The sequence below is a fragment of the Micromonospora sp. NPDC023633 genome, assembly GCF_040640035.1.
GTDB lineage: Bacteria > Actinomycetota > Actinomycetes > Mycobacteriales > Micromonosporaceae > Micromonospora.
This window is the reverse complement of the sequence record NZ_JBFABB010000052.1, coordinates 1-48,280: the sequence shown is the minus strand read 5'-3', so window position 1 is coordinate 48,280 and position 48,280 is coordinate 1. Positions and strand designations below refer to the sequence as shown.

The following is a 48,280-nucleotide window of genomic DNA, read 5'->3' as shown; positions in this document are numbered from 1 at the left end:
GGTGAAGGCGAGCCCGGCCACGGTCAGAGCGGTCCTGCGGAAGATGTCGGTACGCATGATGGTCGGCACCTTTCGATCGGGGGTACGCGACACACGCCAAGGGGGGCGGGTGCGCCGCGGAAAGGGGGTAGATCGGAGGGGATCGCTCCGGCGGCGGGGGCCTGCTCGGGCGTCCAGGGGGATCTCAACGACCCGGCCCGGCCATGCATTCCGCCGGCTGTTCGGGCCACCGTGGCGCGGGGGAGCGCCGTGGGTATGCCATGTTCAACGACCCGGGCCCGCCCGCGATTCCGCCGCCCGGGTGGCGCCGACCACGGGACGCGCGGGACGCCCGCGACATCCGGACATCGACCGGACGCCGCCAAACGGACAAACGGCCAGTGACGTCGCAGTCCGCCGCCGCCGAGTCGCCGGGTGAGCCTGGTGCGGGGAGCGCCCTGTCGAGCTGATGTCGCAAACGACTCACGCTGCCCCCGCCGGCACTGGACCGCCACGCGTCCTCGCCGTGTTCCGCCTGCGTCCGCGGGCCTTCCGCCTGCGTCCGCGGGTTCCAGACGATTGTGCCGAACGGGACATGGTGAATCGTCTACGACATCAGCTCGACAGGGCGCCGAGGTGCACGCCCCCAAGGGGCCGATGCCGCAGACGACTCAGCTCGACAGCGGGAGACGACCCCGGTTCAGGTGGTGGGCCGCAGGCGGCGTTCGATGGTGACGATGGTGCCGTCGGCGGTGGATACCAACCGCACGTCGCCGTACGCGTTCATCAGCGTGGCGCCCCGCCCCCGGTCCATGGCCGGGCGGCGGTCCCGCCAGGTGCCGAAGTCGCGCACCGAGATCCGTACCGTGTCATCGGCCACCCGCAGCCGTACCCGCACCTCGGGACGGGTCGGGCGTTGGGCGTGCTCGACGGCGTTGTTGACCGCCTCGGAGGCGGCCAGCAGGAGATCGGCCACGGTGTCCGCGTCGACGTCCAGGTCCTCCAGCGAGGCCCGCACGTCCCGGCGCATCGCGGCGGCGGAGGTGGGCTTCGAGGGGTACGTCCAGCCCGTGTCCAACGCGGCCAGGTGCTCTGGAGCCGGCCGCCGGCCCCCGTTGTGCGCGTGCGCCCCGTTCCCGCCGACGGACGAACCCTCGCCCGGGGCCGCCGGCGGCCCGTCCACCGGACCGCCACCCACGGCCGATGAACCGGCCGAGGCGCCCGCCGCACGGCCGCCCTCGGGGCCGGCCGGCGTCGCCGGCTGCGCACCGCCGTTCCCGGTCGCCGAGTCGGGGACGGTCTCGCCGAGGCCGCCCGCGTCGGGCGTCGTGCCGCCGAGGCCGCCCGCGTCGGCCGCTGCGTCGCCCCGGCGGTGCCCCCGGGTGCGGGCGCCGTGCAGGGTGGCCCGGATCCGGGCGATCAGCTCGGCTGCGGCGAAGGGCTTGACGACGTAGTCGTCCGCGCCCAGGTCCAGCCCCTCCACGCTGGCGTCTTCGCCGGCACGCGCGGAGAGCACCACCACCGGCAGCGTCCGGGTGTCGGCCTGCCCGCGCAGCCGACGGACCAGCTCGAAGCCGTCGACGTCGGGCACCATCACGTCGGTGAGCACCAGGTCGGGCTGTTCCCGGCGGATCGCCTCCAGGGCCTGCCGGCCGTTGCCGACCGTCTCCACCCGCCAGCCCTGCTCGCCCAGCAGCCGGGCCAGGTACGTGCGCATGTCGGCGTTGTCGTCGGCGACCAGGATCCGCGCGTGCCGCAGCGCGTCCACCGCACCGTACGCCGGTGTCGGCGGCCCGGCCGGCGCGGACGCCCCCGCCTGCGCCGGGTCGGCCAGCCAGCCGATCGCCTCCTGGACGGCGGCCCGGGTCGCGTCCCCGACCCCGTCCACGGGCGCGGCCGGCCCGCCCGTCCGCCCCGCGGCGGACCAGGGCAGCGCCACGGTGAACGTCGTCCCCGTCCCGACCCGGCTCTCCACCCGCACGTCGCCGCCTTCGAGGCGGGCCAGCTCGCGGACCAGGGCGAGCCCGATGCCGGTGCCCTCGTGGCTACGCGACCGGGCGCCCTGCACCCGGTGGAAGCGTTCGAAGAGCCGGGGCACGTCCTCCTCGGCGATGCCGATGCCCGTGTCGGCGACGGTCAGCCGCACCTCCTCGTCGTCGGCGCTCAGCGCGACCCGGATCCGACCGACGAAGGTGTACTTCAGTGCGTTCGACAGCAGGTTCGTGACGATGCGTTCCCAGTTGACCGGGTCGACGGAGACCGCGCGGGGCAACGGCGGACAATCGACCTCCAGGCGCAGCCCGGCGCGTTCGACGGCCGCCCGGAAGACGCTGGCCAGCTCGGTGGTGAGCCCGGCCAGGTCGACCTCGCGAGCCTGGCTGTGTGCCTGCCCGGCCTCCAGGCTGGAGAAGGTGAGCAGGCTGTTGACCAGGGTGAGCAGCCGGGTGGCGTTGCGCCAGGCGGTGTCGACCCGCTCCCGCTGCGCCGCCGGCAGGGGATGCTCGTTGTCGTTGAGGGCGTCGGCCAGCGGGCCGAGCATCAGCGTCAGCGGGGTCCGGAACTCGTGGCTGACGTTGGTGAAGAAGCCGGTCTTGACCCGGTCCAGTTCGGCGAGCGCCTCTGCCCGCCGGCGTTCCTCCTCGTACGCCTGCGCGTTGCGCACGGCGACGGCCACCTGCTGGGCCAGCAGCGCGTGGAACGCGCGGTACGCCTCGTCCAGCCCCCGGCTCGGGCTGACCCCGACCAGCAGCACCCCGAGGGGCTGGTCCGCCTCGGCGGAGGGCAGCGGCAGGGCGAGGGCGGTACGGAGCGGGTCGCCCCACGGCCCGGCGGGCAGGGCGAGTCGCCGGTCGACGCCGGCCACCTCGGTCGTCGTGCCGGCGGCGGCGCCCGCCAGCCCCCACTCGTGCTCCTCGCCCGCCGGCAGCGTGGCGGGCAGGGCGGCGGCCACGGGCTCCCCGCCGACGCAGGCGGCGCGGCGCAGCAGCGCGCCCTCGCGCAGGTAGATCGCGGCGAACGGGACGTCCAGCGGGTGCCCGCCGATGGCCTCGGCGAGCCGGAGGCAGGTGCTCTGGACGTCGACGGTCCGCCCGTCGCCGCCGACGGAGAGGTCGCGCAGCAGGCGCAGCCGGCGCTCCCCGACGACCTGTTCGGTGACCTCGCTGCACACGGTGAGCACCCCGACCGTGCGTCCCTCGTCGTCGCGGGCGGGGGCGTGCGACACGCTGAAGTACGCCTCCTCGCGGTAGCCGGCCCGGTCGAGCAGCAGTTGCAGGGCCGGCACCCAGCTGGCGACCCCGGTCGCCATCGCCTCGTCGATCAGGGGGGCCAGCACGTCCCAGCCCTCGGCCAGGGTGACCCGCACGTCGCCGCCGAGCGCGTCGGGGTGCTTGTCGCCGATCAGGGCGGAGTACGCGTCGTTGTAGAGCTGGGTGAAGCGGTCACCCCACAGCAGCAGCATCGGATAGCGGGAGGAGAGGACCATCCGGACGGCGGCGCGCAGGCTCTGCGGCCAGCCGTCGACCGGGCCGAGTGGGGTGGCGGCCCAGTCCAGGCGCGCCATCAGCCGCCCGGTCTCACCACCGTCGGCGAACAGGTCCCCCGTGGGTCGCGTCACCCTTGGTCGCACCTCATCGCAGCCCTCACTTCCGGGCCCCGACGACCCTTGCTGGTGTTACCCGCACATCCTGGCACCCGGATTCAGCTGCACGTCCGGCACCCCAGCGGGTCTCTGTACCCAGGCTCCCGCGTCCCCACACCTCGACATGCCAGGTCGGCCTCGCCGGGCGCGGACGGTCAGTCCTGGCCGGCGGCCCGGCGGCGCAGCAGCTCGACGGCCTCGTCGACCAGGCCGCGTTCGGTGAGCAGCGTCAGCAGCAGCGGAAGGTGCCGCCAGTCTCCGCCGTCGACCGCCTGCCGCAGCAGGTCGACCGCCTCGTCGTGCCGGCCCCGGGCGGCCAGCAGGGCGGCCAGTTCGTCGCGGGCGCGCGGATCACCCTGCCCGGCGGCGACCCGCCAGTACCGTTCGGCCTCGTCGGTGCGCCCCTCCTCGGCGAGCAGCGCGGCGAGCCGGGCGGCGGCGTGCCAGTCGCCGTGCTCGGCGCGGATCCGCAACTCCCCCGTCCGGCCCCGGTCCGCCAGCAGGTCGACCAGGACGCTGCCCGCCCCGTTCGCGCCGGCCCGGTCGAGGTCGCGCAGGTAGCCGGTCGGGTCGGGCACCGCCACCAGCCCGGCGGACTCCGGGCCGAAGAAGCGGCTGCCGCCGAACTCCCGCCGGAGCTGGTCGTCGAGGTCGTCGGCGAGCGCGATCATGGCCCGCAGGGCCAGCAGCAAATGGGTGGGCGCGAAGTCCTGCCCGAAGACGGGGATGGACGCCCAGACGGTGTCGCCGGTGCAGTAGACGCGCCCGACCACGAGCCCGTTGGTGAGGTCGGAGAGCCGCCGGTACAGGGACTCGGTCGGGTCGACGCCGGTGAGCAGCGGCGAGAACACGTCGACCAGCGGCGGGTCGTCCTGCGCGCGTACGAAGATCATGGCTGACCCGGCGCGGATGCCGACGTCGCCGTCGGCGTCGACCCGCAACTGGTCGGTGGTGACGCCGAGCAGGCCGGCGAGCACCGACCTGACCCGGTGGGTCAGCTTCCCGTCACCGTCGTCCCCGGCGTCGGGGTGGGGGAGCGGACCGGCGGCGCGGGCGGCCACCGGCCGCGCGGCCAGCGCGGCGGCGAGCCGCGTCCGGGCCGGTACGGGAACGGCGGTGGCGGTGGTGGCCGGGCGGGCGGCCAGCGCGGAGACGAACCTGGCCCGCAGGTTCTCACGCCGCGTCATCGTGCTCGCCGCTCGTGACGCTCGTGCCGTCCCGACCGGTGTCGGTCGGCTGGCCCGTCACCCGGACCTGGTCGAACATCTTGGCGATCACCAGCGGCGCCGCGACCCCGAAGGTGAAGCTGGCGAACGCCGTGGTGGCCAGGCCGCCCGCCCCGGCCGCGGCGGCGAGGCCGGTGCCGGCCACGGTCCTGAGCAGCACCGCGAACACGACGATCGGGGCGTCCCGCCGGTCCCGCCACGGCCACTGCCACCGGCCACCGGACTCGCTGGTCGGGCGCATCATCCCGGAGAGGTTCAGCGCCTCGGCCACCGCGCTGCCGACCAGTCCCCACATCGCGGCCATCCATAGAGACACATCCCTACCGTACTGACCGCCCGCTGCGGCGGTCGCACCAGCCCTCGGCTTCGCCCGGCGGCCACTCCGACGCCACCCCCGACACTAGGGTGTGGGGGCAACGCGACGCCCTCCGACGCTCCGCGGTCCCGTCGTCTCGCCGTCGGCGACGGCTCGTATCCTTTCCGCGAACCTTCGGTGGGCTTTCGAGGATGAAAGGACACGGTGTGAGCAACCGGGCCGAGACGTTGGAGTTCCAGGCCGAGGCGCGTCAGCTGCTCCAGCTGATGGTCCACTCGATCTATTCGAACAAGGACGTCTTCCTGCGTGAACTGATCTCGAACGCCTCGGACGCGCTGGACAAGCTGCGCCTGGCGTCGATGGTCGACAAGGAGCTGGAGGTCGACACCTCCGACCTGCACATCGAGATCGAGGTCGACAAGGCGGCGCGCACGCTGACCGTCCGGGACAACGGCATCGGCATGTCCCGCGACGAGGTGGTCCAGGTGATCGGCACGATCGCCAAGTCGGGGACCGCCGAGCTGCTGCGCCAGCTGCGGGAGTCCTCCGACGCCGGGGCGCGTCAGGAGCTGATCGGGCAGTTCGGCGTGGGCTTCTACGCGGCGTTCATGGTCGCCGACCGGGTGGAGCTGCTGACCCGCCGGGCGGGGGAGAGCGGCGGCACCCGCTGGGAGTCGGCCGGCGAGGGCACGTACTCCGTCGAGTCGGTCGAGCAGGCGCCGCAGGGCACCTCGGTGACCCTGCACCTCAAGCCGGCCGACGACGAGGACAACCTGCACGACTACACCGCCGAGTGGACGATCCGGGAGATCGTCAAGCGGTACTCGGACTTCATCGCCTGGCCGATCCGGATGACCGTCGAGCGTCCCGGCGAGGGCGACCAGACCAGCACCGAGACCCAGACGCTCAACTCGATGAAGGCGCTCTGGGCCCGGTCGCGCGACGAGGTCGACGAGGCCGAGTACAAGGAGTTCTACAAGCACGTCAGCCACGACTGGGCCGACCCGCTGGACATCGTGCACATGAGGGGCGAGGGCACCTTCGAGTACGAGGCCCTGCTGTTCATCCCGTCGCACGCGCCGCTGGACCTGTTCGCTCCGCAGGGTCGCCGCGGCGTGCAGCTCTACGTCAAGCGCGTCTTCATCATGGACGACTGCGAAGCGCTCATGCCGAACTACCTGCGCTTCGTCAAGGGCGTCGTGGACGCCCACGACCTGTCGCTGAACATCTCGCGGGAGATCCTGCAGCAGGACCGGCAGATCCAGGTCGTCCGCCGCCGGCTGGTCAAGAAGATCCTGGCCACCGTCAAGGACATGAAGGCCAACCACGCCGAGCGCTACCGGACCTTCTGGACCGAGTTCGGGGCCGCGGTCAAGGAGGGCCTGATCGACGACACGGAGAACCGGGACACCCTCCTGGAGATCCTGTCGGTCGCCTCCACCCACGACCCGGCCGAGCCGACCGACCTGGCCGGCTACGTCGGCCGGATGAAGGACGGGCAGAGCGACATCTACTACGCCACCGGCGACTCGCGCACGATGATCGAGAACTCGCCGCACATGGAGGCGTTCCGCGCCAAGGGCTACGAGGTGCTGCTGCTCACCGACCCGGTCGACGAGGTGTGGATCGAGCGCGTCGGCCAGTACGACGGCAGGACGCTGCGCTCGATCGCCAAGGGCCAGGTGGACCTGGACACCGAGGAGGAGAAGAAGGAGGCCGAGGCGGAGCGCGAGCAGCAGCGCAAGGACTTCGCCGACCTGCTCACCTGGATGGGTACCACCCTCGCCGACTCCGTCAAGGAGGTCCGCCTCTCCTCCCGGCTGACCACCTCGCCCGCCTGCGTCGTCGGCGACGCCCACGACATCACCCCGACGCTGGAGAAGATGTACCGGGCGATGGGGCACGAGGTGCCGGCGGTGAAGCGGATCCTGGAGCTCAACCCCGGGCACCCGTTGGTCACCGGCCTGCGCAAGGCGCACGAGCAGGGCGGCGCCGAGGAGTCGCTGAAGGAGACCGCCGAGCTGCTCTACGGCCTGGCGCTGCTCGCCGAGGGCGGGGAGCTGGCCGACCCGTCCCGGTTCACCCGCATCCTCGCCGACCGTCTCGCCCGTACCCTCTGACACCACCCTGGGCCGGCCGGTGGAGTGCCACCGGCCGGCCCGCAGCCGTCCTCCGGAGACCGCCGCGTCCCGCCGGGGAACCTCCTTCCGGCGACGGGTCGGCCGCTTCCGCAGCGCCGCACGGGCCCGTTCGGGGTGCGGCGTGCGAATGCCGATCGGCGTTTTCTGGCCGAGGTCCCGGTCGATTACGTACTGCCTTCCGCGCTGCCGCCCCGGGACACGCGGGACCGGTGGGATCAGCGAGTGCCCGATGTCGGCCGCCGCGTCGTCTACCCTGTTCATCGCCGCTACCAGCGGGCAGGAAACATTCCGCAACTTGCAGGACGACGTGCTGCGCGCGCGACCCGATGGCGTGGAAATTGCACCTCTACGCATTGAAGAACGCTGATATTGACTTGTCCCCGGAATGGGCGCACCGTGAAGGCGTGCGGCGACAACCGGATTCCCCGGGAGTCGTTCGGCAATTCCGTTCGTGGCCACGGCACCCGGGAGGCGGTCATGCGGTTGGATCCGTTCGTGGGGGCGTATCTCGTCGATCCGGCACAGGTGTGGCGGCGGCTGCTCGACGAACCGGACAGGGCGCACCACGACCCGGACCTCGGGCTATGGTTGATCACCCGGCACGCCGACGTCCGCCGCGCGCTGAGTGACGCGCAGACCTTCGGCAACGCCCTCACCCTCGCGCCGATCTACGACGTCTACCCCGAGGCGATGGAGATCATCGCGCGCATCGACGCGCCGCCCACCACCGCCGCCGCGGACCCCCCGGTGCACCCCCGGACCCGCCGGGCCCTGCGGGCGACGTTCGCCAACACCCCCGAACGCGTCGAGCACCGGTACGGCGCGATCGTCCAGCGCCGGGTCGACGAACTGGTGTCCCGGCTCGTCGCCCGCCCCGGTGGGCGGGCGGACCTCGTCGGTGAGTTCACCACCGAACTGCCCCTGCTGGTGCTGCTCGACATCCTCGGCGTGCCGGAGGAGGACGTCGGGCGGGTCAGGGCCTGGGGGGACGGCCAGATCGCCTTGATCTGGGGGCGGCCGGAGCCGGCCGAACAGGTCCGGCTCGCGCGGGATCTGTGGGAGTTCTGGCGCTACTGCGAGCAGCTGGTCCGCGCGCGACTCGCCGGTGGCCCGTCCGGCGACGACTACGTCAGCCAGTTGCTGGCGTACCGCGACGGTGACGACGGGGTGCTCACGGTGGCCGAGGTGTCGAGCATCGTGTTCAACCTCCTGGTCGCCGGGCACGAGACCACGGCCGGGTTGCTCGCCCACGCACTGGACCAGGCGCTGTCGGGCCCGGGCAGGTGGCGCGAGCTCGGCGAGGACCCCCGGCGGATCCCCGCGTTCCTGACCGAGACGCTGCGTTTCGCGCCCGCCATCGACGGTTGGCTGCGGGTGACCCGCCGAGCCGTGACCCTCGACGGCGTCACCATTCCGGCGGGTGCGCGCTGCCTGCTGCTGATCGGCGCCGCGAATCGGGATCCGGCGGTGTTCGCCCGTCCGGAACAATTCGATCCGCACCGGACCGACGCGGACGGGCACCTGTCGTTCGGGCACGGACCGCATTTCTGTATCGGCGCGGCGCTGGCGCGGCTGGAGGCGCGGATGGCGCTGACCCGACTCTGCCAGGCAGTTCCCGGCCTGCGCCTGGCTGCCGGTCACCGCCGTTCGTACAAGGCCAACGTCGCCTTCCGGGCCCACCGCAGCCTGCCGGTGGTCGTCGACGCGACGGTGCCGTCCGGGGGACCGACGACCCGCGACCGGTGACTACCGTCCGAAGTCACGTCTTCACACCCGTGGGGTCATGGGTTAAGAATTGTCCCCTGCGAATACCCATTCGTCGCCCAATGTCGATTGATGCCGATGCCGATGCCGGCCGGTCGGCGTCGTGAAGGTGAACACATGGATCGCACGCCCCCGTCGAGCGCCAACGGCTCCGGTGCCATCCACCGGTTCCGCTCCGAACTGCGCGCCTGGCGTACCCGGCAGGGACTGACCCAGCGGGCGCTGGCGGAGCGGGTGCGGTTCAGCCGCGAGACGGTCGCGGCGGTCGAGTCCGGTCGCCGGTTCGGCAGCCACGAGTTCGCCGTCCGCTGCGACGAGGTGCTCGGCACCGGCGGCTGCCTGGCGGCGTTGTGGCCACAGGTCGCGGCGGAGCAGTTGGCGGCGGACGGTCGCCGCGGCCCCCGATCCGCGGCGGTGGCAGGGCTCGACCCGGTCCCCGCGCCGCCGGTCGCCCGGCGCGACGCGCGCGATCCGGAGGCGGTGGTGGCCGCGATCGACGAGCTGCGGGAGTTGATCGGCCAGGTGCTCGGCGGGCAACCGGAGGCGGACCTCCCGCCGCATCCCTCGGGCGGGCGGTCCGGGCACCCCTGACCTGCGCGGGGCCGGGACCGCGGGGCCGGCCCGGCGCTGCCGACCCTGGGTACAGATGCCGGTACGGGCCGTTTGTACCACCGCGAGGGCTGGTCTGCGGGCGCGGGTTCCGGCGGAATGAGACGTGCAAATGGCAATGTGCGCATTGGCCGTCTTGGATTAGTCGCGGGAGTCAATCTTGGCGTCGAGCACGAGGTCCCACGCGGCCCGACCCTACCCGACCGGCCGCCGCGGCTGGCGGATCGCCACCCGCATGCGCCTCATCGTGGCGGCCCCGTTGGTCGCCGTGATGGGATTCGCCGGCCTCGCGCTGACCGAGAGCGTCCGCCAGACGACCCGCGCGAGCGACCTCGGGCTCCTGGCGCACCTCGGCGCCGACGCGGGCGACCTGGCCCACCGGCTGCACCGCGAGCGCGTCGTCGCCGCCGACCTGCTCAGCCGGGGCGCGGCCGCGCAGCAGGAAGCCTTCGCGGACGCCACCAGCAGCACCGACGACGCCGTTGCCCGCTACCGCCGGCAGCGGGCGCTGGCGCCCTCCGGACCCGCCGCCAGTCGGACCGCGCTGCAGCGGATCGACCTGGCGCTGGAGGGCCTGCCGCCGCTGCGCGCACAGGTGCGCACGGCGGCGCACGCCTCGGTGTCGGCGATGACCTTCAGCTACCGGATCGTGATCGCCGACCTGCTCAGCCTCCGCGAGAGCGTCACCCTCGGGGCGGTCAACGCCCGGATCACGGACGGCATGCGCGCCTCGGCGGCGCTGTCGAAGGCGGCCGAGGCGGCCGGCCAGCAGCAGGTCGCCGTCCTGCGCGCGGTCGCGGCCGACCAGCTGACCCCCGCCATGCAGCAGGACATCACCGCCGCCCGGTCCGGCTTCACCGAGTCCAGCCTGTCCTTCCTGGCTCTCGCCCGGCCCGCCTGGCGGGGCTGGTGGGAGCAGGCGGGCAGCGGCGGGGACGCCCTGCTGCTCCAACGGTTGCAGGACGAGGTGTCGAGGACCCGGGCGGGCAGCCGGCTGCGGCTGGACCTCGGCGCCTGGGTCGCCGCGACCCAGCAGTGGTCCGTGCGCCTGGCCGAGCTGCGCCAACGGGTCGACGCGGCGGTGCTCGACGACATCCGGTCCGCCCACGCCGACCAGCGGCGGCGCACGGCCGTGGAGGCGGCCGCCGTGGTGGTGGCGCTGCTGCTCACGGCCCTGGTCACCTGGGCGGTGGCCCGGCAGATCACGCGGCGGCTACGTCGGCTGCGCGACGCGGCGAACGCCGTCGCGTTCGAGCGGCTGCCGCAGGTGGTGGCCCGGCTCCAGCATCCGGACAGCTCGTCGGTGGACCCGGACGAGCTGGCCCGCCGGCAGTCCGCGGAGGCCCTGGAGCCGTCCAGCGGCGACGAGATCGGCGAGGTGGGGGAGGCGTTCGCCGCCGTGCACCGGGCGGCCGTGCGTACGGCGGCCGAGCAGGCGGTCATGCGGGCCAACACGGCCGACATCTTCATCCACCTCAGCCGCCGGGAGCAGCGGCTGGTCGACGCGGTGCTGGCGCAGGTCGACAAGGTCGAGCGGGACGAGACCGACCCCGAGCGGCTGGACCAGCTGTACACGCTGGACAACCTGGCCACCCGGATGGGGCGCATTAACGCCAGCCTGCTGGTGCTCGGCGGGGTGGGGGTGGGACGGGTGCGCCAGCACGACGTGCCACTGCAACAGGTGCTCCAGGCCGCGCAGAGCCAGATCGAGCACTACGCCCGGATCCGTCTCGGCATGGTCGACGGTGACGTCGCCGTCGCGGCCGACGCCGTCGACGAGGTCGTGCACCTGCTGGCCGAGCTGATGGACAACGCCACCGGCTACTCCCCGCCGGGGACCGAGGCGTGGGTGACCGGCCGCAGCCTCGGCGACCGGGTGATCGTCCAGGTCAGCGACGAAGGCGTGGGGCTCTCCCCGCAGCGGCGCGAACAGCTCAACGACCTGCTGGCCCGTCCGCCCGCCATCGACGTCGCGGCCGTGCGGGCGATGGGGCTGGTCGTCGTGGGACAGCTCGCCGCCCGGCTGGGCGCGGCCGTCCAGCTCCGCCCGGGCCCCCGCCGCGGCACCATCGCCGAGGCGGCGCTGCCCGGGGAGATCATCCGGCCGATGCCCCCGGAGGAGTTCCTGCTCACGCCCACCAGGCCGTCCCGGCGCGCGGCGCGGACCACCGGCGTGCCGGCGGCGTACCGGGCGGCCCCGGAGCCGTGGGCCGAAAGCCCGGCGCAGCCGTGGGCGGGGAGCCCGGCGGCCGACCGGGCGCTGCCGGTGGCGCCGGTGTTCCGGCCCGCGCCGGCACCGTCCGGGCGAGGTGACGAGCCCACCGAGGAACTCGTCATCTTCGAGGAGGTCAACCACTGGTTCCAGGCCGGCCACGACGACCGTGCGGACGCGAGGCCGTGGGGCAGCCCCGCCGACGACGCCTGGCAGACCGCCGCCCGGGCCGACGCGCCCGAGGTCGTCGCCACCACCACGTCCGGCCTGCCCCGGCGTCAGCCGCAGCGGCACCTGGTGCCGGGCGGCGTCACCGTGCCGCAGCAGCGCTCCGCGCACCGCGACCCGACCCAGGTGGCCACCGCCATGGCCGCGTACGCGCGGGGCGTGGCGGGACGCCGGCCCAACCTGATCAACAACTGACCCGACAGGGAGAGCACGTGACCGACCAACAGGATCTCGGCTGGCTGCTGGACGCCTTCGCCGAGCGCGCCACCGAGGTCAGCCATGCGATCGCGATCTCCAGCGACGGACTGATGGTGGCCGCCACCAGGGGCCTCCCCCCGGACCGGGCGGACCAGCTGGCGGCGACCGGCAGCGGGCTGGTGAGTCTGCTGCGTGGCGCGGCGGCCTTCTTCGACGCCGGTGCGGTGATCTCCAACGTCACCCAGCTCGAGGGCGGCTTCATGTTCTCGATGGCCTTCAACGACGGCGCGTCCCTGCTCGTGCTCGCCGACCCGCAGTGCGACGTCGGCAAGGTCTCCTACGAGATGACCGAGCTGGCGAACCGCATCGGCGACGCGCTGACCCCGGCGGCGCGGGCGGCACTGAGCCGCAGCCGCTGACACCCCGGCATCCCACGCCGGAACTCCCATCCCTCCTGGAGAAGACATGTCTCTGACCATCCCCCGGCGCAGCCGTGCCCGCACCGCGGCCCTGCTCGCCCTCGTCCTGCTCGCCGCGACCGCCTGTGCCGACGGCGGGCGCGGCGCCGGCGCCGCCGGATCGATCAAGATCGGCCTGCTGGCGTCGCTGTCCGGCACGTACCAGGCGGTCGGCAAGGAGATCCGCGCCGGCTTCGAGCTCTACCTGGCCACCCACGACGGCAAGCTCGGCGGCCGGCAGGTGGACCTCGTCGTCGCCGACGAGGGCAACGGCGCCGCGACCGCGGTGCCCGCCGCGACGAAACTGCTCAAGCAGGATCGCGTGGCCGCGCTCACCGGGATTGTCGGCGGCGGCTCGGTGGCCGCGGTCTATCCGCTGCTCAACGAGACCAAGGTGCCGTTCGTCGGCTCGAACGGCCGCCCCGAACTCAAGGACGTGTCCAGGATCTGGCACACCTCGTACCTCTCCGACGAGCCGGGGGAGGCGATCGCCCGCCACGTGCGCGACAACGTCGACGGCAGCGTCTACGCCATCGGCCCGGACTACCAGGGCGGCTGGGACGAGCTGCGCGGCTTCACCGACGCGTTCGCCAAGGCCGGCGGCACGCTGGCCAACCCCGGCGGCAGGACCACCTTCACCCCGTTCCCGACGACCACCAACTTCACCCCGTACTTCGCCCGGATCAAGGCCTCCGGCGCGGACGCCGTCTACACGTTCTACGCCGGCAGCGCGGCCGTCGACTTCGTCAAGCAGTACGCGCAGTCGGAGATCAGGGACCTGCCGCTCTACGCCGCCGGGTTCCTGACCGAGGGCGGGGTGCTCGACGCCCAGGGCGAGGCCGCCCGGGACGTCTACTCGGTGCTGAACTACTCGCCCGACCTGGACAACGCGGAGAACCGCGCCTTCGTGGCCGCCTGGAAGGCGAAGAACGACGGCTCCCCGACCACGTACGCCATGGCCTCCTACGACGCCGCAGCTGTGCTGGACCGGGCCATCGCGGCGGCCGGCGACGACCCGACCCCGGAGAGCATCAACGCCGCCATCGGCCAGCTCGGCCAGATCGCCAGCCCGCGCGGCACCTGGCAGTTCTCGCCGACCACGCACGCGCCGGTGCAGAAGTGGTACCTGCGCCAGGTGCGCCAGGACGGCCGCGCGCTGTCCAACACCGTCGTGGGTGACCTCGCCACCGTCGGCGGGTGAGCGCCGTGGCGGTCGACACCCGGATCGACCCGTACCTGGTCCCGGCCCTGGACGGGGTGGCCTACGGGCTGCTGGTCTTCGTCGCCGCGGCGGGTCTGGTGCTCTGCTTCGGCGTCGCCGGCATCCTGAACCTGGCGCACGGCACCCTGTACGCCATCGGCGGGTACACCGCCGCCGCGCTGCTCGACGGCGGCTGGGCGAGCCTGGTGCTGGCGCTGGCCGTCGGGACCGTCGCCGCCACCGCGGCCGGCGCGCTGGTCGCCGGGCTGCTGACCCGGGTCGCCGCGCGCAGCCATCTCACCCAGGCGCTGCTGACCTTCGGGGTGGCGCTGGCCGGGGGCAGCCTGCTCGCGGGGGCGTTCGGGCCGGACGACCCGCCCGTGCGCGTGCCGGCGGCGCTGGACGGGTCGGTGGTGGTGGCCGGGCACCGCTACGCGGCGTACCGGCTGGTCTTCATCGTCGTGGCCGCCGTGCTCGCCGGTCTGCTCCACGTCGCGGTGCGTCGCACCCGGGCCGGGATGCTGGTCCGCGCGGCCGTCGACGACGCCGAGATGGTGGCCGTCCTCGGCGTGAACCCGGCGTGGATCCGCGTCGGCGTGCTCGCCACCGCCGGGGCGCTGGCCGGCGCCGCGGGCGTGCTCGGCGCGCCGATCATCGGCCCCGGGCCGGACACCGCCGACGCGGTGCTGCTGCTCTCCCTGGTGGTCGTCGTCCTCGGCGGCCTCGGGTCGATGACCGGCACCCTGCTCGCGGCCCTGGCGGTGGGGCAGATCCAGACCCTCGGGGTGGCGCTCGCCCCGTCGGCCGCCCCGTTCCTGCTCTTCGCCGCCATGGCCGCGGTCCTCGCGGTGCGGGCGCGGGGGCTGGCCACGGCCCGGAGGACGTCGTGAGGGACGAGGCGGTGCGCGCGCTGCGGCGCGGGGTCGCCGTCGTCGTCCTGGTCGGCCTGGTGCTGGCGCCGTGGGCGGTCGACGACTACACCGTGGCGCTGCTGGCCCGTACCCTCGCGCTGGGCCTGGTGGGGGTGAGCGTCGCCCTGCTCACCGGCGTCGCGGGGCTGCCCACCCTCGGGCAGACCGCGCCCTACGCGGCGGGCGCGTACGCGAGCGCGGTCGTCGGCAGCCGACTCTCCGACGTGGCGGTGGTGCACCTGGTCGTCGCCGCGGCGGCCGGGGCGGCGCTGGCCGCGGCGACGGTTCCGCTCGTGGTCGCCGCGCGGGGCGTGGTCGTCCTGATGATCACTCTGGCGATCGGCGAGCTCGTGGTGACCGTCGTCGGGCGGTGGCGTTCGGTGACCGGCGGCACCGACGGCCTCGCCGGGGTTCCGCCCGTGCGGCCCCTGTGGGGGCTGCCGGTGCTGGCCACCGACCGGGCGCGCTACCTGTACGCCCTGGTGGTCGTCGCCGTGCTGGTCGGCGCGGTGTCGCTGATCCTGCGCACGCGGGTCGGCCTGCTGCTGCGGGCCGGCCGGGACGACGAGGCGCGGCTGCGGGCCAGCGGCCACCGGGTGCCGGCGCACGTGGCGGCCGTGCACGTGGCCGCGGGGGCGGTCGCGGGCGCCGCGGGCTCCCTGCTGGCGGTCGCCCAGCAGTTCATCTCGCCGGCCGACTTCGGGTTCGACACCTCCGCGCTCCTGCTGCTCGGCGTGGTGGTCGGCGGCGCCGCGTCGGTCGGCGGCGCGCTGGTCGGCGCCGCGCTCGTCGTCGCCGCCCGGGACTGGCTCTTCGGCGTGCTCCCCGGGCACGCGCCCCTGGTGCTGGGGGTGGCGTTCGTCGTCACCGTCTACCTGCTGCCGGGCGACGGGCACCGGCCGTGGGGCGGGCGGGGGCGGCTGCTGCCCGGGCTGCCGGCGCACCCGCCCGGTCCGCAGCGGCCGGCGCCGACGGGGGCACGCACGTGACGCCGCTGCTCGCCGCCCGGGGCGTCACGGTCCGGTACGGGTCGCTGGCCGCGCTGGACGGCGTCGACCTGCGGATCGACCACGGCCAGCGGCACGCCCTGATCGGGCCCAACGGCGCCGGCAAGACCACGTTGCTCGACGTGCTCGGCGGGGCGACCCGGGCGGGCGGCGGCCGCGTGCTCCTCGCCGGCCGGGACGTCACCCGGCTCGGCCCGGCCGCCCGCGCCCGGCGGGGCATCGGCCGGATCCACCAGCGCCCCGCCGTGTGGTCGACCCTGACCGCGACCGAGAACGTGGTGGTCGCCGCGCTGCCCCACGCGGTGCGGCCGGGCCGGTGGCGGCCGGGCGCGCGGCGGGGCGCCGCCGAGCGTACGGCGGGCGCGTGGCTGGAGCGGCTGGGCCTGCGCGACGTCGGCGGGACTCCCGCCGGTCAGCTCGCCCACGGGCAGCGCCGGCAACTCGAGATCGCCATGGCCCTGGCCGGCCGTCCGCGGCTGCTGCTGCTCGACGAACCGGCCGCCGGGCTGTCCGTCGTCGAGGTCGGCCGGTTGGTGGAGTTCCTGCGGGCCCTGCCGCGCGCCGTCGCGGTGCTGCTGGTCGAGCACCGGCTGGACCTGGTGTACGCGCTCTGCGACCAGGTGACCGTGCTGCGGGACGGCCGGACGGTGGCCACCGGGACGCCGGCGGAGATCCGCGCCTCCGGTCCGGTCCGGCGGGCCTACGCGGAGGGGGTGGCCTGATGCTGCGTACGGAGCGGCTCTGCGCCGGCTACGCCGGCGGGACCGTGCTGCACGAGGTCACCCTCGACGTGGCGGCCGGCACCGTGCAGGCGGTGGTGGGTCGCAACGGCGCCGGCAAGAGCACCCTCGTGCACACCGTCGCCGGGCTGGTGCGGCCCTCCGGGGGGCGGATCGAGGTCGGCGGCGTGCAGGTCGCCGGCCGGCAGCCGCACCGCATCGCCCGGTGCGGGGTCGGCCTCGTCCCGCAGGGCCGGCGGGTCTTCTCCCGGTTGACCGTGGCCGAGCACCTCGCCCTGGCGGCGGTGCCGTGGCGCGCCGCGACGCCCGGGGGCGAGGGGTGGACCGTCGCGCGGATCCTGGAGCTGCTGCCCCGGCTGGCGGCCCGGCTGCGCCACCGCGGCGACCAGCTCTCCGGCGGCGAGCAGCAGATGCTGGCCATCGCCCGGGCCCTGCTCGGCCAGCCCCGGGTGCTGCTGCTGGACGAGCCGTGCGAAGGGCTCGCCCCCGGCCTGGCGGCCCGGGTGCGCGACCTCGTCGGCACCCTGGCCGGCACCGGGCTGGCCGTGCTCCTCGTCGAGCAGCAGCTCCAGCACGCCGTCGAGATCGCGGACCGGATCGCGGTGCTCGAGTACGGCCGGGTGGTCTACGACCGCCCGGCGGACGAGGCCCGGGCCGAGCCGGGCCGGCTGGCGGCGATGCTCAGCGTCGCCGCGGTCGCGGAGCTGCCGGCGCCCCGACCGGTGCCCGGGCTCCGGGCCGATCCCGCACACCTGAACCGACCATCCTCGACAGGAACGAGCGACGATGCCGACAGACATCCGTGACACCGAGTACACGTTCGACAACGCGGCCCCGGAGGCGGTGCCCCAGCTGCGGGCGCTGGAGTCGTTCCTGGATCCGATCACGGCGGCCCGGCTCGGCGCCCCGGTGCTCGCCCCGGGCGCCGTGTGCTGGGAGATCGGCGCCGGCGGCGGCTCGGTCGCCCGCAGCATGGCCGAGGCGGTCGGCCCGGCGGGGCGCGTGCTGGCGACCGACATCGACACCGCGCACCTCGCCCCCGCGGCGAACCTCGACGTCCGCCGGCACGACGTGCGCAGCGAGCCGCCGCCCGGCGACGCCTTCGACGTGATCCACGCCCGGCTGGTGCTGCTGCACCTGCCGGAGCGGCGGCGCGTGCTGACCGCGCTCGCCGCCGCGCTGGCCCCGGGCGGGTGGCTGGTCGTCGAGGAGTTCGACTGCACCGCGCCGCTGCGCGTACTGGCCGCGCCGAGCGACGACGCGGCGAAGCTCTTCGCCCACGTGACGGACGCGATGCTCGGCGTCCTGCAGAGCCACGGCGCGGATCTGGCCTGGGCGCAGGACGTGCACGGGCACCTCGCGTCGGCGGGACTGGTCGAGGTCGACACGGTCACCCACTCGCAGAGCTGGCCCGGTGGCTCGCTCGGCGCGTCGCTGTACGAGACGAACTCCCGGCAGCTGGAGCCGGAGCTGATCGAGGCGGGGGTGTCGCCCGGCCAGCTGAAGGCGTTCCGCAGGCTCGTACGGGACCCCGGCTTCGCCGTGCTGTCGTACCAGTTCGTGTCGACCCGGGGCCGGCGGCCGACGCGAGGGTGAGGCCCGGCCGTGCCCGCCGGCCACCCGGAGCGGCCGGCGGGGCGTGGAAACCTCGCCGGCCGGGTATTCCCGGCGGCCATGAGCACGAGCAGCACGGTGGGCGACGAACCGGCGGCCGCGGCCCGGGTGGGCACGGTCGCGGTCGTCGCCCACCGGAAGAAGACCCTCGGCGGCGGCCTGGACGCGCTGCGCGCCGAGCTGGCCGGCGCCGGGGTCGGGCAGCTGATCTGGTACGAGGTGCCGAAGAGCCGCAAGGCGCCGAAGAAGGTCCGCAAGGCGCTGCGCAAGGGCGCCGAGCTGGTCTTCGTCTGGGGCGGCGACGGCATGGTGCAGCGCTGCGCCGACGCCCTCGCGGGCTCCGACACCGCCATGGCCATCCTGCCCGCCGGCACCGCCAACCTCTTCGCCGCCAACCTGGGCATCCCGGAGGATCTGCCCGAGGCCGTCCGGATCGGCCTGCACGGCCGGCGCCGCGCCCTGGACCTGGGTCGGGTCAACGGCGAGCACTTCGCCGTGATGGCCGGCGCCGGCTTCGACGGCGACCTCATCCGTGAGGCCGACCGCACGCTCAAGGGCAAGCTCGGTCGCCTCGCCTACATGTGGACGGGGCTGCGGCACGTCCGCGGCGAGCTGGTCCGGACCCGGATCACGGTCGACGGCGCGGACTGGTTCGACGGCGACGCGAGCTGCGTGCTGTTCGGCAACGTCGGCACGATCACCGGCGGCATCCCGGCGTTCGACGACGCCCGGCCCGACGACGGCTGCCTGGAGGTCGGCGTGTCCACCGCCGACGGCGCGGTGGACTGGGCGCGCACCCTGGGCCGGATGGCCGCCGGCCGCCCGGAGGAGTCGCCGTTCGTGCGGATCACCCGGGGTCGAAAGATCAAGGTCCGTCTCGCGGCGCCGCGCACGTACGAGCTGGACGGCGGCGCCCGCGGGGAGACCACCAGGCTCAAGGTGCGGGTGGTGCCCGGCGCGCTCACGGTCTGCTGCCCCGGATCAGTCTCCTGAACGTGGGGCGGGCCGGCGTCGACGGTTCGTCGGCACCGGCCCGCCCCCCGACGGGACCGGTCCTACCGGCCGAGGCCCGGGCGCGGCAGGAAGTACGGGTCGTGCACCAGCTGGCGCAGCGCGGCCTCCGTACGCGGATTGCCCGGCAGGACCCAGTCGGTCTCCCCGCTGCCCCTGGAGTCGAAGTACACCATCGCCCGTACCAGCGGGAACGTCGTCCGTAGGTCCGTGCGGGCCTGGCGCAGCCAGTCGGCCTGCACCCCCGGTGCGGTGTCGTTGACGCCGACCTCCGCGAGGATCATCGGTTTGTCGTGCCGGATCCCGAAGTCGTAGAACCAGGGGAACAGCTCGGTCAACGGCGCGTGGTCGTTGCTCGGGCGGGCGTACCCGTCGGCGCCGACCCAGTCGACCATCGAGTCACCGGGCCAGAAGGACGAGACCCGCCCCGTCCTGAAGGCCAGCCAGGTCGGGCAGAAGACGAACGCCACGTTGTCGGCGCGTTCCTCCCGGAAGATCGTCCGGACCCGGCGCCACGCCTCCTTGAACGTCGCCGGGGTGTAGCCGCGCTGCGGCAGGTCCATCTCCCAGGTGAAGCGCAGCAGTACGGGCTGCCGCAGGGCCCGCAGCCAGCCCGCCTGCCGCCGGACCAGTTCGTCGTTGGCGCCCTGCGCCGTCGCGGCCAGCACGCTCTGCGGGCCGGCTCCCCAGGAGAGCAGCGGGGTACGCCCCCGGGCGATGTCGTCGGTGAGCCGGTCGGCGCGGAACGGCTGCCCCCAGTGCTGGAAGGAGTGGTCGATGCCGAGCCGCTCGTGGGTCACCGACTCCAGCGCCTCCGGCTCGGAGATCCCCGGGTCGCGGTCCGGATCGTGCTTGACGAAGGCGCCGAACAGGGCCCCGGCGGCGGGGACGACCGACGCCGCCGCCACCACCTCGGCCTGGTCGACGACGGCCGGTTCGGTGCCCGCCGCGTCAGCGGCGCCCGGGTCGGCCCGGCCGGCGGTGGCCGGGAGCGCCGGAAGCAGCGTCGATCCCGCCGCCACGGCCAGCAGGCCCCGGCCGATCGCCCGTCGGCCCACCGGACGGGATCGCCACGGTTCAGCGGCTGCCATGGATCTCCACCTCGAAGACCCGGGCCAGCCCGTCGGTCGGGCTGGGCTCGGTGAACACGACACGGACCTGCCGGATCCCGGCCGGCGCGCCGACCAGGTCGACCCGGGCCGGGCTGGCGGTGTTCGCCGCGGCGGAACCGATGGCGGTCCAGACCCCGTCGACGAGGGCCTCCACCCGGAAGGCCCGCACCCGCAGGCTCTCCGAGCCGGCCACCCCGCTGTAGAGGTCGAGCCGCTGGAGGTCCGCCGGTCGGCCGAGATCCAGGGTGAGCGTCGGCGCCGGGTCGGCCGAGCCGGAGATCCAGCGGGCTCCGGTGCGGTCGCCGTCCACCGCGTGGGCGGCGACGTTGCCGGAGAGCACCGAGCTCGCCTGCACGGCGGCGCCCCGGGCGAGGTTCTCCCCGGCCACGCCCACCCGCAGGGTCTGCGGAATCTCCTGCCGGTGACCGCCCCGGGTGAACGAGACGGTCAACCGGAGGGTGCCGTCGGTCACCGCGTCGGCGGGGACCGCCACGGCGACCGCGACCGGCGCGGTCGCGCCCGCGGGCAGTTCCGTGGCGTCCGGCCGCGCCCGCACCTGCCAGCCGGCCGGCGCGTCGGCGTCGACCGCCAGGGCGGTGACCGGGCCGGGCCCGTCGTTGCGTACCCGCAGCACGGTGCCGCCGGTCCGGCCGGGCAGCACCCGGATCTCCGGCGCGTCCAGCGCGACGTGCGCGCCGGCCGGGCCGGGCGTCGCGCCGGTCACCCCGACCCCGAGGTACGCCACCTCGATCTCGGGTACGGTCCGGCCGGTCGTCACGTCGGCGATGGTCGCGCCCCACCGGGTGTTGGCCACGTTGTCGGGCCGGTAGCCCCGGGTGCCGCGGATCACGATCCCGGTGCTGTCGCGCAGGCCCACCGCGTACGGGTACGGGCCCTGCACGGTGGCCACCCGGAAGAAGACCGTGTTGCCGAACAGGACGTCGTGCACGTCGTCGAGTTCGACGGCCTGGGAGCGCCAGCCGTAGATGTGGTCCTCGGTCTGCAGCGCGTGCAGTTCCCAGTCGCGGACCCGGCGCAGCACGACCTCGCGGTGCTCGTGGTGCTCGACGGAGACCTCGTACATCCGGCCGCGCACCGAGGTGTCCTCGACGAGGAACCCGTTGTCGGCCCAGCCGGCGACGCTCCAGATGTTGGCGAAGGTCCCGCCACCGCCCTGCACCCAGAAGCTGTACTTGTGCCGGCCCCGGTACTGGTAGCCGGGATCGCCGGCGCCGGGGTCGCCGGGCGCGGTCTGCTCCGGGTGCCACTTGACGAACTGGGTGGCGATGTCGGCGAGGTAGCTCTGCGCGCCGGAGCGCCAGTGCACGTGCACCGAGCCCGCGGTCTGCTGCGCGGAGTCCAGGCCGAGGCCGGTCACCTGGTTCGTCCCGCCGAGCGGGGTCTGGACCATCGCCTTCGGCTGGTCCGGGTCGGTGAATCCGGCGGCGTTGTCCGGCAGCTTCAGCCAGGTCTGGCGGGGATGCAGGCCGATCAGGTTGTTCTGTGGCCGCAGCCGCAGGGTGTCGCCGATCAGGTACTGCCCCATCGGCACGTACACGGTGTCGTGCTCGGCGAGGGCCTGCTGGAAGACGGCGTGGTCGTCGCCGGTGCCGGTGCCGACCGTGACGCCCCTGGCGGCGGCGTACTCGACCACGTTGACCCAGCTGCCGGTGGCGGGAGGCAGGGGCGCGTCGGTGCGCAGCAGCCGTGCGAAGCTCGCCGGGGCGGCCGGTGTCGCGGAGACCAGGACGCCGTCGGTGCGCCGCTCGTCGTCGCCGAGCGCGTCGTCGACCCGGAGCCCGAGCGTGGCGTCCCGCACCAGGTACGACGGGCCGGGGCCGACCCAGGTGCGTCCGCTGGGGACGGTGGTCAGCAGCGCCCCGGTCCCGGTGACCCCGGTGTCGACGACGTTGAGCTGGTTCTGGGCGCGGACGAGTTCCGGTTCGTTGCCCCCGGCGACGGACTCGCTGTCGTTGAGGGTGATCGCCGATCCGCTGATGTTCTCGAAGACCGAGTCCTGCACGTAGAGGCGCTGGGTCTGGTCGGGGGTGGCGACGATGCCGGCCGGCGAGTCGACGAAGCGGTTGCGGATCAGGCTCAGCTTGCTGTCCGTGTGCAGCTTGATGGCCGCCTCACGCTGGCCGGTGAACGTGGTGTCCAGCAGCGTGGTCTGCCAGCCCGGCGAGGCGGCGAAGGCCAGCATGCCGACCGTGCCGCCGTGCACGTTGACCCGCTGGATCAGGTTTGCGTTGTGGTCGATCCCGGCGTATCCCGTACCGACGTGGATGTCGAGGTCCTGCAGGACGAACATCTGCGCGCCGCTGAAGCGTACGGCCACCGCGGCGGGGTTGCCGGGCTCGATCCGGATGTCCAGGTTGATCAGGCCGGTGCCGAAGGTGTCGTTGTTGCCGAAGCTGCGGGGCGCGTCCGGCTGGAAGGGCCGGCGCAGCGCGGCGAAGAGGAAGGACTGGTTGCCGTCCTGGAAGCCGGGGGTGGACTCGCCGAGGACGAACTCGGGCCGCTCGGCGCCGAACCCGACCAGGCGTACCGAGGCGTGCAGGTCCACCTGCCGGGAGAGGCGGTAACGCCCCTCCGGCACGAAGACCACACCGCCGCCGTCCCCGACGGTGACGTTGCGTGCCCCGCCGACGATGTTGCCCAGCCAGTTTTTACCGCCTCGGCGGGAGGCCTCGTCGATGGCGGCCTGCACCGAGGCGGTGTCGTCACCGGTGCCGTCGCCGTGCACCGGGAACTGCGCGCTGCCGAGGACGACCGCGGTGGGGTCGGTCGGCATGCTGCGGTAGACGGAGGTCGAGGCGGCCGGCCGGGTGGGGGTCGCCGCCGGCGCGGCGGCGACCGCCGGCGCCACCGCCGTGGCGGCCAGGAGGAGGAGGGAACCGGCCAGCATGCCGACCCGTACCCGACCTGCTGGGGGTCGGCGGCCGGCTGCCCGCCGGGGTGGAGCCTGGATCATCGGTACGCCTTTCCTGCCCCCGCGGGGACCGGTCGGCGACTATGTGGTCATGCGCATAACCAGAATGTTTGCGCAGGCCCGGGCTGTCAAGGGCCGGGCCGCCAAAATATGAAACCTCCCCGTAACATTGACTTGCGGCGGCCGGCGGGCTGATCATTCACGGCAGCCCGCTCCCGAGACGTCGCCGTGTGCGATCGTGTGGTCATGCGCATGACCAGCCGGGGCGACGGCACGGGAGCGGGCCCCCGGCCAGCGGCCGGGACACGGAGGTGACGACGATGCCAGGCACCAACGGGCGGGCCACCCAGGCCGACGTGGCCCGGCTCGCCGGGGTCAGCCAGGCGACCGTGTCGCTGATCCTCAACGGGGGCGACACGGGTCGCCGACGCGTCGGCGAGCAGACCCGCCAGCGGGTGCTCGACGCCATCCGGATGACCGGGTACGTCGCGAACCCGGCCGCCCAACGCCTGGCCGGGGGACGTACCCGGATCGTCGGCGTCTTCACCTACGAGCCCGTCTTCCCGCGCGACAGCCGGGACTTCTACCACCCCTTCCTCGTCGGCGTCGAGGCGCAGGCCGAGGAGCTCGGGTGCGACCTGCTCTTCTTCACCAGCACCCCGTCGCGGCAGGGGCGGCGCCTGCTCGGCGACGGATCCCGCCGGCTCGGCGTCGCCGACGGCTGCGTCCTGCTCGGCCGGCACGACGACAAGCGCGACCTGGCGGACCTGCTCAGCCGCGACTTCCCGTTCGCCTTCATCGGCCGCCGCGAGTCCGACGCCGGCACCGTGCCGTACGTCGGAGCCGACTACGTGACCGCCACCCGCGAGGTGGTCGAGCGGCTGTTCGCCCTCGGCCACGAACGGGTCGGATTCCTCGGCGATCTGCGCCGGGACGAGCCGTCGGTGGACCGCGCGCAGGGCTACCACCAGGCGGTACGGGCCGCCCGGAGCCGCCCGGTCGTGCTGGACGGGACCGGGCTGACCGGCGGCGAGGCGCTCGACCTGCTCGACGACAACGGGCTCACCGCGGCGGTGGTCTGGCCGTCCGGGTTGGCCCCGCAGATCCGGGCGGCGGCGCTGGCGCGGGGGATGTCCGTCCCCGGCGACCTGTCGTTGGCCCAGCTCGGTGACGTCGAGGACGGCAGCCCGGGCGACATCGACTGGACCGGGTTCCGGATCCCCCGGGAGCAGATGGGCGCGGGTGCGGTGCGACTCCTCTTCGAACAGCTGGTCGGCCCCGCGCTGAGCGCCGACGCGCTGCAACGCAGCCTGCCCTGCGACATCGTGCCCGGGACCACCGCCGCGGCGCCGGGCCGCACCCGGTCCCGCTCCGGCGGCGTCAGGTGAGCCGGCTGCCCGACGGGGTGGCCGGCACCAGGCGACGGGTGATCCACAGCGGCGAGGTGACCGCGTTGCCCATCACCACCGAGTGGGCGCCGGCCGCGAACGCCTGCCCGATCTGTTCGGCGTTGCGGTAGCGCCCCTCGGCGATCACCGGCACCGCCAGCACGTCGGCGAGCCGGGCCAGCAGCGTCAGGTCCGGTCCGTCGGTCGGCGGGCTGGCCGGGGTGTAGCCGGAGAGGGTCGTCGCGACGGCGTCCGCACCGTCGCGCACGGCGGCCACTCCCTCCTCGACGGTGGAGACGTCGGCGAGGACCAGCGCGTCGGTCCGCTCCCGGACCGCCCGGACCGTGTCGGCGAAGCTGCGCCCGTCCGGGCGGGGACGGTCGGTGGCGTCCACGGCGACGATGTGCGCGCCGGCCGCGGCGACGTCGACCGCGTGCGCCGCCGTCGGGGTGATGAACACCCCGTCGACGCCCTGCTTGTGCAACCCGATGATCGGCACGTCGACGGCGGCGCGGATCGCCCTGATGTCGGCGATGCCGTTGGCCCGGACGGCCACCGCGCCGCCCCGGACCACCGCCGCGGCCACCCGGGCCTGGACGTACGGGTCGCGCATCGGGTCGTCGGGGTCGTCGAGCACCGGCTGGCAGGAGACCACGAGGCCGCCGGCCAGCTTGTCGAACACGTTCACGCTCTCGTCCTCTCGTCGGTGACCACGGCGGGGGCGTCGCCCGCGTCGGCGTCGCCCGTTTGCCGGCCGTGGCCGGGGTGGCCCGCCAGCCGCGCGGCGCCCACGACGACCGCGTCGGCGCCGAGCGCCGCGGGGAACAGGGGCACGTCCGCCCAGGCCGCGGGCAGCTCGGCGGTGAAGGCGGCGTGGGCGCCGGGGAGCAGGGCGTCGGCCGCCCCGCCCGCGACCACCACCGCCTGCGGATCGAGCAGGGCGACCAGCCCCGCGAGCGCCCGGCCGAGGGCCGTGGCGGCGCGGTCCACCACCTCCCGGGCGGCCGGTTCGCCGGCCGCCGCCCGCTCGGCCACGGCCCGTCCGGTGATCCGCAGGCCGGTCTCGAGGGCGTACGCGCCGGACAGCCCGGTGCCCGAGGCGACGCCCTCCAGGTGCCCGTACCGGCCGCAGCCGCAGCGCAGCCGCTCGGCGCCGGGAGCCGGCAGGTGCCCCACCTCGCCGGCGCCGCCCCGGGCCCCGGTGGCGATCCGGCCGTGCTGGAGCATCGCGCCGCCCAGGCCCGTGCCGACCGCGACCAGCAGCAGGTCCCGCCGGTCCCGGCCGGCGCCGACCCAGCTCTCGCCGAGAGCGGCGGCGTTCACGTCGTTGGTGACGCGGACCGGTCGGGCCAGCCGCGCGGCCAACTCGTCGGCGACCGGTGTGCCGGTCCAGCCGGGCAGGCTGTCGGTGGCGTACCGGATGGTGCCGGTGGCCGGGTCGACCGTGCCGGCGGTGCCCACGCCGACCGGGTCGGCGCCGCCCGGATCGAGCAGTTCCCGGGCGAGCCGCGCGGCGGTGTCCAGCACGGCCGCCGGCCCCGACCCGGCGGGGGTGGGCGCCAGGCGACGCCCGAGCACCGTCCCGTCGGCTCCGACCAGCGCCGCCGCCGTCTTGGTGCCGCCGATGTCGAGGCCCACCAGGGGCGCCGGCACCGTCATCCCTTGAGCCCGGTGTGCGCCAGGCCCTCGACGAACTGCTTCTGCGCGATGACGAAGACCACCAGGACCGGCAGCGCGGTCATCGACGCCGCGGCGAGCTGGACGTTCCACATCGGGCCGCCGTAGGCGTCGACGAACTGGGTGAGCGCCTGCGGCAGGGTGAACTTGTCCGGCGAGGAGAGGAACACGATGGGTTCCAGGTAGAGGTTCCAGCTGTGCAGGAAGGTGAAGATGGCGACCGCGCCCAGCGCGGGCCGGGACAGCGGCAGGGCGATCTTCCAGAAGGTGGCGAACCGACCCAGCCCGTCCACCCGGGCCGCCTCCTCCAGCTCGCCGGGGAGGCTGATGAAGAACTGCCGCATGATGAAGGTCGCCAGCACGCTCGGCGCCCCCAGGATCGGCACCAGGATCAGCGGCCAGTGGGTGTCGACCAGGCCCAGCTTGAAGAACATCTGGAACAGCGGCACGATCGTCACCTCGCTCGGGATGAGCAGGCCGGCGAGGATCACCAGGAAGAGCACGTTCTGGCCGCGGAAGCGGATCCGTGCGAAGGCGTACCCGGCCAGCGCCGCCACCGCCAGGGTGCCGACGGTGACGACCAGCGCGATGTAGAGGCTGTTCAGGTACTGCTGACCGAACGGCTGCAACTCGAACACCCGCCGGTACGCGTCCAGCTCCGCGTCGACCGGGATCAGCTTCGGCGGGAAGGCGAAGATGTCCGCCACCGGCTTCAGCGACGAGGTGACCATCCACCAGGTCGGGAAGACGAACGGGACCGCCAGGACCATCAGCACCCCGTAGAGCACCAGCTTGGTCCGGCGCGACAGCTCACGACTCATGGTGGACCCACCTCTTACGCATCTGCCACTGCAGCACGGTGAGCGCGAGCACGATGCCGAACAGGACGATCGACAGGGTGGCGCCGTAGCCGAAGTGGTGGAACTGGAACGCCTGCTGGTAGAGGTAGTAGACGAGGACCGTGGTCGACGTGCCGGGGCCGCCCTGGGTCAGCACCGCGATCTGCGCGAAGACCTGCAACGAGCCGACCACCGTGATGATCGACGTGAGCAGGATGGTCGGGCTGATCATCGGCACGGTGATGCGCCAGAACTGGCGCAGCCGACTCGCCCCGTCCACCTCGGCGGCCTCGTACAGCTCGCCCGGCACGCCCTGGAGCGCGGCCAGGAAGAGCACCATGTTCAGGCCGACGTTCTTGAACACCTGCACCACGACGACCGAGAACATGGCGGTGCCCTCACCGCGCAGCCAGTTCGGCCCGTCCACGCCGACGGTGTCGAGCAGGCCGTTCACGCCGCCGTTGTCCTGCAGCAGGAACCCCCACACGATGGTCCAGGCGACCAGCGAGACCACCACGGGGGAGAAGAACAGGGTGCGGAACACGATCGTCCCGCGCAGCTTCTGGTTGAGCAGTACGGCGAGCAGCAGGGCCAGGCCGAGGTTGAACACCACCAGCCCGACCGAGAAGAGGCCGGTGGCCCGCAGCACCGAGCCCAGGTTGGTGTCCTCGGCGAGGTTCGCGTAGTTCTCGGTGCCGACGAACTCGAACGTGCCGGCCAGCACGTTCCACTCGTGCAGGCTGTACCAGACCACCAGGATCAGCGGCAGGATCACGAAGACGGCGCTGCCGAGCAGTTGGGGAGCGATGAACAGGTAACCGGTGAGCTGGTCGCGGCGGCGACTGGTCCAGTACGGCCGCGACCGGTCCCGGGTGGGCGGGGCCTCGGCCCCGCCCACCGTCGTGTCCGTCTGGGACATGGTCAGGCTGCCCTACTTCGCCAGCAGCGGCTGGATCTTGGTGCAGACACCGTCGAGGACGGCCTTGACGTCCGCGTCCGCCTTCCAGAGCGGGTCGAGCCCGGCGCGCACCTGCTGGCTGAGTTCCGCCTGCCCGGCGTGACTGGGCTTGACCACGCCGTTGGTGATGCCGTCGATGACGACCTTCTGCAACTGCTCGGGCTTCAGCGTCGGGTTCGTCTTGGCCAGCGTCTCCGCGGTGAGCTGCGACTGGCGCGGCGGCGGGAAGAACTGGGCCAGCTTGGCCGAGTTGGTGGGGTTCGTCAGGAAGGCGAGGAAGTCCGCCGCAGCGTCGGCGTTCTTGCTCTTCTTCATCACGCCGACGCCGGCCTGGCCGACCACGGAGTAGTTGCCCTTCGGCCCGGCCGGCAGCGGGACCAGGTCCCAGCCGAAGCCGCCCGGCTTCAGCAGCGAGGCGCGCGAGATCTGGGTGACCGTCATGGCCGCGTCGCCGGCGAAGAAGTCGGCGGTCGTGCCCGGGCCGGGCAGCGCCTTGCCGGTGAAGATCGCCTTGTGCAGGGTGGTCATCGCCTCGACCATCTCCGGGGCGGCGAAGCCGCAGGACTTCCCGTCCTCGCTCCACGCCTGGGCGCCCCAACCCGTCCAGAAGGTCGAGAGGTTGTCCCAGCCCTTGTAGTCGAAGTCGCGGATCACCAGGCCGGCCTTGCCGGTGGCGCCCGCGGTGGCGCCGGCGACCGTCAGCGCGGTGTCCCAGTTCCACTGCCCGGCCGCGACCAGCTCGGCCGGGGTCTTCTGCCCGGCCTTCTTGAGCAGGTCGGTGTTGACGAAGACACCGAACGGCGAGGTGGAGAACGGGTACGCGTACAGCTTGCCCCCGTCCTGCCAGAGCTTGAGCGTGGCCGGGGAGATGTCGTCGTACTGGTAGCCCTCGGCCTTCTTCAGCGTCTCGTCCAGCGGCAGCAGCGCGCCGGAGGAGACGAAGTCGGGGGCCGAGTTCTCGAACACCCAGGCCAGGTCGGGCGCGTTCCCGCCGGCGATCTGGGTGGTCAGCGTGGTGGTGTAGTTCTCGAAGGGCAGCGGGTCGAACGTGATCGCCGAGATCTCCGGGTGGGTCTTGCGGTACTCGTCGGCGATCTCGTTGAACAGCTTGAGGTGTGCCTCGTTGGCCGACCAGACGGTCATCCGCAGACTCGCCGGACCCTTGTCCCCGGCCTCGTCACCGCCGCCGCAGGCGGACAGCGCGAGGACGCCGGCCAGTGTCGCGGCGACGCCGCGCACAGCCTTTCCCAATCTCATGATCTTCTCCTCAACGGGGGTGTTCAGTAGCCCGCGACCTGGGGCCAGCGCAGTTCCACGCCGGCCGCCGAGAGGCGGTCCTGGAAGTCGGCCAGCAGGCGGGGGGTGCCGCGGACCGCGCGCGGGGACTCGCCCCGCGCCAGACAGAAGTCGGCGAGCAGGCCGGCGACCTCGCCGACGTTCCACTCGACCGGGTGCAGCCGGTAGCTGCCGTTGGTGATGTGGGTGGTGCCGATGTTCTTGCCGGCCGGGAGCAGGTTCTCGACCCGCTGCGGGATGAGCGCGCCCAGCGGGATCTCGAACGGGCACGAGCCGACGTCGATGTAGTTGTCGCCGCCGGTGGACGGGTGCAGGTCGATGCGGTACATCCCGACGCCGATCGAGTCCGGGTAGGCGACCGCGCCGTGCTCGCCGCGCACGGCCAGCGACAGGTCCTGCTCGACCACCGTGTACTCGGCCCGGATGCGGCGCGACTCCCGGATGTAGGGCGCCTGGGCCAGGCCGTCGCGGCTGCCGGTCACGTCGCCGCGCAGGCGCAGGCCGGGGAAGCCGGTCCCGCCGTCGGGCCGCGGCGCCTCGGTCTGCATCCAGTAGAGCACCGAGTACGACAGCTCGCGGGCCTTGCTCAGGTGCCACGACGCGTTCGGCACGTCGATGACCGGGCCCTCGAAGTAGTCGATCATCGGCCAGTTCACCAGCGTGATGTCGCTGTCGTACGCGCCGTCGGTGAAGTTGCGCCGGGCGGCGATGCGCCGGAACGTCCAGAGGTTGCCGTCGCCGGGGTTGAGCCGCTGGTCGGCGTTGACGGCCAGCGGGTCGTCGTCGGGGTTGGGCGTGAAGCTGCGCTCGACGATCTCCAGGGTGCGCGGGTGCGGCGACCGCCAGGACAGCAGCCGGTCGCCCCAGAAGTCCGGCTTGTAGTCGCGCCAGAAGTCGTAGTTCGCCGGCCGGTCGATGGTGTGGTCGCCGTCGACGTGGTCGAGGGCGAAGCAGACGGAGACGGCCTGCATGTTCATCGGCTGCGCCTCGGCCGGCGCGCTGGGCTCGCCGGTGTCGGCCTGCGACTCGAAGCCGGTGACGTACTCGGTGCCGGTCAGCGGCAGCAGCTCGCCGGTCTCCGTCGCGTCCAGGATGTACGGCGCGACGAGGTCGATCCGCTCGTCCCGGTCGCGGTGCGCCACGGTCACCCCGACCACCCGGTCCCCGTCGGTCTCGGCGGCGACCGGCCGGTACGGCTGGAGCACGGTCAGCCGGCCGGAGCCGAGGAACGGCGCCAGCATCTGCTCGATGACGGCGACGGCCACCCGGGGCTCGTGGCAGACCCGGCTCACCCAGCCGGCGCCCGGGTTGAGGTCGGTCCAGGCCCGGGACCGCTCGGTGAGCGGGTAGTGCCGGCGGTAGTAGTCGCGGATCCCGGTGCGCAGGGCCCGGTAGCTCGCCGTGGCCCCGAACTGTTCGATCCAGGAGTGCTCGTCCGGCGGGACCGCCTGGCTGGTGAGCTGTCCGCCGAGCCAGTCGAACTCCTCGGTCAGGATGACCGACCGGCCGGCCCGGGCCGCGGCGAGCGCCGCCGCCACCCCGCCCAGCCCGCCCCCGACGACGAGGACGTCCGCACGCATCTGTACCACTTGCTTCCTTCCGGGTTGCACGGTCACCGCTCAGCTGCGGTGGACCGCCGATCAGGGGTGCCGAGGGTGTCGCCCTCGACGAGTTCGCAGGGCAGGAGCCGCTGCTGGACGCCGACGGCGCTGCCGTCGATGACGCTGGCCAGCACCTCGACCGACTGCCGACCCATCTCCTCGCGGGGGATGCGGAATCCGGTGAACGCGAGGTCGGTGGGAACCGGGACCGTCGGGTCGCCGAGGGTCAGGATCGACAGGTCGCCGGGCACGCCCAGGCCGCGCCGCCGGGTGGCCAGCGCCAGCGCCACGGCGGTGGCGAAGTCCTCGACGAAGGCGACGGTGGTCGCCTCGGCCAGCAGGTCGTCGAGGATCGCCTCGGCGTCCCGGCCGACGGTCGTCAGGTGCCGGGCGCTCTCCGCGGCCGTCGCGGCCGCGACGAACCCGCGCCGCCGGTCCGCCGAGGACTCCGCGGTCAGCTCCGTGTTCAGGTAGGCCAGGCGCCGGTGGCCGCGGGCGAGGGCCAGGCCGACCAACTCGCCCACCGCCGCGGCGTAGTCGGCGCCGACGTACGGCACCGGGCCGCCGGCGTCGTCGCGGCGCCCGACGGCGACGTACGGGAAGCCGTCGCGGTTGAGCCGGTGCAGCTCCGCGGCGTCGATCTCCTGCCCGAGCAGGATGCACCCGTCGGCCAGGCGGAGCCGGTTGTCCTGGTGGAAGATGCGTCGCCGGCCGTCGACCACGGGGGCGCTGGTGAACAGCAGCAGGTCGCAGCCGGCCCGTTCCGCGTACTCCTCGATGCCCAGCAGGAAGGGGTGGAAGAAGTCGCGGCTGCCGCTGGGGAAGGCGGGCTCGTAGGTGAAGACGCCGATGATCCGGTTGAACCGCGCGGCGAGGCGGCGGGCCACGGGATCCGCGGCGTACCCGGTCTCGGCGATGGTCCGCAGCACGCGGTCGCGGGTCTCGGGCGCGATGCGGACGTCGGCGTCGGCCCGGTTGTTGAGCACCAGCGACACGGTCGCCTGACTGACGCCAGCCAGCCGCGCGATGTCACGCTGCGTGACGCGTCGGGGTGTAGAGGGCACAACGGGTCCTTCCGGTGCGGCTAATGCGTATTAGCGCTCGGCGTTGGGGAGGAGCCTGGCGGGCGGACCGGGTGTGTGTCAAGGGGTGGGCGGAGAGATTTCGCGGAGATGAAGTCCCTGGAGTAATGCGGATTAGCTCCGGGCCGCCGACCCCGCCTTCACGGGCGGTCAGCCCTCGCTGGGGCCGTCGGGCTGCGCCGCCGGGGCCGGCGGTCGACCTCTTGACAAGACTCGCCCGGGTCGAGCAACATTCGAGAAGCATAGATGGTAATACGTATTAGCAATCGACCCGGACGGCCCGCCCGCCCTCACGGTGGCCGGCCGTCTCACACAGCGTGACTTCGCGCCGCCCTGCGGCGTGACGCGCGACGTCCACAGTCGTCACCGGCGGAACCCGTCCCACCCCTGAACCTTCCGCCGACGGCCCCGCGCGCCGGCAGCCCGTCCGGGCGGCCGGGTGGCCCCCACCCCCGACAGAGCAGGAACAGCGATGACGAAAGCACCCGTCCGAGTGCCCGTCCGCGCCGCCGTGGCGGCGGCCAGCGCGGGCATGCTGGTCGCCACCGTGGCCGGCGGCGCTCCGGCCGGCGCCGACCCGGCCCTGGACTTCCCGCGCTTCACCTACGCGGGCACCGCGTTCGACAAGAGCGCCCTGACCTACAACCCGACCAACGAGTTCATCTTCCCGAGCGTCATCCGGGCCGCCGACTACTTCCCCAACCCGCTGGGCACCTACTACCTGTACTACGCCCCCCACGAGCGGCCCGGCGGGATCGCCCTGGCGTACGCGGACTCGATCGACGGCCCGTGGACCGAGTACCGGGCCAATCCGCTGATCGGCAACACCTGGCTGCCCCACTACTCCACGGTCAGCCACATCTCCTCCCCGCACGCGATCTGGGTCGAGGGGGAGCGCAAGCTGTTCCTCTACTTCCACGGCGAGAACTCGATCACCCGGTACGCCACCTCCGAGGACGGCATCCACTTCGACTACGGCGGGACGGCGGTCAGCCGCGACGCCAGCACCGGCGGGGAGACCTCCTACGCCCGGGTCTTCGAGCACGCCGTGCCGCGGCTGGGCAGCCGGTACCTGATGCTCTTCATGGACAATCCGACCGCCGCGCCGCCCGGGCCGACCGGGCCGGTGTCCCGGCGGATCCGCTGGGCGGTCTCCCCGGACGCGCGGACCTGGACGATCCAGCCCGACCCGATCGTGACCCCGCGGGGCATCCAGGGCCCGAACGCCTCCGGCCCGTTCTTCCTGCGCTGGAACGGCCGCAACCTGGTGATCTTCCACGCGGCCGACGGCAACATGCACGCCGTGGACGTCGGCGACGACTTCGACAAGGAGGTCCACCTCGGCGTCGTGCACGACTCGATGGTCGCCGCGCCGGACCTGGGACGCTCGGCCGCGCCGACGTTCTACTTCGACGGCCGCACCGCGCACATGTACTACGAGGCCGGTGGGCGGCTCACCGCGACGATCGGCCATGCCGTCGCCACCCTGGACCAGCCGGTGCCCACCCGCGAGGTGGACTGCGTGGTGGACCGGCCGGTGCTGTGGCCGCCGAACCACCAGCTGGTCGACGTCACCGTGACGGCGGACCTGCGCGACGGGGTCCTCGGCCCGAACGCGCTCAACCTGACGGCGGTGTCCGGCGGCGACGCCGCGGACGTCAGCGACTTCACCGTCGGCACGCCCGACACCAGCGGCCGGCTGCGGGCGGAACGCGACGGCGCCGGTGGGGACAGGGTCTACACCCTGACGTACGCGGGCCACGACGAGATCGGCCGCCCGGTCGGCTGCACCGTGACCGTCACCGTGCCGCACGACCAGGGCCACGACTGACCGGACCGGTGGACCGGTGGACGCCGGCCGTACCCGCACGGGTACGGCCGGCGCCCGTGCGCGAACTCTTAATCCGCGGGTTCGGGGTTCGAGTCCCTGGCGGCGCACCAGCAATAAAGGCCCTGACCTGGTGGCTCACACTGGGTCGGGGCCTTTTTCGCGTACGTGGGCGGTGGGTGGTCGCTCGGTGGGTGCTCGGGAGCCGTTGGACCGTTTGGGCTACCGGTAGACCTGGTGCCATGACGGCCTACCCGAACATGGTCCCGGTTGGATCGGCGCTGATCATCGTTCAAATATGTCCGGTGGGAAGAGGCACGACCAGCGTCTGCGTGGAGTCGGCTTCGCCCTACTGCCTTGTTACCCCTACCCTGGCGACATGAGGGAACCCAGCGCGGACCGGGCCTACGCCACACCTGACGACCTTTCGGCGTCGGCGGTGCTGCCGGAATTGCTGCGGAGTGTGCGGGAGGGTCAGGTCGTCTACCTCAGTGAGCGGGACGAACCGGTGGCCGCCGTCGTCCCGCTAGAGGTGGCGAGGGCGGGCCTGGCGGCCCTGGGAAGGTCCGACGAGGGAACCCGGTGACCACCCGGCCTGGTAGGGGTTGATGAACCTGCATGCAGCGGCGTCGACCGAGTCGATCCCTGACGACATTCGGGCCGACGTGGAGACGCTATGGCGCTACCACGACATGCACCACGAGTTGCGCCCGTGCGACGTGGGAATCGGGCTGGGCAGCCATGACCTCGGCGTCGCGGTGATCGCCACGCGTCTGTTCCACGAGGGCCTGTTCCCGTGGATCGTGTTCACCGGCGCGAACGCGCCGACGACGGTGGAGCGGTTCCCTCGCGGCGAAGCGGTGCACTACCGCGAGTACGCGGTTGAGCAGGGAGTGCCGGCGGAGTCGATCCTCGTGGAGCCGAGCGCGACGAACACCGCCGAGAACCTGGAGTACTCGCGCGCACTCCTCGCCGAGCGGCAGATCACGGTCCGGTCGGTGCTGATCATGTCGCGGCCGTACCAGCAGCGCCGGGCGTACGCCACATGCAAGCTGATGTGGCCGGAGGTCGACGTGGTGTGCGCGTCGAATCCTCTGGAACTGGACGACTACGTGTGCAGCATCGGTGACCTGCGGCGGGTGGTGGACATGTTGGTCGGGGACACGCAGCGGATCGAGGTATACGCGGAGCGCGGGTTCGCGATCCCGCAGGAGATGTCGGACGAGGTACGGGCTGCCTTCGAGCGCCTGGTTGCAGCCGGCTACACGAGCCGGCTGATCTGACCACGGCTACCAGCGGGGTCCTCCCGACCGGACGCCCATCCGTTCGCTGAGTTCGACGGCCACCCGGGGCGGCCGGGGGCGGGTGAGAATGTCCCGGACGAGATCGCGGGAGAGCCGGTGGTAGCGCACCTGGTCCGGGCCGATCACTTCCGCGTCCAAGAGCGCGCCGAGGGCGTCGTCGATGCGGTTCCACCGCGCCAGCGCTCGTGCGGTCTCGATGGCGTGGCGGACCTGCCGCTCGGGACGCCCGTTGCGGTCGGCACCGAGTCGCGCAATTGTCAACGGCAATCGGATTTCTCTGTAGATCAACAGTGATGAAGTTGATCTGATTGCGGGGGATGCTGCAGTAGAAGCCCGCGGCTACGACACCCGCGGCCGCACCCCGCGCCTGGGTCGGTCGGCGTCACCGCAGCGCCAGCCACCGTTTCGTCGGCGCCGCCCGGCCAGCCCGCATAGAATCCGGCCAACCGGTATGAAACAGGCCATTCCGAGCCGGGCGTACTGTCAGACTGGCGCGGTGACGGAGGAACGACCGGCGGCCGGAGGTGACAGGGAGAAGGCCGCAGGGCGCAAGGCGGTACGCGCGCACCTGCGCGACGCCGTCGTCAGCCTGCTCGGCAGGCGGCAGGTACGCGAAGGCACCCGCACGGCCACCGAGGAGCTCTTTTTCGACCTGGTCTTCGTGTTCGCCTTCGTCCAGCTCGTCGCGCTGATCCTGAGCGACTACACCCCTCAGGGCGTGCTTCGCGGAATGCTCGTGCTGGCCCTGCTCTGGTGGTCCTGGGGCGCCTTCGCGTGGCTGAGCAACAACCTGCAGGCCAGTTTCGGGGTGATGCGGTTCGGGTTGTTCGTGGTCACCGGGATTACTTTCGTGATGGCGCTGTCGACCCTTGTCGCGTTCACCGACCGGCCCGGCGGGTTGTACGGCCCGCTCGTCTTCCCCACCTGCTATTTCCTGGTGCGGTCGTTGCACCTGGCGCTGTATGCGTACGCCGTTTCGGCCCGGCACCTGGCCCGGCACATCCTGGTGCCCGCAGTGCCGATGGTGGCCAGCACCGCCCTGCTCGTCTGCGCCGCGCTCGTGCCGCACCGACTCCTCGGCGACCAGCGACAGGTCGCCATCGCCGTGACCCTCCTCTGGCTACTGGCCGTGCTCGTGGATTACGTGGGTAGCTTCACGTTGCCCGTCTGGGAGATCGGCATCTTCTCCGCCCGGCACTGGTGCGAGCGGTACGGGTTGATCCTGATCGTGGCCGTGGGCGAGAACATCATCTCGATCGGAACGTCAAGCTCCAACGTGTCGATCAGTTGGCAGCTCCTGTTCGCCGTCATGCTGGCCATGACCGTCGTCGGGGCGCTGCTCTGGACCTACTTCGACGTGGTGGCGCTCATCGGTGAGCAGGTCCTCGTGCGGGCCGACCCGAAGACCAGATTCGCCCTCGCCCGGGACGCCTACAGCTACCTGCACCTGCCCATGGTCGCCGGCATCCTCCTGCCGGCCCTGGGGATACGCGAGCTGGTCAAGCACGTCGGCCGCATCGAAGGACATCATCCCGACGAACGGCTCTCCGCCATCGGTCTCTTCGGCCTCTACGGGGGGATAGCCCTCTTCCTCCTGGCCAACGTCGCCTACCAGCTGCGGATGGCCCACACGATCAGGACAATTATCTGGACCCGGGTGGCCGCCGTTCTGGTGCTGGCCGCGCTCGTCCCTGTCGCACGGCGGATATCGGCCGTCGGCGCGCTGGGCCTGCTGGCGGCTGTCTCCTTCATCCTGATCGTCGTGGAGGTCATCGTGGCCGACGGGCAGCGCCGTCGCCTGCGCGAGTCGGGCCTGGCCGACCGGATGCAGGTTTGAGGAACCTGCAACAGCGACCGACGAGGGCGTGTCCTGCCGATCTTGTAGTGGTTGACCGTTGACGATGTCGTGGTGCGTCGTGGTGAGTTGACCGATGAGGCATGGGCGGTGACCGCTCCGTTTGCTGCCGGATCCTGGTGGGTCGCGGGGGCGGTGGCGGGATTCCCACCGCAGGTAGAGGGCGACGATCGGCGCCCACCGTGCGTGGCCGGCGCGATCGTCGTCCGAAGCGTCCCGGAAGGCATGGAGAGGTCCGTAGATTGTCTGCTCCTGATGCCACCGGAAGTCAGCGCGCGCTTGGTCTAACCCCGCGGCGAGCCGCGTCTGACTGACCTCGACCGGTAATGCGCTGCCCACAGGCCGTTCGACCGGTGCAATGCGTCGCTCGCCGCAGCGAGCAGTGCCTGATGACGAGCAAGCGCATGGTGACGCATGACCGGATCGATCGCCACCAGTTCAAACAGCCAGGAGTAGTCGCCGCGCGGCTCCGCAAACACCATGGCAGCTTGCCATCCCCGCCCATCCAGGAAGTAGCAGCACCGGCAAGCGTCAAGAGGGGTGGTGCGGGACTCGCGGCAGATCCGGATGGCCGCCGAGTTGACAATCACCCGAACTTCGTCCACTGCCCTTCAGAAACCACTGCGACGGAGCCGTCGACGACCTTGATGGCCGTCTGTTCGTCGATGGCGTAGGCCGGGACGCCGATGCCGGCCGCCCACCGCTCGGCGTCGGCCAGGGTGTTCGTGGGGAAGAGGTTCAGGTGCGGGAAGATCGAGAAGTCGACGACTCCCAAAGCTCGGTCGTCCGGCGCCGACGGCCATTCGACGAAGTACGACCCGATCCGGGGCGTCATCACCATGCTTCCCGCGCTCACCCCCACCCAGACAGTGTCGGGCAACGACGGCAGCAGATCGGCCAGCCCGGACTCTCGCATCCAGTGACACAGGTATGTCACGTCGCCACCGTCGACCAGCAGCACATCGGTCTCCCGGACCCAGGGAACCCATCGCTCTGCGCCGATGCTGGGCAGCGCCGTGAGCTCGAGGACACCGAGCGAAGCCCAGCCCAGGCCGGACAGGTACTGCCAATCGGGCGCAGGGTCGGCGGCCACGAAGCCCCGCACCGATGCCGGTCCGCACATCGGGTGACCCCACTGTGCTGTCGGGACGCAAAGGGCGCGGCACTCGGAGACCGGCTTACCGAGAAGCTGCAGGAGCGCCGACCGGATGCTTGGGTTCGTTACACCGCCGGACGTAAGCAAAAGCTTCAAGGTACCTCCAAGATCGTGAGCGGAAGGCAAATGCGCTCCGACTCGTCTCCGTTCTGTGCATCCCACAATCGGCAGCCCGGCAACTTCCCGACCGGGTGAACGAGAACCGGACAGTCCTCTATGTGATTGACCACCTTCTCGGGCCAAAGAGGCCCTCACGATACTTGACTGCCTGCCATCACTGGCTGCCGTCGACCCGCCCTTATGGGGAGCGGGCCGCCGCTCCGGCCCGCCGCAACGCGCAGACCGCGACGGCTCGTACGGACGCTGGCGGGCCGGGGCGGTGGTCTGCTCGGCTTGCCCGGGTCGATGGCGGGCGGGATGGCCTTCCGCAACCACCACGGACCGTGACCCGCCGACGGAGCCCCGGCCATCCTGGAGCCGGAGTGCCTTCGCCGGAGGCGCAGTAGCCGCAACCCCGCGACCGCCACCAGCTCGCCGACGCGGCCGGCGTGCGCTCGCCTACGCCCCGCGGGCTCCTGGCCGCGCGGCCCGGCCGGCTGCCGCTCCGCCACCTCACCGGGTCAACGGTCTGTCGTACTGTGGCGGCCCTCCGGGCCTTCCGCTCTCCGCGCCAGCCGCCGGGCGTGTTGGTGGCCGGAGCGGAGCGACAGCGGAGTGCAGGTCACGCGCCCTGGCGGCGGCGCGTGCGGCCCGTTGCGGGCCGCCTTGATAGACGTACGGAAAGTCCTCCCACACCGGTCGGCAGCGGGCCGGTCCGCCCTGGGCTGCGGGATCACGGCGGGTTGACGTGCCGGTACCCGGTGCTACTCTGACGCTCGTCGAGCACGCCAGCCGCGGCAGTTTCTGCTCTGCCCGTTGGGCAGTGGCATCGACGGCAACCTGGGTCAGGTTCGCCGTGGCCGTCGGTGCGGGCTGCGGCGGCGCGATGGTGAGGCAGCGGTGGGCGACGGTCTTCTCGACGTGTTCGGCGAGGTTGTGCCAGAGATGCCACCGGTCGGCCACCTGAATCTCTTGGGGCGCACCGGTGCGGGCGCCTTCGGCGTAGGCGTTGGCGCGATCTCGACAGATGACCTGCACGGCCGGATGCTGCCCCAGCCAGGTGGCGAGGGTGGCCGCCTCAGGGTCGGGTAGCAGGTCGACCGGCCGGCGGGTGTCGACGTCGACCAGCACCGTCGCGTAGCAGTGGCCTCGGCGCAGGGCGAAGTCATCCACGCCCACTGCGGTGAGCGGCCGGACCGGCAGCGGACTACGCCGTCCATATCTGCAGGTCAACCTGCGGACCTGCTCGGCGAACGTGCGGACCGGGCAGCGCACCGTGTCGCAGAAGAACCGGCAGACCCGTAACCGGATCTCCACCGGCTGGCCAGCCACCGCGGCATCGCTGAGTCGACGTTCGTAGCGGCTGTGAACCCGCCGGGCCCGGCGCCCACAACCGGTGCATGTCGCACGGCGGGCTCGCGCTCGCGCCCATATCCGCAGGCCAGCCGACAGCCGGTCCACTCGCTCAATCACGACAGGTGCCAGATGAGGCAGGACCGCACCCGCAAGGGCAGGGCCCTACTCTTTCCGCCAACTCGCCCGCGCCGGCGCGCGCCGGATATCGTACCCGCGGCGCGGGTCACCCCGCGCAGGGATGCCGAGCGGTGGGGGATCTGATGCGCCTGCACGTGGGGTGCGCCATGTGGACGCACAAGTCCTGGCAGGGGCGCTTCCTGGCGCACCCGCTGCCGGCCCACGAGCGGCTGCGCGCGTACGCCGGCTGGTGCACCGCGGTCGAGGGGAACACCACCTTCTACGCGACCCCCGGCCGCGAGACGGTCGCGTCGTGGGCGCGGCAGACCGACCCCGACTTCCGGTTCGTGCCCAAGCTGCCGAAGGTCGTCACGCACGAACGCCGGCTCACCGGCGCCGACGAGGAACTCCGGGCCTTCCTGGACGCCGTCGAACCCCTCGGCCCACGGGCCCACGCCCTCTGGATCCAGCTGCCGGGCTCGTTCGGCCCCGCCGACGTACCCGCGCTGGCCCGTTTCCTGCGCGGGCTGCCCACCGCCCACCGGTACGCCGTGGAGGTCCGCCACCCCGCGTTCTTCGACGACCCCCGGGCGGCGGGGACGTTGGAGGAGGCGCTCGGCACGGTCGGCGCGGAATGGGTGCCCTTCGACACGACCGCGTTCTTCCGCACCCCGCCGACCAGCGACGCGGAGCGGGAGGCGTGGACCAGGAAGCCGCGCACCCCGCTGCGCACCCGCGCGCTCACCGACCGGCCGATCGTCCGCTACCTCGGCCGGGACGACCCCGCACGCACCGTCGAGGGCTGGCAGCCGTGGCTCGACGTGGTGACCGGCTGGCTGTGCGAGGGCCGCTCGCCGACCGTGTTCGTGCACACCCCGGACAACGCCGACGCGCCCGAGCTCGCCCGCCGCTTCCACGACGAGGTGCGGGCGCGCCTGCCCGGGGTCGAGCCGCTGCCGGAACCGGAGCCGGTCGGGCCGTCGACGCTGTTCTGACCGGCCACACCCGGCGCACGCCGGTCCCGCCCACCTGTCCCGCAACCCCTGCGGCCGTCATCCCGAGGAGGGGCCCGATGCCGTCGCTGGCCGTACCGCCGCTGTTCGCCGCGCTGGAGCCGGCCCGCACCGTGCTGATCGCCGGGGCGGGTGGCGGCTTCGACGTGTACGCCGCGATTCCGCTGGCCGTCGCGTTACGCGACGCCGGTCGGACCGTGCACCTGGCCAACCTCTCCTTCACGCCGCTCGAAACGCTCGACCTGGACGCCTGGGCGGCGCAGGACGTCGCCGCCGTCACCCCCGACACCGCCGGTCCGGACGACTACTTCCCGGAGCGGGCGCTGGCCCGCTGGCTCGCCGCCAACGGCCAGCCGTGCACCGTGTACGCCTTCCCGCGGGTGGGCGTGGAGCCGCTGCGCGACGCCTACCGGCATCTGGTCGACCAGTTCGGCGTTGACGCGGTGGTGCTGGTCGACGGGGGCACCGACATCCTCATGCGCGGCGACGAGGCTGGCCTCGGCACCCCCGTCGAGGACATGACCAGCCTCGCCGCGGTCGCCGGTCTGGACGTGCCGGTGAAGCTGGTGGTGTGCCTCGGGTTCGGCATCGACGCCTACCACGGGGTGAACCACACCCAGGTGCTGGAGAACATCGCCGCCCTCGACCGCGACGGCGCGTACCTCGGGGCGCTGTCCATCCCGGGCGCCAGCCGGGAGGCGCGGCTCTACCGGGACGCGGTCGCGTACGGGCAGGCGGCCACGCCGCTGCGGCCCAGCATCGTGCACGGGCAGATCGCCGCCGCCATTCGCGGCGCAGACGGGGACGTGCACATGACCCGCCGCACCCGGGGCAGCACCCTGTTCGTCAACCCGCTGATGGCGATCTACTTCAGCTTCGACCTCGACGGTCTGGCCCGCCGCTCGCTCTACCTCGACCGGCTGGAGCACACGGTCGGCATGCGACAGGTGGCGTCCCGCATCGACGAGTTCCGCGAGGAGGTCGAGCGACGGACGCCCCGGGTGTTCCCGCACTGACCCGTCGCAGCCGCGCCGCCGGCCGAATCAGGCCTGGTTCGGGTCGATCAGCACCTTGGTGTGCTCGCTGCGGCCCGAGTCGAGTTCCTCGAGGATGTCCTTCAGCGACGACAGGCCGAAGGTGCCCGTGTGCAGCGCCGCCACGTCGATGCGACCCGCGGCGATCGCGTGCATGGCGCCCACGAAGTCCTCGTGGTGGTAGGCCAGTGATCCGATCACCGTCAGCTCGCGGCTCTGCCAGTCGCCGTAGCTGACGCTCGAGTTCTCCAGGGGATAGCCGAGCAACGCGAGCGTCCCGCCCCGGCGCACCAGCTCCGCCGACGGCTGCAACAGCGCCGGCACGCCGCTGCACTCGTACACGACGTCGGCGCCCAGGCCCGCGGTGAGCTCGTCCAGCGCGGCCCGCAGCTCGGCGGGCTCGACCACGTGGGCGAAGCCGAGCCCGCCCGCCAGCGCGCGCCGCGCCGCCGAAGGCTCGGAGATGATCATCGGCCCTGCCCCGGCGTTGCGCGCGTGCTGGGCGGTGAGCAGCCCGATCGGGCCGGCGCCCTGGACCAGGGTGGTGGCGCCGTACTCCGCCGCCACCCGCCGCACGGCGTGGAAGGTGACTGTGGCCGGCTCCACGAGGGCCGCCTCCACCGCCGAGAGGCTCTCCGGAACCGGGATCACCCGCCGTGCCGAGACCTGCACCCGGGTGGCGAAGGCGCCGTGCGGCGGCGCGTCGGCGTCGACCCCGTTGGCCTCGGCGAACACGGTGTCGCAGTTGCGGGCGTGCCCGGCGACGCACTGGCGGCACCGGCCGCACACCGGCCCCACGCCGCCCACCACGCGCTGGCCGACCCGCAGCCCGTCCACGCCGTCGCCCACCGCCGAGATCGAACCGGTCCACTCGTGCCCGAAGACCGCCGGCGGCAGCATGTGCCCGTCGGTGTAACCGTGCACGTCCGTGCCGCAGATCCCCGTGTACGCGATGTCGACCGTCACCCGGCCGGGCCCCGGCTCGGCCCCGGACACCTCGCCCTCCCGGAGCTCGCGCGGACCGGCGACCGCAAGGTAACGACCAGCAGACATACGGGACCCCCTCGGCGACAGCCCCAGTCTTCCATCCGACCTGCGTCACCAGGCCCGCTACCAGGAAGAATCAACCGGCGCAGCGCGCCCGTCGCCGCTTCCGGCCACCAGAACGCCACGGATCGCCGATCATGCCCCGCTGCCCGGATCGGGCGCGGCGCGCCGGCGGACCCGGGCCGGCGGGGCCGGCAGGGCACGCCGGTCGACCTTGCCGTTCGCGGTCGCGGGCAGCTCCGGCAGGACCACGTACCGCAGGGGCACCATGTGGTCGGGCAGCTGCCGCGCCAGGAAGGCGCGCAGCGCGGGTTCGGCCACGGCGCCCGGATCGGCGTCGCGTTCGGCCACCACGTACGCCACCAGGGTCGCGGCGGCGCCCAGGTCGTCGCGCAGCAGCACGACGCTGTTGGCGACGAGCGGGTGCCGGTTGAGTACCGACTCGATCTCGCCCAGCTCGACCCGCTGCCCGCGGATCTTCACCTGGGTGTCGATGCGCCCGCCGTAGTGCAGGTGCCCGTCCGGCGACCACCAGGCCAGGTCGCCGGTGCGGTACACCCGCTGCGGCCACCCGGCGACTGCCACCTCGACGAACCGCTCGGCGGTCAGGTCGGGTCGCCCGGCGTACCCCCGGGCCAGGCAGTCCCCGCCCACGACCAGCTCCCCGGGCACGCCCAGCGGGGCCAGCTCGCCGCGCTCGTCGAGGACGTACGCGGCGACGTTCGCGATCGGCCGGCCGATGGGGACGGTGTCGTCCGGTTCGGGTCGGCGGCACGGCCAGGCGGTGACGTCGATGGCGGCCTCGGTGGGCCCGTACAGGTTGTGCACCTCGACCTGCGGCAGCGTGCCGGTGAGCTTGTTGACCAGCTTCGGCGGCAGCGCCTCCCCGCTGCAGATGACCCGGCGCAGGCCGGCGCAGCGACCCAGGCCGGCCTCCTCGACGAAGAGGGCGAGCATGGACGGCACGAAGTGCACCGTGGTCACCGACTCGCGGGCGACGACGTCGACCATCTCCTGCGGGTCGCGGTGGGCCTGCGCCTCGGCGGTGACCAGCGTCGCGCCGGCCATGAACGGCCACAGCAGCTCCCACACCGACACGTCGAAGGTGTACGGCGTCTTCTGCAGCACCACGTCGCCGGGGCCGATGCGGTAGGCGTCCTGCATCCACACCAGCCGGTTGGTTAGCGACAGGTGCGTCATCTGCACGCCCTTGGGCGCCCCCGTGGAGCCGGAGGTGAAGATGACGTACGACAGCCCTTCGACCACCTCCTCCGGGGCCCGGTAGCCGCGCCAGTCGACGGGCGCGGCCGGCAGGTCGCCGCCCGTCAGCGGCCGTACGGGCACGGACGGCTCGCCGCCGGAGCGCAGCGCGGCCCGCCCCGCGTCGTCGGCCAGCACCAGCACGGCGTCGGCCGCGCGGAGCATGAGGTCCAGCCGGGGGCGCGGGTGGGACGGATCCAGCGGCAGGTACGCCCCGCCGGCCAGCAGGACGCCGAGCACCGCGACCACCATCTCGGGGCTCCGCTCGGTGCACAGGCCGACGACCGACCCGGGGCCCACGCCCTCGGCGCGCAGCCGCCCGGCCAGCGCCGCCGCCTCGTCCAGGAACTCGCGGTAGCTGCGGTCCCGGCCGCCGCCGCGCAGCGCGACGGCGTCCGGGGTGCGCCCCGCCTGGCGGCAGATCGTCTCGTGCACGGGCGTGCGCGGCGCGGGGGTCGGCGCGGGGTTGAAGCCGAGCAGCGTCTTGCGCTCCACCGGGCCGACCAGCGCGGCCTCCCGCACCGGCCGGTCCGGGTGGGCGGCGAGCCAGGCGTGCAGGGTGTCCAGGCGCTCCTGCAGGTACGCGGGATCGCCGTGGTCGCGGGCGAGCCGGACCGGCACCCCGGCCAGCACCGCCGACGCCCCGGCGGCACCCGTCGTGGCCAGCGCGACGTCCGCTCGCCCGTCCGGCGTGGCGTCGACGGCGGGGTCCCGCCACCGGCCGCGCGTCTGCTCGCGTACCTCCGTCAGGGTGCTGTCTGCGGACAGGCGCACCAGGACGTCGCCGCGCGGGCCGCGCACGGCGACCGAGGCCGCGCCCGAGAGGCGGTGGCAGAGCACGGCCGCCACCGCCGCCACCAGGTCCAGGTCGTCGTGGCCCGTCATGCCGTCACCAGCCCGGCCAGCGTGCGCGGCGTGGGGTCGGCCGACAGCGTCTCCACCGGGATGCGCACCCCGAACCTGCGCTGCACCTGGGTGACCATGCGGATGAACAGCAGCGACTCACCGCCGAGGGTGAAGAAGTTCGCGTCCGGTCCGATCTCGGCCGAGCCGAGCATCCTGCCCCACAGCTCCATGATCTCCTTCACCACCTCGTTCTCGCCGGTGCCGGCGGGCTCCGGCGCCGGTTCCTCGACGGCCCCGGCCGGTCGCGGCGGCGCGGCGTCGAGCCAGTGCCGGGTGCGGGCGAACGGGTACGTGGGCAGCGCGACCCGCCGGGCGGCGCTCTCGCCGCGCACCGCGGCCCAGTCCACGGACGCCCCGGCGGTCCACAGCCCACCGAGTCCGGCGAGCACGTCGCCGGCGTCGGCGCGCCCCGCCGGCCGGGGCTGGAGGGCGAATCCGGGCACCCGCTGCCCGCCCTGCCGGGCCATGCCGGTGAGCGCGGTGCCCGGCCCGACCTCGACCAGGACCGGGTCGGGCAGGCCCAGCCCGGTCAGCAGCGCGTCGTGGTAGCGCACGGGGCTACGCAGCTGCGCGCCCCAGTAGCCGTCGGCGCGCGGCAGCCCCCTGCCCAGCAGGGTGCCGTCGACGGTGCTGATCACCGGGACGGTCCGGGATCGCCGGGCGACGCCGTCGGCCTCGGCGCCGAGCAGCCGCGCGGCGTCGGCCATCATCCGCGAGTGGAAGGCGCGCTGCGCGGGCAACGCCCGGCAGTGCACCCCGCCCGCGTCGAGGCGCTCCCGGAACGCGGCGAGCTGCGCCACCGGCCCGGCCACCACGGTGAAGTCGGGGGCGTTGCGGGCGGCGATGTCGAGGCCGTCCAGGCCCGCCAGGTGCTCTTCGAGGGCGGACGGCGGCGCGAGCACGGCCAGCATGCCGCCCTCGGGCGCGTCCTGCATCAGCCTGCCGCGGGTCGCGACGAGGCGGAGCATGTCGTCGGCGGCCAGCTCGCCGGCCAGTGCCGCGGCGGCGAACTCGCCGACGGAGTGGCCGATCAACGCCGCCGGGCGTACGCCCCACGACACCAGCAGCCGGCCGAGCGCGAGTTCGTGCAGCGCCAGCGCGGGCTGGGTGACGTCGGTGCGGTGCACGATCCCGTGCGGGTCGTCGTCGACCAGCACGTCGCGCAGGTCCAGCCCCAGGAGCGGGGCCAGCAGCCCCGCCCCGTGGTCGAGCTCCGCCCGGAAGGACGGGTAGCGGTCGTAGAGGCCCCGCGACATGGCGGGGAACTCCGCCCCCTGACCCGGGAACAGGAACAGCACGCTGGGCCGGCGCGCGGCCTCGCGGACGGGCGCCCTGCGCAGCCGGGCCAGCGCCGCCGGGACGTCCGGCGCGGCGACCGCGAGCCGGTGCGCGAAGTGCCTGCGGTACGTCTGCGACGTCAGCGCGACATCGGCGACGGCCAGGTCGGGGCGCTGCCGCAGGTGCTCGCTCCACTGCTCGGCGGCCGCGCGGACCGCCTCCGGGTCGCGCCCGGACAGCACGATCAGCTCGGTACGACCGTCGGCCGCCCCGGGACCGGACACGGCCGGGCCGTCGGCCTCCTGGAGCACCACGTGGGCGTTGGTGCCGCCCAGGCCGAAGGAGCTGACCGCCGCCCGGCGTGGCCCGTCGGCCTCCCACGGGCGGGCCACGCTGTCCACGGTGAACGGGGTCGACCCGTCGAGCAGCTCGGGCCGGGCCTGCTTGAGGCCGGCCAGCGGCGGGATCTGCCGGAAGTGCAGGGCCAGCGCGGCCTTGATGAGCCCGGTGACACCGGCGGCCGCGTCGAGGTGGCCGACGTTGGCCTTGACCGAGCCGATCGAGCACGGCCGCGCGCCCCGGCGGAACACCTCGGTCAGCGCCGACAGCTCGATCGCGTCGCCGACCTCGGTGGCGGTGCCGTGCGCCTCGAGGTAGCCGACGCTGGCGGGGTCGACGCCCGCGGCGGCGTACGCGCGGGTCAGCACGTCGATCTGCCCGGCGATGCCGGGTGCCGTGTAGCCGACCTTCATGCCGCCGTCGTTGTTCACCGCCGACCCCCTGATGAGGGCGTACACGGTGTCCCCGTCGCGGCGGGCGTCCTCGGCGCGTTTGAGCGCCACCATGGCGACGCCGTTGCCGGGGACGGTGCCGGCGGCCGAGGCGTCGAAGGGCCGGCACGCGCCGTCGGGCGACATGATGCCCTTCGTCTCGTAGAGGTAGCCGGCCTGCTGCGGCACGGCCACGCAGGCGCCGCCGGCGAGCGCGACGTCCGAGTCGCCGGTACGCAGGCTCTGGCAGGCCAGGTGCACCGCCACCAGCGACGTCGAGCAGGCGGTCTGCACGGTGACCGCGGGACCGCCCAGGTCCAGCCGGTACGCGACCTTCGCAGCGAGGTGGTCCTTCTCGTTGCCCAGCACGACCGAGAGCAGCCCCTGGGTCTCGACGAGGCCGGGCTGCGCGTACACGTGGTGCAGCGCGTAGTAGTTGAACCCGGCCCCGGCGAACACGCCGACCCGGCCGAAGGGTTGCCGGGTGGCCAGCCCGGCGGACTCCAGGGTGGCCCACGCCGTCTGCATCAGCAGCCGGTGCTGCGGGTCCATGGTCTCGGCCTCCCGCGGCGTGATGCCGAAGAAGGCGGCGTCGAACAGGTCCGGGTCGGCCAGCACGCCGCGCGCCGGCACGTACGCGGGGTCGTCGAGCTGGTCGGCGGGCACGCCCCCGGCCAGCAGCTCCCCGCGGGTCAGCTCGCTGATCGTGATCTTCCCGGCGACCACGTTGGACCAGTACTCCCAGACGTCGGCGGCGCCGGGGAACCGGCCCGCCATGCCTACGATCGCGATGTCGCCGTTCATGAGGATGCGCCTGCTCCTTCGGTCTGGGCGTGCAAGTGCCGGGCCAGGGTCTGGACGGTGGGGAAGCGGTAGAGGTCGGTCAGCGGGACGGCCCGACCGGTCAGCCGCTCCTGGAGCAGCCGGCGCACGATCGCCAGTCGCAGCGACTCCCCGCCGACGTCGAAGAACGCCTCGTCGACGTCGAAGTCGTCGGTGCCCAGCGCCTCCACCCAGGCCCCCGTCACCAGCTCCTCGAACTCGGTCAGCGACGCCGAGCGCGGGGCGGGGACCCGTGCCGGCTGCCCCGCCGCCGCGCCGGTGGCCGCCGCGCCGG

Annotated in this window: 38 protein-coding genes and 1 pseudogene; 20 read left to right on the top strand and 19 right to left on the bottom strand. The window is 73.4% G+C overall.

Going from position 1 to position 48,280, the window contains the following annotated elements; all coding sequences use genetic code 11:
- Positions 1-679: 679 nt before the first annotated feature.
- The 3 genes from AB0G13_RS18055 to AB0G13_RS18045 all read right to left on the bottom strand — a co-directional run bounded on the left by AB0G13_RS18055 (position 680) and on the right by AB0G13_RS18045 (position 5,161).
- Positions 680-3,595: an ATP-binding protein gene (locus tag AB0G13_RS18055; RefSeq protein WP_357875495.1), complete on the bottom strand. Its 2,916-nt coding sequence runs from the start codon at positions 3,593-3,595 to the stop codon at positions 680-682.
- 179 nt (positions 3,596-3,774) lie between these two features.
- Complete coding sequence (locus tag AB0G13_RS18050; RefSeq protein WP_357875493.1) at positions 3,775-4,806, bottom strand: hypothetical protein; 1,032 nt, start codon at positions 4,804-4,806, stop codon at positions 3,775-3,777.
- A complete protein-coding gene (locus AB0G13_RS18045; protein WP_357875491.1) occupies positions 4,793-5,161 on the bottom strand; it encodes a hypothetical protein in 369 nt (122 codons plus the stop codon). Before AB0G13_RS18045 ends, AB0G13_RS18050 begins: the two co-directional genes overlap by 14 nt.
- A 206-nt stretch (positions 5,162-5,367) precedes the next feature.
- Here AB0G13_RS18045 and htpG point away from each other — a divergent pair, with 206 nt between their 5' ends.
- The 13 genes from htpG (at position 5,368) to AB0G13_RS17980 (ending at position 19,237) form a co-directional block, all read left to right on the top strand.
- Entirely contained in the window at positions 5,368-7,281 is a 1,914-nt protein-coding gene (gene htpG, locus AB0G13_RS18040; RefSeq protein ID WP_357875489.1) for a molecular chaperone HtpG, read from the top strand.
- A gap of 250 nt (positions 7,282-7,531) precedes the next feature.
- Positions 7,532-7,669 carry a hypothetical protein gene (locus AB0G13_RS18035; protein ID WP_357875487.1) on the top strand — a complete coding sequence of 46 codons (138 nt, stop codon included), beginning with the start codon at positions 7,532-7,534 and terminating at the stop codon, positions 7,667-7,669.
- Between the two features lie 110 nt (positions 7,670-7,779).
- Entirely contained in the window at positions 7,780-9,048 is a 1,269-nt protein-coding gene (locus tag AB0G13_RS18030) for a cytochrome P450 (RefSeq protein WP_357875485.1), read from the top strand.
- Positions 9,049-9,183: 135 nt separating this feature from the next.
- Positions 9,184-9,657 carry a helix-turn-helix transcriptional regulator gene (locus AB0G13_RS18025; RefSeq protein ID WP_357875483.1) on the top strand — a complete coding sequence of 158 codons (474 nt, stop codon included), beginning with the start codon at positions 9,184-9,186 and terminating at the stop codon, positions 9,655-9,657.
- Positions 9,658-9,910: 253 nt separating this feature from the next.
- A complete protein-coding gene (locus AB0G13_RS18020) occupies positions 9,911-12,310 on the top strand; it encodes a nitrate- and nitrite sensing domain-containing protein (protein WP_357875481.1) in 2,400 nt (799 codons plus the stop codon).
- Between the two features lie 17 nt (positions 12,311-12,327).
- The gene (locus AB0G13_RS18015; protein WP_091094994.1) at positions 12,328-12,732 is read left to right on the top strand and encodes a roadblock/LC7 domain-containing protein; all 405 of its coding nucleotides are present in this window, start codon (positions 12,328-12,330) and stop codon (positions 12,730-12,732) included.
- Between the two features lie 46 nt (positions 12,733-12,778).
- The gene (locus AB0G13_RS18010; RefSeq protein ID WP_357875479.1) at positions 12,779-13,972 is read left to right on the top strand and encodes an ABC transporter substrate-binding protein; all 1,194 of its coding nucleotides are present in this window, start codon (positions 12,779-12,781) and stop codon (positions 13,970-13,972) included.
- Positions 13,969-14,862, top strand: coding sequence for a branched-chain amino acid ABC transporter permease (locus AB0G13_RS18005; protein WP_357875477.1), 894 nt, complete (start codon positions 13,969-13,971; stop codon positions 14,860-14,862). The genes AB0G13_RS18010 and AB0G13_RS18005 overlap by 4 nt, the downstream gene beginning before the upstream one ends.
- On the top strand, positions 14,859-15,872 hold the full coding sequence (locus AB0G13_RS18000) for a branched-chain amino acid ABC transporter permease (protein ID WP_357875475.1): 1,014 nt from the start codon (positions 14,859-14,861) through the stop codon (positions 15,870-15,872). Before AB0G13_RS18005 ends, AB0G13_RS18000 begins: the two co-directional genes overlap by 4 nt.
- The gene (locus tag AB0G13_RS17995; RefSeq protein WP_357875473.1) at positions 15,869-16,612 is read left to right on the top strand and encodes an ATP-binding cassette domain-containing protein; all 744 of its coding nucleotides are present in this window, start codon (positions 15,869-15,871) and stop codon (positions 16,610-16,612) included. The genes AB0G13_RS18000 and AB0G13_RS17995 overlap by 4 nt, the downstream gene beginning before the upstream one ends.
- Positions 16,612-17,436 (top strand): ABC transporter ATP-binding protein, encoded by an 825-nt coding sequence (locus AB0G13_RS17990; protein ID WP_357875471.1) that lies wholly within the window; start codon positions 16,612-16,614, stop codon positions 17,434-17,436. The genes AB0G13_RS17995 and AB0G13_RS17990 overlap by 1 nt, the downstream gene beginning before the upstream one ends.
- Positions 17,417-18,226: a methyltransferase domain-containing protein gene (locus AB0G13_RS17985; RefSeq protein ID WP_357875469.1), complete on the top strand. Its 810-nt coding sequence runs from the start codon at positions 17,417-17,419 to the stop codon at positions 18,224-18,226. Before AB0G13_RS17990 ends, AB0G13_RS17985 begins: the two co-directional genes overlap by 20 nt.
- 78 nt (positions 18,227-18,304) lie before the next feature.
- The gene (locus tag AB0G13_RS17980; RefSeq protein WP_357875467.1) at positions 18,305-19,237 is read left to right on the top strand and encodes a diacylglycerol kinase family protein; all 933 of its coding nucleotides are present in this window, start codon (positions 18,305-18,307) and stop codon (positions 19,235-19,237) included.
- Between the two features lie 62 nt (positions 19,238-19,299).
- On the opposite strand, the gene AB0G13_RS17975 is transcribed toward AB0G13_RS17980, so the two are convergent.
- Together AB0G13_RS17975 and AB0G13_RS17970 are read right to left on the bottom strand one after the other, a co-directional pair.
- Positions 19,300-20,346, bottom strand: a complete 1,047-nt coding sequence (locus AB0G13_RS17975; RefSeq protein WP_357875465.1) for a glycosyl hydrolase — start codon at positions 20,344-20,346, stop codon at positions 19,300-19,302.
- Positions 20,333-23,275: a glycosyl hydrolase family 28-related protein gene (locus AB0G13_RS17970; RefSeq protein WP_357875463.1), complete on the bottom strand. Its 2,943-nt coding sequence runs from the start codon at positions 23,273-23,275 to the stop codon at positions 20,333-20,335. Before AB0G13_RS17970 ends, AB0G13_RS17975 begins: the two co-directional genes overlap by 14 nt.
- Positions 23,276-23,619: 344 nt before the next feature.
- On the opposite strand from AB0G13_RS17970, the gene AB0G13_RS17965 reads away from it, so the two are divergent.
- A complete protein-coding gene (locus AB0G13_RS17965; RefSeq protein ID WP_357875461.1) occupies positions 23,620-24,687 on the top strand; it encodes a LacI family DNA-binding transcriptional regulator in 1,068 nt (355 codons plus the stop codon).
- On the opposite strand, the gene AB0G13_RS17960 is transcribed toward AB0G13_RS17965, so the two are convergent.
- Genes AB0G13_RS17960 through AB0G13_RS17930 form a run of 7 tightly spaced genes read right to left on the bottom strand, consistent with a single transcriptional unit; the run spans position 24,680 to position 32,122 of the window.
- Entirely contained in the window at positions 24,680-25,375 is a 696-nt protein-coding gene (locus AB0G13_RS17960; protein WP_357875459.1) for a putative N-acetylmannosamine-6-phosphate 2-epimerase, read from the bottom strand. The genes AB0G13_RS17965 and AB0G13_RS17960 overlap by 8 nt on opposite strands.
- The gene (locus AB0G13_RS17955; protein WP_357875457.1) at positions 25,372-26,340 is read right to left on the bottom strand and encodes an ROK family protein; all 969 of its coding nucleotides are present in this window, start codon (positions 26,338-26,340) and stop codon (positions 25,372-25,374) included. The genes AB0G13_RS17960 and AB0G13_RS17955 overlap by 4 nt, the downstream gene beginning before the upstream one ends.
- 2 nt (positions 26,341-26,342) lie before the next feature.
- Positions 26,343-27,185 (bottom strand): carbohydrate ABC transporter permease, encoded by an 843-nt coding sequence (locus tag AB0G13_RS17950; RefSeq protein ID WP_357875456.1) that lies wholly within the window; start codon positions 27,183-27,185, stop codon positions 26,343-26,345.
- Positions 27,175-28,122 carry a sugar ABC transporter permease gene (locus AB0G13_RS17945; RefSeq protein WP_357875454.1) on the bottom strand — a complete coding sequence of 316 codons (948 nt, stop codon included), beginning with the start codon at positions 28,120-28,122 and terminating at the stop codon, positions 27,175-27,177. The genes AB0G13_RS17950 and AB0G13_RS17945 overlap by 11 nt, the downstream gene beginning before the upstream one ends.
- Positions 28,123-28,134: 12 nt before the next feature.
- Positions 28,135-29,418: a sugar ABC transporter substrate-binding protein gene (locus tag AB0G13_RS17940; protein ID WP_357875452.1), complete on the bottom strand. Its 1,284-nt coding sequence runs from the start codon at positions 29,416-29,418 to the stop codon at positions 28,135-28,137.
- A gap of 23 nt (positions 29,419-29,441) precedes the next feature.
- A complete protein-coding gene (locus tag AB0G13_RS17935; RefSeq protein ID WP_357875450.1) occupies positions 29,442-31,037 on the bottom strand; it encodes an FAD-dependent oxidoreductase in 1,596 nt (531 codons plus the stop codon).
- Between the two features lie 32 nt (positions 31,038-31,069).
- Entirely contained in the window at positions 31,070-32,122 is a 1,053-nt protein-coding gene (locus AB0G13_RS17930) for a LacI family DNA-binding transcriptional regulator (protein WP_357875448.1), read from the bottom strand.
- Between the two features lie 490 nt (positions 32,123-32,612).
- Here AB0G13_RS17930 and AB0G13_RS17925 point away from each other — a divergent pair, with 490 nt between their 5' ends.
- From AB0G13_RS17925 to AB0G13_RS17915, 3 genes are all read left to right on the top strand, one after another.
- Positions 32,613-33,971, top strand: coding sequence for a hypothetical protein (locus tag AB0G13_RS17925; protein WP_357875446.1), 1,359 nt, complete (start codon positions 32,613-32,615; stop codon positions 33,969-33,971).
- Between the two features lie 376 nt (positions 33,972-34,347).
- The gene (locus tag AB0G13_RS17920; RefSeq protein WP_357875444.1) at positions 34,348-34,554 is read left to right on the top strand and encodes a hypothetical protein; all 207 of its coding nucleotides are present in this window, start codon (positions 34,348-34,350) and stop codon (positions 34,552-34,554) included.
- A gap of 22 nt (positions 34,555-34,576) precedes the next feature.
- Positions 34,577-35,251: a YdcF family protein gene (locus tag AB0G13_RS17915; protein WP_357875442.1), complete on the top strand. Its 675-nt coding sequence runs from the start codon at positions 34,577-34,579 to the stop codon at positions 35,249-35,251.
- A gap of 6 nt (positions 35,252-35,257) precedes the next feature.
- On the opposite strand, the pseudogene AB0G13_RS17910 reads toward AB0G13_RS17915, so the two are convergent.
- A pseudogene (locus tag AB0G13_RS17910) lies at positions 35,258-35,491 on the bottom strand (XRE family transcriptional regulator); the annotation flags it as partial.
- Between the two features lie 277 nt (positions 35,492-35,768).
- Between AB0G13_RS17910 and AB0G13_RS17905 the strand changes: the two are divergent.
- Positions 35,769-37,109 carry a low temperature requirement protein A gene (locus AB0G13_RS17905; RefSeq protein ID WP_357875440.1) on the top strand — a complete coding sequence of 447 codons (1,341 nt, stop codon included), beginning with the start codon at positions 35,769-35,771 and terminating at the stop codon, positions 37,107-37,109.
- Between the two features lie 604 nt (positions 37,110-37,713).
- Here AB0G13_RS17905 and AB0G13_RS17900 read toward each other — a convergent pair.
- Both AB0G13_RS17900 and AB0G13_RS17895 read right to left on the bottom strand, forming a co-directional pair.
- A complete protein-coding gene (locus AB0G13_RS17900) occupies positions 37,714-38,379 on the bottom strand; it encodes a Type 1 glutamine amidotransferase-like domain-containing protein (RefSeq protein ID WP_357875438.1) in 666 nt (221 codons plus the stop codon).
- Between the two features lie 516 nt (positions 38,380-38,895).
- A complete protein-coding gene (locus tag AB0G13_RS17895) occupies positions 38,896-39,843 on the bottom strand; it encodes a transposase (protein ID WP_357875436.1) in 948 nt (315 codons plus the stop codon).
- Positions 39,844-40,022: 179 nt separating this feature from the next.
- On the opposite strand from AB0G13_RS17895, the gene AB0G13_RS17890 reads away from it, so the two are divergent.
- A complete protein-coding gene (locus tag AB0G13_RS17890) occupies positions 40,023-40,850 on the top strand; it encodes a DUF72 domain-containing protein (protein WP_357875497.1) in 828 nt (275 codons plus the stop codon).
- Positions 40,851-40,927: 77 nt separating this feature from the next.
- Positions 40,928-41,884, top strand: a complete 957-nt coding sequence (locus AB0G13_RS17885) for a DUF1152 domain-containing protein (RefSeq protein WP_357875434.1) — start codon at positions 40,928-40,930, stop codon at positions 41,882-41,884.
- Between the two features lie 27 nt (positions 41,885-41,911).
- Here AB0G13_RS17885 and AB0G13_RS17880 read toward each other — a convergent pair whose 3' ends face one another.
- From AB0G13_RS17880 to AB0G13_RS17865, 4 genes are all read right to left on the bottom strand, one after another.
- Positions 41,912-42,955, bottom strand: a complete 1,044-nt coding sequence (locus tag AB0G13_RS17880) for a zinc-binding dehydrogenase (protein WP_357875432.1) — start codon at positions 42,953-42,955, stop codon at positions 41,912-41,914.
- Between the two features lie 129 nt (positions 42,956-43,084).
- On the bottom strand, positions 43,085-45,094 hold the full coding sequence (locus AB0G13_RS17875; protein WP_357875430.1) for an amino acid adenylation domain-containing protein: 2,010 nt from the start codon (positions 45,092-45,094) through the stop codon (positions 43,085-43,087).
- A complete protein-coding gene (locus tag AB0G13_RS17870; RefSeq protein ID WP_357875428.1) occupies positions 45,091-47,967 on the bottom strand; it encodes a beta-ketoacyl synthase N-terminal-like domain-containing protein in 2,877 nt (958 codons plus the stop codon). Before AB0G13_RS17870 ends, AB0G13_RS17875 begins: the two co-directional genes overlap by 4 nt.
- The coding region (locus AB0G13_RS17865) for an acyl carrier protein (RefSeq protein WP_357875426.1) at positions 47,964-48,280 on the bottom strand (317 nt) is incomplete at its 5' end. The genes AB0G13_RS17865 and AB0G13_RS17870, both read right to left, overlap by 4 nt.

Coding starts and splice junctions, on each gene's coding strand:
- AB0G13_RS18050 (WP_357875493.1), bottom strand. CDS start 4,806: ATGACGCGGCGTGAGAACCTGCGGGCCAGGTTCGTCTCCGCGCTGGCC.
- AB0G13_RS18035 (WP_357875487.1), top strand. CDS start 7,532: ATGTCGGCCGCCGCGTCGTCTACCCTGTTCATCGCCGCTACCAGCGGG.
- AB0G13_RS18030 (WP_357875485.1), top strand. CDS start 7,780: ATGCGGTTGGATCCGTTCGTGGGGGCGTATCTCGTCGATCCGGCACAG.
- AB0G13_RS18025 (WP_357875483.1), top strand. CDS start 9,184: ATGGATCGCACGCCCCCGTCGAGCGCCAACGGCTCCGGTGCCATCCAC.
- AB0G13_RS18020 (WP_357875481.1), top strand. CDS start 9,911: ATGCGCCTCATCGTGGCGGCCCCGTTGGTCGCCGTGATGGGATTCGCC.
- AB0G13_RS18010 (WP_357875479.1), top strand. CDS start 12,779: ATGTCTCTGACCATCCCCCGGCGCAGCCGTGCCCGCACCGCGGCCCTG.
- AB0G13_RS17990 (WP_357875471.1), top strand. CDS start 16,612: ATGCTGCGTACGGAGCGGCTCTGCGCCGGCTACGCCGGCGGGACCGTG.
- AB0G13_RS17985 (WP_357875469.1), top strand. CDS start 17,417: ATGCCGACAGACATCCGTGACACCGAGTACACGTTCGACAACGCGGCC.
- AB0G13_RS17980 (WP_357875467.1), top strand. CDS start 18,305: ATGAGCACGAGCAGCACGGTGGGCGACGAACCGGCGGCCGCGGCCCGG.
- AB0G13_RS17975 (WP_357875465.1), bottom strand. CDS start 20,346: ATGGCAGCCGCTGAACCGTGGCGATCCCGTCCGGTGGGCCGACGGGCG.
- AB0G13_RS17970 (WP_357875463.1), bottom strand. CDS start 23,275: ATGCTGGCCGGTTCCCTCCTCCTCCTGGCCGCCACGGCGGTGGCGCCG.
- AB0G13_RS17965 (WP_357875461.1), top strand. CDS start 23,620: ATGCCAGGCACCAACGGGCGGGCCACCCAGGCCGACGTGGCCCGGCTC.
- AB0G13_RS17950 (WP_357875456.1), bottom strand. CDS start 27,185: ATGAGTCGTGAGCTGTCGCGCCGGACCAAGCTGGTGCTCTACGGGGTG.
- AB0G13_RS17945 (WP_357875454.1), bottom strand. CDS start 28,122: ATGTCCCAGACGGACACGACGGTGGGCGGGGCCGAGGCCCCGCCCACC.
- AB0G13_RS17940 (WP_357875452.1), bottom strand. CDS start 29,418: ATGAGATTGGGAAAGGCTGTGCGCGGCGTCGCCGCGACACTGGCCGGC.
- AB0G13_RS17935 (WP_357875450.1), bottom strand. CDS start 31,037: ATGCGTGCGGACGTCCTCGTCGTCGGGGGCGGGCTGGGCGGGGTGGCG.
- AB0G13_RS17925 (WP_357875446.1), top strand. CDS start 32,613: ATGACGAAAGCACCCGTCCGAGTGCCCGTCCGCGCCGCCGTGGCGGCG.
- AB0G13_RS17920 (WP_357875444.1), top strand. CDS start 34,348: ATGAGGGAACCCAGCGCGGACCGGGCCTACGCCACACCTGACGACCTT.
- AB0G13_RS17915 (WP_357875442.1), top strand. CDS start 34,577: ATGAACCTGCATGCAGCGGCGTCGACCGAGTCGATCCCTGACGACATT.
- AB0G13_RS17890 (WP_357875497.1), top strand. CDS start 40,023: ATGTGGACGCACAAGTCCTGGCAGGGGCGCTTCCTGGCGCACCCGCTG.
- AB0G13_RS17885 (WP_357875434.1), top strand. CDS start 40,928: ATGCCGTCGCTGGCCGTACCGCCGCTGTTCGCCGCGCTGGAGCCGGCC.
- AB0G13_RS17880 (WP_357875432.1), bottom strand. CDS start 42,955: ATGTCTGCTGGTCGTTACCTTGCGGTCGCCGGTCCGCGCGAGCTCCGG.
- AB0G13_RS17875 (WP_357875430.1), bottom strand. CDS start 45,094: ATGACGGGCCACGACGACCTGGACCTGGTGGCGGCGGTGGCGGCCGTG.
- AB0G13_RS17870 (WP_357875428.1), bottom strand. CDS start 47,967: ATGAACGGCGACATCGCGATCGTAGGCATGGCGGGCCGGTTCCCCGGC.